The sequence below is a fragment of the Aequorivita aurantiaca genome, assembly GCF_030410135.1.
Taxonomy (GTDB): Bacteria; Bacteroidota; Bacteroidia; order Flavobacteriales; family Flavobacteriaceae; genus Aequorivita; species Aequorivita aurantiaca.
Genome location: NZ_JAUGQQ010000014.1, coordinates 1 through 42,951, shown reverse-complemented (window position 1 = coordinate 42,951; position 42,951 = coordinate 1). Strand labels below are relative to the sequence as shown.

At 39.9% G+C, this 42,951-nt stretch carries 36 protein-coding genes and 1 pseudogene; 9 read left to right on the top strand and 28 right to left on the bottom strand.

Annotation, left to right across the window (positions count from 1 at the left end):
* Nucleotides 1–279: 279 nt before the first annotated feature.
* Together QRD02_RS13425 and QRD02_RS13420 are read right to left on the bottom strand one after the other, a co-directional pair.
* Nucleotides 280–1,125, bottom strand: coding sequence for a hypothetical protein (locus QRD02_RS13425; protein ID WP_290255474.1), 846 nt, complete (start codon nucleotides 1,123–1,125; stop codon nucleotides 280–282).
* Between the two features lie 207 nt (nucleotides 1,126–1,332).
* A complete protein-coding gene (locus QRD02_RS13420; protein ID WP_290255473.1) occupies nucleotides 1,333–1,731 on the bottom strand; it encodes a GlcG/HbpS family heme-binding protein in 399 nt (132 codons plus the stop codon).
* Between the two features lie 236 nt (nucleotides 1,732–1,967).
* Between QRD02_RS13420 and QRD02_RS13415 the strand changes: the two genes are divergently transcribed.
* Nucleotides 1,968–4,130, top strand: a complete 2,163-nt coding sequence (locus QRD02_RS13415) for a tetratricopeptide repeat protein (protein WP_290255472.1) — start codon at nucleotides 1,968–1,970, stop codon at nucleotides 4,128–4,130.
* 38 nt (nucleotides 4,131–4,168) lie between these two features.
* Here QRD02_RS13415 and QRD02_RS13410 read toward each other — a convergent pair whose 3' ends face one another.
* From QRD02_RS13410 to rimO, 3 genes are all read right to left on the bottom strand, one after another.
* A complete protein-coding gene (locus QRD02_RS13410) occupies nucleotides 4,169–5,395 on the bottom strand; it encodes a glycosyltransferase (RefSeq protein ID WP_290255471.1) in 1,227 nt (408 codons plus the stop codon).
* A 1-nt stretch (nucleotide 5,396) separates the two neighbouring features.
* Nucleotides 5,397–5,714 (bottom strand): hypothetical protein, encoded by a 318-nt coding sequence (locus tag QRD02_RS13405; RefSeq protein ID WP_290255470.1) that lies wholly within the window; start codon nucleotides 5,712–5,714, stop codon nucleotides 5,397–5,399.
* Nucleotides 5,715–5,819: 105 nt separating this feature from the next.
* Nucleotides 5,820–7,121: a 30S ribosomal protein S12 methylthiotransferase RimO gene (gene rimO / locus QRD02_RS13400; RefSeq protein WP_290255469.1), complete on the bottom strand. Its 1,302-nt coding sequence runs from the start codon at nucleotides 7,119–7,121 to the stop codon at nucleotides 5,820–5,822.
* A gap of 213 nt (nucleotides 7,122–7,334) precedes the next feature.
* Between rimO and QRD02_RS13395 the strand changes: the two genes are divergently transcribed.
* A complete protein-coding gene (locus QRD02_RS13395; RefSeq protein ID WP_290255468.1) occupies nucleotides 7,335–9,233 on the top strand; it encodes a S9 family peptidase in 1,899 nt (632 codons plus the stop codon).
* Between the two features lie 110 nt (nucleotides 9,234–9,343).
* On the opposite strand, the gene ftsY is transcribed toward QRD02_RS13395, so the two are convergent.
* The 12 genes from ftsY to QRD02_RS13335 form a co-directional block, all read right to left on the bottom strand.
* Nucleotides 9,344–10,297, bottom strand: a complete 954-nt coding sequence (gene ftsY / locus QRD02_RS13390; protein WP_290255467.1) for a signal recognition particle-docking protein FtsY — start codon at nucleotides 10,295–10,297, stop codon at nucleotides 9,344–9,346.
* A gap of 130 nt (nucleotides 10,298–10,427) precedes the next feature.
* On the bottom strand, nucleotides 10,428–10,580 hold the full coding sequence (locus tag QRD02_RS13385) for a DUF4295 domain-containing protein (protein WP_290255466.1): 153 nt from the start codon (nucleotides 10,578–10,580) through the stop codon (nucleotides 10,428–10,430).
* An 8-nt stretch (nucleotides 10,581–10,588) separates the two neighbouring features.
* Nucleotides 10,589–10,771 carry a 50S ribosomal protein L33 gene (rpmG, locus tag QRD02_RS13380; protein WP_045081706.1) on the bottom strand — a complete coding sequence of 61 codons (183 nt, stop codon included), beginning with the start codon at nucleotides 10,769–10,771 and terminating at the stop codon, nucleotides 10,589–10,591.
* A 27-nt stretch (nucleotides 10,772–10,798) separates the two neighbouring features.
* Nucleotides 10,799–11,038, bottom strand: a complete 240-nt coding sequence (rpmB, locus tag QRD02_RS13375) for a 50S ribosomal protein L28 (protein ID WP_111845261.1) — start codon at nucleotides 11,036–11,038, stop codon at nucleotides 10,799–10,801.
* 75 nt (nucleotides 11,039–11,113) lie between these two features.
* Nucleotides 11,114–12,361: a competence/damage-inducible protein A gene (locus QRD02_RS13370; RefSeq protein ID WP_290255465.1), complete on the bottom strand. Its 1,248-nt coding sequence runs from the start codon at nucleotides 12,359–12,361 to the stop codon at nucleotides 11,114–11,116.
* A 1-nt stretch (nucleotide 12,362) separates the two neighbouring features.
* The gene (locus tag QRD02_RS13365) at nucleotides 12,363–12,704 is read right to left on the bottom strand and encodes an Hpt domain-containing protein (RefSeq protein ID WP_290255464.1); all 342 of its coding nucleotides are present in this window, start codon (nucleotides 12,702–12,704) and stop codon (nucleotides 12,363–12,365) included.
* 1 nt (nucleotide 12,705) lies between these two features.
* On the bottom strand, nucleotides 12,706–13,317 hold the full coding sequence (locus QRD02_RS13360; RefSeq protein WP_290255463.1) for a fumarylacetoacetate hydrolase family protein: 612 nt from the start codon (nucleotides 13,315–13,317) through the stop codon (nucleotides 12,706–12,708).
* Between the two features lie 8 nt (nucleotides 13,318–13,325).
* Nucleotides 13,326–14,099, bottom strand: a complete 774-nt coding sequence (locus QRD02_RS13355; protein ID WP_290255462.1) for a 3'-5' exonuclease — start codon at nucleotides 14,097–14,099, stop codon at nucleotides 13,326–13,328.
* A gap of 104 nt (nucleotides 14,100–14,203) precedes the next feature.
* On the bottom strand, nucleotides 14,204–15,535 hold the full coding sequence (locus QRD02_RS13350; RefSeq protein WP_290255461.1) for a dihydrolipoamide acetyltransferase family protein: 1,332 nt from the start codon (nucleotides 15,533–15,535) through the stop codon (nucleotides 14,204–14,206).
* Nucleotides 15,536–15,674: 139 nt separating this feature from the next.
* Nucleotides 15,675–16,796, bottom strand: coding sequence for a glycosyltransferase family 2 protein (locus QRD02_RS13345; protein WP_290255460.1), 1,122 nt, complete (start codon nucleotides 16,794–16,796; stop codon nucleotides 15,675–15,677).
* Between the two features lies 1 nt (nucleotide 16,797).
* Nucleotides 16,798–17,418 carry a recombination mediator RecR gene (gene recR, locus QRD02_RS13340; protein ID WP_290255459.1) on the bottom strand — a complete coding sequence of 207 codons (621 nt, stop codon included), beginning with the start codon at nucleotides 17,416–17,418 and terminating at the stop codon, nucleotides 16,798–16,800.
* 84 nt (nucleotides 17,419–17,502) lie between these two features.
* Complete coding sequence (locus QRD02_RS13335; protein WP_290255458.1) at nucleotides 17,503–19,995, bottom strand: T9SS type A sorting domain-containing protein; 2,493 nt, start codon at nucleotides 19,993–19,995, stop codon at nucleotides 17,503–17,505.
* A 134-nt stretch (nucleotides 19,996–20,129) separates the two neighbouring features.
* On the opposite strand from QRD02_RS13335, the gene QRD02_RS13330 reads away from it, so the two are divergent.
* Complete coding sequence (locus QRD02_RS13330) at nucleotides 20,130–21,575, top strand: sodium:solute symporter (RefSeq protein ID WP_290255457.1); 1,446 nt, start codon at nucleotides 20,130–20,132, stop codon at nucleotides 21,573–21,575.
* Here QRD02_RS13330 and QRD02_RS13325 read toward each other — a convergent pair.
* Both QRD02_RS13325 and QRD02_RS13320 read right to left on the bottom strand, forming a co-directional pair.
* Nucleotides 21,546–21,905, bottom strand: a complete 360-nt coding sequence (locus QRD02_RS13325) for a CoA-binding protein (RefSeq protein WP_290255456.1) — start codon at nucleotides 21,903–21,905, stop codon at nucleotides 21,546–21,548. The genes QRD02_RS13330 and QRD02_RS13325 overlap by 30 nt on opposite strands.
* 407 nt (nucleotides 21,906–22,312) lie before the next feature.
* On the bottom strand, nucleotides 22,313–23,320 hold the full coding sequence (locus QRD02_RS13320; RefSeq protein ID WP_290255455.1) for a 3-oxoacyl-ACP synthase III family protein: 1,008 nt from the start codon (nucleotides 23,318–23,320) through the stop codon (nucleotides 22,313–22,315).
* Between the two features lie 367 nt (nucleotides 23,321–23,687).
* On the opposite strand from QRD02_RS13320, the gene htpG reads away from it, so the two are divergent.
* From htpG to QRD02_RS13305, 3 genes are all read left to right on the top strand, one after another.
* Complete coding sequence (gene htpG / locus QRD02_RS13315; protein WP_290255454.1) at nucleotides 23,688–25,580, top strand: molecular chaperone HtpG; 1,893 nt, start codon at nucleotides 23,688–23,690, stop codon at nucleotides 25,578–25,580.
* A 181-nt stretch (nucleotides 25,581–25,761) separates the two neighbouring features.
* Nucleotides 25,762–29,973: an HYR domain-containing protein gene (locus tag QRD02_RS13310; RefSeq protein WP_290255453.1), complete on the top strand. Its 4,212-nt coding sequence runs from the start codon at nucleotides 25,762–25,764 to the stop codon at nucleotides 29,971–29,973.
* A 124-nt stretch (nucleotides 29,974–30,097) separates the two neighbouring features.
* Complete coding sequence (locus QRD02_RS13305) at nucleotides 30,098–30,448, top strand: DoxX family protein (RefSeq protein WP_290255452.1); 351 nt, start codon at nucleotides 30,098–30,100, stop codon at nucleotides 30,446–30,448.
* A gap of 49 nt (nucleotides 30,449–30,497) precedes the next feature.
* On the opposite strand, the gene QRD02_RS13300 is transcribed toward QRD02_RS13305, so the two are convergent.
* Nucleotides 30,498–31,274, bottom strand: coding sequence for a S1/P1 nuclease (locus QRD02_RS13300; RefSeq protein WP_290255451.1), 777 nt, complete (start codon nucleotides 31,272–31,274; stop codon nucleotides 30,498–30,500).
* 203 nt (nucleotides 31,275–31,477) lie between these two features.
* On the opposite strand from QRD02_RS13300, the gene QRD02_RS13295 reads away from it, so the two are divergent.
* The 3 genes from QRD02_RS13295 to QRD02_RS13285 all read left to right on the top strand — a co-directional run bounded on the left by QRD02_RS13295 (nucleotide 31,478) and on the right by QRD02_RS13285 (nucleotide 34,587).
* Nucleotides 31,478–32,407: an alpha/beta hydrolase gene (locus QRD02_RS13295; RefSeq protein ID WP_290255450.1), complete on the top strand. Its 930-nt coding sequence runs from the start codon at nucleotides 31,478–31,480 to the stop codon at nucleotides 32,405–32,407.
* 44 nt (nucleotides 32,408–32,451) lie between these two features.
* Nucleotides 32,452–33,789, top strand: a complete 1,338-nt coding sequence (locus QRD02_RS13290; protein ID WP_290255449.1) for a DUF819 family protein — start codon at nucleotides 32,452–32,454, stop codon at nucleotides 33,787–33,789.
* Between the two features lie 84 nt (nucleotides 33,790–33,873).
* Nucleotides 33,874–34,587, top strand: coding sequence for a DUF4369 domain-containing protein (locus QRD02_RS13285; protein WP_290255448.1), 714 nt, complete (start codon nucleotides 33,874–33,876; stop codon nucleotides 34,585–34,587).
* Here QRD02_RS13285 and QRD02_RS13280 read toward each other — a convergent pair.
* From QRD02_RS13280 to QRD02_RS14510, 8 genes and pseudogenes are all read right to left on the bottom strand, one after another.
* Entirely contained in the window at nucleotides 34,582–34,848 is a 267-nt protein-coding gene (locus QRD02_RS13280; protein WP_290255447.1) for a hypothetical protein, read from the bottom strand. The genes QRD02_RS13285 and QRD02_RS13280 overlap by 6 nt on opposite strands.
* 69 nt (nucleotides 34,849–34,917) lie before the next feature.
* Nucleotides 34,918–35,898: a type I phosphomannose isomerase catalytic subunit gene (locus QRD02_RS13275; RefSeq protein ID WP_353959588.1), complete on the bottom strand. Its 981-nt coding sequence runs from the start codon at nucleotides 35,896–35,898 to the stop codon at nucleotides 34,918–34,920.
* Nucleotides 35,895–36,305, bottom strand: a complete 411-nt coding sequence (locus QRD02_RS13270; RefSeq protein WP_290255446.1) for a 6-pyruvoyl trahydropterin synthase family protein — start codon at nucleotides 36,303–36,305, stop codon at nucleotides 35,895–35,897. Before QRD02_RS13270 ends, QRD02_RS13275 begins: the two co-directional genes overlap by 4 nt.
* Nucleotides 36,302–36,820, bottom strand: a complete 519-nt coding sequence (gene idi, locus QRD02_RS13265; protein ID WP_290255445.1) for an isopentenyl-diphosphate Delta-isomerase — start codon at nucleotides 36,818–36,820, stop codon at nucleotides 36,302–36,304. Before idi ends, QRD02_RS13270 begins: the two co-directional genes overlap by 4 nt.
* Nucleotides 36,821–36,927: 107 nt before the next feature.
* Nucleotides 36,928–38,868: an OmpA family protein gene (locus QRD02_RS13260; protein ID WP_290255444.1), complete on the bottom strand. Its 1,941-nt coding sequence runs from the start codon at nucleotides 38,866–38,868 to the stop codon at nucleotides 36,928–36,930.
* Between the two features lie 11 nt (nucleotides 38,869–38,879).
* The gene (locus QRD02_RS13255) at nucleotides 38,880–39,827 is read right to left on the bottom strand and encodes a PorP/SprF family type IX secretion system membrane protein (protein ID WP_290255443.1); all 948 of its coding nucleotides are present in this window, start codon (nucleotides 39,825–39,827) and stop codon (nucleotides 38,880–38,882) included.
* Between the two features lie 55 nt (nucleotides 39,828–39,882).
* The gene (locus QRD02_RS13250) at nucleotides 39,883–42,519 is read right to left on the bottom strand and encodes a DUF7507 domain-containing protein (RefSeq protein ID WP_290255442.1); all 2,637 of its coding nucleotides are present in this window, start codon (nucleotides 42,517–42,519) and stop codon (nucleotides 39,883–39,885) included.
* A gap of 60 nt (nucleotides 42,520–42,579) precedes the next feature.
* A pseudogene (locus QRD02_RS14510) lies at nucleotides 42,580–42,912 on the bottom strand (DUF7507 domain-containing protein); the annotation flags it as partial.
* Between the last annotated feature and the right edge of the window lie 39 nt (nucleotides 42,913–42,951).

Below are 42,951 nucleotides of genomic sequence, written 5' to 3'. Positions count from 1 at the left end.
CGCAAGAACCTGGTTCAGCAAATTTTGATTCGTGTTGCTCATAATGTAAAATTTAAGTGGTTTATAGTGTGACAATTATGGTGAAAATATAAACACCAGTCAACAGGAAAAACCCTGTTTTTTTTAGGGGGAAAACCCTGTTTTTTTTGGGGGGATTTCCCTTAAATGGTTTAGGAATATTCCTACCATAAAACAATTGCGAACAAAAAAAAGCCGCTACATAGCGGCTTTTCCTTGTGTTGAATAGTGGGTTGAAGGGGTGTGGCCCTGCTTCCTCTGTTAGTAATATGAAATGCTGTATGAATAGGTATCGCCCATATCGTCCTCATTCACCACGGTTGGGTATCCATCTGCATCATACGCATAGGTGTAGATTAATGAATCGCCCCCAGTTTCCTGGATGGAGGTAATATTGTTCTTGAAGTAAGGGAAACTGTACCCCTCAAACCCGCTAACATAAATACCATCAAAATCCTCAAAGAATTCAAGGAAGCGTTCAATATAAATGGAATCAAACTGGCCATAAAATGGGTTTGTTTTATCATCATAGGTTAAGGTGAAGGCCGTAAGCGGGTTGTCATCATTGTCAAAGGACGCTGCGGAAACCATATTGCCATTGGCATCATAACCAAAAAGGGTGTACTGGTAGCTTTCGGTATATTTAACAATTTGCCCCGCGGCGTTCAGCTCCATGTACACTTCAGAGTCCGGACCGCCGGCAAAATCACCAGTTGCGGTTACCGTGTTGCCGTTGTAGGTTATGGCCACAATATCAGGACCGTTGCCATAGCCAGACAAACGTCCATCGGCATTATAAGTAAACGTTACTACGGACGTAAATGGATTAGGGCCCGCTTCTTCAAAAACCACTCTTGTTAGTCTCTTTTCTGAATCATAACTAAAATCTGACGTATAGGAAAAATCAATACGGGTGCCGCTGTAGGTAGTCAATAGGTTATCGGCATTATAATAATAATCTGTTTTAGTGTTATCATCTATTTTTTCAGATTTCACCAATTTCCCCGAAGGTGTTTCCGGGTCCGGGTCTGAATCGTCATCTGAAGAACAGGATATAAGAAATGCGTTAAGCAGAATAATGGCAAAGATGAATTTTGTTTTTTTCATATTTTTTAAGTTTTCGTGATGCAATTTTTTTTGCGGGGTAAATGTAATACAATTAGAATACATTGATCCATAGTTACTTTCTATTTACTCTTGGCAATTTTTATGGCTATTAGGATTCCCGCTTCAAATTTTGTTTTGCTGAAGTAGCTTATTAACATCAAAAAAAAAACCTCCGTTTGGAGGTTTATTACTTTTTGGCATATTTGTTTATAGTGCTTCTGCCCCTGCGGTTGCCACGGTATGGTCATTATCCACGGTACTTCCGCTCACGCCCACTGCGCCAATGATATCGCCATTTTTATTCTTCAATAAAACCCCGCCGGGGAAGGAAATCAGCCCGCCGTTGGAATGTTCAATGCCGTACAGCGGTTCGCCGGGCTGTGATAGCTTGCCAATTTCGCCGGTGGGCATATCAAAAAATCTTGCGGTTTTGGCTTTTTTCAGGGCAATGTCCGCACTGCCCAGCCAAGCGCCGTCCATACGGGCAAAGGCCACTTGGTTTGCGCCGCTATCAACCACGCTAATGTTCATTTTGGTGTCTATGTCGGTTGCTTTCTTTTTTGCTGCGGCAATCACCTTTTCCGCTTGTTCCAATGTAATGTTCATATTGTTTATTTTTTATTGCTTAAAGCCTAAATATAGCCAGTAGATATTTAAAAGTCGTGAACATTGTGTTAAGCTTCCTTTTCTCTAAAGGGAACGCTATTGAAAATGAATTGAGTAGAAAAAATGCGCACATTCCAAAAAAATAGAAACCTGGCTTCTAGAATTATGGATGGTTATAAAATAGAATTGCAATTAAATTTTATCTTAGTTGCCTAATAGCGAACAGCTTTCTGTATATGCCCACCATCCTCAAACTCCTTTTTGTTTTTTTCCTATTCGCGGCGTGCAAAAACAATTCGGAAACGGATTCCTATTCCGCCATCACCAATTTTAAATCTGTTCATGAGGACGGCTATGTGGGCGATGCCCAATGTATGCAGTGCCATAAAACCGTGTATGATTCCTGGAAGGATTCCGACCATGACTTGGCCATGCAAATTGCCAACGACTCCACCGTGTTGGGAAATTTTAATGATGAAAGAATTGTTCTGGACGGCGTGTCCTATTTTTTTACGAAGAAGAACAACAAGTTCATTGCACATATAAAAGAAATAGATGGCTCCGAAAAGGAATATGTAATTGCTTACACCTTCGGGGTGTACCCCCTGCAGCAATATTTGGTAGATTTTGAAAACGGCCGAAAGCAGGTGCTGCGCGTAAGCTGGGATGTGGATGCAAAAAAATGGTATCACCAATATGAAGGGGGCAAAATGAATCCGCACGACTGGATGCACTGGACGGAGAGCTCCCAAAACTGGAACACCATGTGCGCGGAATGCCATTCTACCAATTTAAAGAAAAACTATTCCGCCGACACCGACTCCTTTACAACCACTTATGCCTCCATAAATGTTAGTTGCGAAAGTTGCCATGGCCCCGCAGAGAAACACGTGTTTTGGGCAAAAAACAGTGGGGACACTACCAACATTGCCCATACCTATATACTAAAAGGGAAAACACAACTGGAACAAATGACTATGTGCGCCCCCTGCCATTCCCGCCGCGCGAAACTAACCGAAAACCTGGTGCCCGGGGAGTATTTTGAAAATCAATACTATTTGCAAGTGCTGGACACTGCCAACTATCATGCAGATGGCCAGATTGACAATGAGGACTATGTGTATGGTTCCTTCCTGCAGAGCATGATGTACCATAACAATGTGAAATGCGCAGATTGCCATAACGTGCACAGCCTTAAACTGAAAAAAGAAGGCAACAATTTATGTTTGCAATGCCACGCGCCCACCTATAATGAGCCTTCACACCATTTTCACCCCATGAGCTCTGAAAGCGCCCAATGCGTGAATTGCCACATGACCGGCAAAAAATATATGGGCATCGATTTTAGAAGGGACCACAGTTTCCGTGTTCCCCGGCCGGACCAAAGTGTGGCATACGGCACGCCAAATGCCTGCACCCAGTGCCATACGGACCAAACCGATGCGTGGGCCGCCGCTATGGTCAAACAGTGGTATGGCGAAAATAGACGGGATCATTTTTCCGATGGCCTATTGCTGAGCACCAAACCTGGAATTACGGTTGCCGAAAGAAAAAAATTGGATGCTTTTATTACAAATATGAAATATCCCGCCATTGCTCGGGCCAGCGTTATCAACAACCTGAACATTACAAATGTGGAGCAGTTTGTGCCCATTATAAATTCACTGAAAGACGCGTCACCTTTGGTACGGTACAATGCATTAATGAAATTTAGGGATCTTAATTTAATGGATCGCATTTCAATTGCTGCCGAACATATTGCGGACACCTCCCGCCTGGTGCGTATAGGGAGCGCGGAAATTTTAAGCGGCGTGCCACGGGAACAGCTTCAAAATCTGGATCAAAATGCATTGTTAAAAGCCCAAAAGGAATTGGCAATCATGCTCCACACCAATGCAGATTTTGCTACGGGCAGATTGCGGCTCGGGGATCATTATCTTCAAAACAATGACATTCCAAATGCCATAAAGCAGTATCAAATGGCAATCAAAAAGGACAGTCTTTTGTTGCCCGTATATCCCAATCTCGCCACCGCCTATAGTATGACGGGCAATACCCAGGCGGCTTTGGAAACCTTGAATGTATTATTGAAAAAAAATCCAAATTACGGCAGGGCATATTACCTGCGTGGCCTACTCAATCTGGAAATGAAAAATAATGCACAAGGGGAAGCAGATTTAATAAAAGCGACCGCTCTCGACCATACAGATTCCCGCTCCCACTATAATCTGGCAACATATTATTACCAAAATAAAAATTGGACCAAAGCCGAAAAAGCCGTAAAGGCAGCCCTAAAAGTGGAACCCGAAAATGGAGATTTTCGATATTTGCTGGCACTCATCTACGAAGGTCAGGGAAAACGTGCGGAAAGTGCAGCTATATTACAGCAATTACAATAAGAACCTGCGGGTGCACAATATTTAACAAGGTCTCACCATCATTTTGACTTAGCGGAATTTTTCTCCTCAATCCATTTGCTTAAATATTTGGTGCTTTGAAGAGTATGGTGTTGTAGAATTTGTCCAAGAAAATTTTGCTGGCGATGTGTTTCAAGATTTTTTGATAGAGTGCAAATGAGTTTGGCAAATTCCAAAGAAAATAAATCCTTCCGAAACCGATTCTTGATAATTTCGAAACCATTGTGCTGCGCTTCCCGCCAAAACATTTCCTCGGAATATAATTCTATTGCGGCAGTTACGAACGCTTCCTTGCCAGAGGTTACCGCCCCACCAAATGGATGTGTGCCGCTCATTCCCTCCGCTCCCACATCAGTCGTTACCGAAGGAAGGCCAAAACGCATAGCGTCAAAAATCTTACCTTTCAAGCCAGCCCCAAAACGAAGGGGCGCCAATTGCACCCGATAAAAACTCATTACAGTTTCCACACTTTCGGCCCATCCCTGTATGATAAAACCTTCTTTAGTATTGTGTAGCTGTTGGATTTGTTGTTGGGCATAAGCGCCATAAACATGAAGTTCCGCTTCGGGGAATTTTTTCCTTATTTCGGGCCAAATTTCTTTTAGTTGAAATACCGAATCAACATTCGGAGCGTGCAGTAAATTTCCGATAGCGAGAAAATGATTTCTGCTTGAAAACGTTGGCACTTCTTCTGACATGGAATCTATTAAAAACGGTAAGTAGTAAAGTATTTCCGAGGGAATTTTAAAGGTAGTTTGAAGCAATTCCATTTCATATTCTGAAATAACGAGCGTCAAATCGCACCGCAAAATACTTGCGAGTTCACGTTTTGCCATTTCTGAAAATAGGTTTGCCGCGGAAATTGGCTTGCCATTTTTCACTGCTTCTTCCCTAGCCTTCCGCAGAAAATGTAAGTCTTCGGTATCCAAAATTTTCAGGGCATCCGGACAACTTCCAGAAACGCGCCATCCAAATTGTTCTTCCGTAACGTAGCGGTCAAAAACTACAATTTGGGGATGCAATTTTTCTATAAATTCATCAAAGGACACTTCATTCAATAGAATATTTTTTACAGCTATGTCCTGCGTTTCCAAATCGGCAGTTCTTTCAGTGATTGATGCCGTACTCGCAAAGGTGATTTGATATTTTTCCTCATGAAACAATCCAATCAACTGCATCATCCTACTCCCCGCAGCGGTGGTGCAAGGCTCGGGAAAGGTATGGCCGATGATTAATACTTTTTTCAAATTATTGTGTGACGTCAATTCCATAATAGCCACACATCAGCTCCAAAGTGAAGAAACTGGAAATAACCCCCATAACAATCATTGTGCTCACAAACAAGGTTGCCAGCACAACTATCTTCCGATGGGAGTGGTAGTTTATGTAGTTCAGGATCACTTGCACTATCAAAGCAATGGTTTGTGCTATCAACAAACGCTTTGCACAACCCACCGTTGGTTCATTATAGTAGAGAAAATAGGTGGCCAGCATTATAATAATGTATAGTGCCGTAATGCCGAACAGCACGGTTTTCGGGAAACGGAATCTCTGGGAATTATTCATGGAAAACGCTTTTTCTTCAAATATAAACAGAATCCCTAAACCGCTGTAGCGTTTAAAAAAGCAGTATTACCCCAATCACAAATTATTGTTTGTCAGTTTGTGGTTTTAAACAAGCTCAGCATACAGATCAAAATCTTCGGCAGCGGTAATTTTCACATTGCAAAACTCGCCGGTACGCAGGTAACCTTCCGCTGCATTTATCAGAACTTCATTGTCCACATCGGGACTGTCAAATTCAGTTCTTCCCACAAAATAGCCGCCTTCCTTTCGGTCAATCACCACTTTGAATTCTTTGCCAATTTTCTGTTGGTTAAGTTCCCAAGAAATTTGCGATTGTATTTCCATAATCTGGTTTGCACGGTCCATTTTCACGTCCTCCGGAACGTCATCCTCAAGATTGTATGCGTGGGTGTTTTCCTCATGGGAATAGGTAAAACAGCCTAACCGCTCAAAACGCATATCCTTCACCCATTGTTTTAAGGTTTGGAAATCGTCCTCGGTTTCGCCGGGATAGCCAACAATTAAAGTAGTTCTTATTGCCATTCCGGGAACGGCCGCACGAAATTCCTCTAACAATTTTGTTGTTTTCACTTTGGTAGTCCCACGACGCATCGACTTTAGGATTGGGTCCGAAATGTGTTGCAATGGAATATCGATATAATTGCAGATTTTCGGCTCGTTGCGCATTAGTTCCAAAACATCCATCGGGAACCCTGTGGGAAATGCATAATGCAATCTTATCCATTCTATTCCTTCTACCATTGCAAGCCTTTGGAGGAGCTCTGCTAAATTTCGTTTTTTATATAAATCCAGTCCGTAATAGGTTAAATCCTGCGCAATCAAAATAAGTTCCTTCACTCCTTTTGCGGCGAGCTTTTCGGCTTCTATTACCAAATCTTCCATCGGGGTGCTTCGGTGTTTTCCGCGCATAATAGGAATTGCGCAAAAAGAACATGGGCGATCGCAGCCTTCGGCTATTTTAAAATAAGCATAGTTTTTAGGGGTTGTGGTAATGCGTTCGCCTATCAACTCGTGTTTATAATCTGCGCCCAAGGCCTTTAACAACCCAGGAAGTTCAGTGGTACCGAAGTATTCATCCACATTTGGAATTTCCTTTTGAAGATCCGGTTTATAGCGCTCTGACAGGCAGCCGGTTACAAACACTTTATCCACAAGGCCCTCTTCCTTCTTTTGAACGAATTCAAGAATGGTGTTGATGCTTTCCTCCTTGGCATTGTTAATGAAACCGCAAGTGTTTATGACCACGATATTTCCTTCCTCTTCATGTACCACTTCCTTATTGCTGGCGCGCAACTGGCCCATCAGCACCTCACTGTCATATACATTTTTGGAGCAACCTAGGGTTACAACGTTTATCTTATTCTTCTTTAGGGTTTTGGTACGCATTTTTTTTATTTACGATTTACGGGTTTCGATTTCCGAATTCTTAATTTTAAAAAGTGCGCAAAGATACCACTAAAAAAAGGAAACAAATTACAAATGACAAAACCCAAAACGCAAATTCCCAAAAACCAAAATTAAACGATCGTCAGGCTGAGTCTATCGAAGACCCAACCAACTTTTTTATTTAACTTTACGCTTCTTTAAATAATTTCAACGATGAAAAAAATGACATTCCTGCTAGCCTTTCTATGCGCTAGCTTTTTGTTTGCACAAAAAACAATGACACCGGAGCTTTTATGGCAGGTGAAAAAAGTAAGTCCAATTGGTTTATCCGCTAATGGTCAACTGCTGTACTACAAAGTTTCCGCACCCAATATGGAAACAAATGGCTTTGACGCCAAATACTATTCAATGCCCGTGAACGGGGGCAACTTTACGGAAGTTTCAAAAGATGAAGCAAAGGTTACCGATAAAAATCTGTCGCCCAACGGACAATTTCTTTTGATGGACAAACCAGTTCAATTAAAAGATGTGACCGGAAAGGATATATATGACGATCTTCCAAAAAGTGATGCCTACGTATATACTTCATTGGATTATAGACATTGGGACAAGTGGAACGACGGCACGTACAACCATGTGTTTTATAAGGATGTGAATACCGGCGCGGAAACAGATATTATGCCCAAGCAGCCATATTACACTCCACAAGCGCCATTTGGCGGTGATGAGGATTATATTTGGGGACCCAATGGTGAAAATATTTATTACGTAAGCAAAAAATTGGCAGGAACAGAATATGCCGTCAGTACCAATACCGACATCTATAAATTTAATTTAGCCACAAAAAAAACAGAAAACATTACCGAAGAAAATAAGGGATATGACACACATCCGGCATTTTCAAATGATGGAGCATTGGCTTGGCTTCAAATGAAGACTGAAGGTTTTGAAGCAGATAAAAACGATATTATTGTTTTGAAAGATGGCGTGAAGCAAAATATAACTTCACAATGGGATGGAACGGTAAACAGCTTTATTTGGTCCTCTAACAACAAGGATTTATATTTTACCGCACCCATTGGGGGAACTACCCAAATTTTTAAAGTGGACCATCCGGGAAAAACCAGAAAAATGGCTGTGGTTGAGCAACTTTCCCAAGGCCAGTTTGATGTTACCGGCATTGTGGCGGAAAAGGACGGCAAACTCATTGTTACGCGGACTGATATGAACCATGCATCAGAAATTTTTTCTTTTGATTTGAAGAGCAAAACCTTTAACCAACTAACTCAAGTTAATACTGAGTTCTACGGCAAATTAGATTTGCCAACTGTTGAAAAAAGAATGGTCACAACTAAGGATGGCAAACAAATGTTGGTTTGGGTAATTCTGCCACCGAATTTCGACAAAAATAAGAAGTACCCCACTCTGCTATATGCACAGGGCGGCCCACAATCGGCACTATCGCAATTTTATTCTACCCGTTGGAACTTTCAGTTGATGGCATCACAAGGTTATATTGTGGTTGCGCCAAACAGGCGCGGCATGCCCGGCCATGGAGTGGAATGGAACCAAGCCATCAGTGGCGATTGGGGTGGCGGCGCAATGCAGGATTATTTGGATGCAATAGATGAAGTTGCCAAAGAATCCTATGTGGACAAGGATCGTTTGGGCGCTATTGGCGCAAGTTTTGGGGGATATTCTGTTTTTTGGCTTGCCGGCAATCACGATGGCCGTTTTAAAACTTTCATTGCCCACGACGGCGTTTTCGATACCCGGTCAATGTATGGAACGACTGAGGAATTATTCTTCGTGAATTATGACATGGGAGGGGCCTATTGGGAAAAAGACAATGTGAAGGCCCAAAAGGCATTCAATGAATTCAATCCTATAACTTATGTTGATAAATGGAATACGCCAATAATGATCGTGCAGGGTGGGAAGGATTACCGCGTTCCAATTGAACAGGGATTGCAAGCCTTTCAAGCCGCCCAATTAAAAGGAATAAAGAGTAAGCTTGTATACTTTCCGGAGGAAAATCACTGGGTGCTGCAACCGCAAAATGCACTTGTTTGGCAACGGGAATTCTTTAGCTGGCTTAAAGAAACTTTATAAAATAGAAACTGGATTATTGTTTAAAAATTAAAATAACAAAATTCTAAAAAAAATGCACGAGAGCACGAAAAAAAACTCATTCGTACTCTCGTGCATTTTACTTTTAAATCCTATTTAAAGAAGGAATCTACAAATTCAATTTTGTTGAAAACCTGCAGGTCTTCCATCCCCTCGCCCACTCCAATATATTTTACCGGTATCTGGAATTGGTCGCTAATGCCAATCACTACACCCCCCTTTGCCGTACCATCCAATTTAGTAACAGCCAGTGAAGTGACCTCGGTAGCCGCGGTAAATTGTTTAGCCTGCTCAAAAGCATTTTGGCCAGTGGAACCGTCCAAAACCAAAAGCACATCGTGTGGCGCATCCGGTATTACCTTTTGCATTACGCGTTTCACTTTGGTCAGCTCGTTCATCAAGTTAACCTTATTATGGAGGCGGCCTGCAGTATCAATAATAACTACATCCGCATTTTGGTTTACAGCACTTTGCAACGTGTCAAAAGCGACGCTTGCAGGATCGCTGCCCATATTTTGTTTTACGATTGTAACATCCGTTCGGTCTGCCCAAATTTGAAGTTGATCAATAGCAGCTGCACGAAAGGTATCGGCTGCACCCAAAACCACTTTCATTCCAGCTTTTTTGAATTGATATGCAAGTTTTCCGATGGTAGTGGTTTTGCCAACCCCGTTAACGCCAACTACCATAATAACATAAGGTTTTTTGTTTTGGGGAATTTCAAATTCTGTAGCATTTCCTGAATCTATTTCGCTTAAAAGTCCAGCGATTTCCTCACGAAGTATTTTGTTTAGCTCATCGGTTCCCAAATATTTATCGCGTGAAACACGCTCCTCAATTCTACCAATTATCTTTAGAGTTGTATTTACTCCCACGTCACTGGAAACAAGCACCTCCTCCAGATTGTCCAGAACATCATCATCAACCTTGCTTTTGCCGGCTACTGCTTTGCTTAATTTATCGAAAAAAGAAGTTTTTGATTTTTCAAGGCCTTTATCGAGCGTTTCCTTTTTTTCCTTTGAAAATATTTTTTTAAATAGACTCATTTTAAAACTTTCAGGTTTCAAGTTCCACGTCCAGGTTTAGGAATTTGGAAATTGTAGTTTGGAATTTTTCTTAAAAATACGAAAAGCCACCTTCGCAAAAAAGTGGCTTTTTCTAAATATTATAGGCTGGTTATTTTTTGTTCAACCAGTCACTTACCAATTCTGGAGCCATAATGGACTCGGTGAATGTATAGGCTCCTGTTTTAGGAGACTTAACCATTTTTATTGCTTTGGTTAAACGCTTTGAGCCTGTTTGTAACGATGCTACTGATTTCTTTGCCATGACTTATATTATTTAATCTCTTTATGAACGGTCATTTTTTTCAAGATTGGGTTGAATTTTTTCAACTCCATTCTATCGGGGGTGTTCTTTTTATTTTTGGTCGTGATGTATCGGGAAGTACCTGGTTTTCCTGACTCCTTGTGCTCCGTGCACTCCAAAATTACTTGTACTCTATTTCCTTTTTTAGCCATTGTAACAGACTTTATTGATTATTGCAGTTATTTTGTTAAAAAGCCTTTTTCGCGGGCCTCTTTCATAACCGCAGAAATACCTTTTTTATTGATGTTTTTTATCGCCGAAGCAGAAACACGAAGGGTAACCCACTTGTCTTCCTCAGGAATGTAAAAGCGCTTCTTAAGCAAATTTACATCAAACTTACGTTTGGTTTTGTTCATCGCGTGCGACACGTTGTTCCCAACCATCGCCTTCTTTCCGGTAAGTTCACAAACTCTTGACATTTCTTAACTTTATTAGTTATTTTAAAACAGGGTGCAAATTTAAGTAATAATATTTTGATGTACAACAAAAGGAAATTAGTTTTTTAAAATTTCTTTTAGGAGCATTTCAAAAGCCTTGTTTGCTGTCTTTTCAATAACACGATATCGATCTCTTCCAAAATTGAATTTTTCTGAAATAATTCCTTCCGGCGTAGCAACGGCAATACAGACAGTACCTACCTCCTCGTTCCCATCTCCCTTAGTTGGACCCGCGATGCCAGTGGTGGCAATTGAATATTCAGAATTAAACAGTAATCGGCACCTCTGGGCCATTTCTTCTGCCACAGGTATGCTAACCACATTATGGGCATCAATAGTTTCTTTTGAAACTCCTAAAATTTTTGTTTTCAATTTAGTGTCATAGGGCACTATACCACCCATAAAAGATGTGGATGCGCCCGGATATTGCGTTATTTCTGAAGCGATTCTACCGCCAGTACAGCTCTCGGCCACACTATAACTCTGTCCTTTTGCGAATAATATTTGACCTATTTTCTCCACTATAGTAGTTTCATCCTCAAAGCCGATGGCAATTTCCTTTAGCAATTGGTGCAAGTCTTCCATTTGTTGGTTCACTTCCTCTTGAAGCAGCTGCTCATCATTTCCAGTTGAAGAAAGCCTCAATCGCACCTTTCCCAGAGAGGGGAGATAGGCCAATTTTAAATGAGTTGGCAGCTTATCCTCCCAATCCGCAATTTTTTCCGCAATGACACTTTCTCCAAGTCCGTAAGTCAAAAGCGTTTTATGGTAAATAAAGGGTCGGCTAAATCTTTTAGTTATCCTCGGCAAAACCTCATCCTGTAACAAGTGCTTCATTTCGTAAGGAACGCCGGGCAGTGAAATAAACACGGTACTACCGATATCCATCCACAATCCGGGGGCCGTTCCGTGCATATTCATTAAAGCAATTGCCTTTGAAGGCACCATGGCTTGTTGATAATTCGCCGGAGATGGCTTGTTGAATTGGTAGTTCAGGAAAAGCTGATTTATATTTTCAAGAACATCTTTATTCTCAACCAAATGATCATTAAAAAAATCGCAAAGGGTTTGTTTGGTAATATCGTCTTTGGTAGGTCCTAATCCCCCTGTAATAATAACGAGATTTGAAATTTTTTTCGCCTCCTCCAAGGCTCGGAGAATATGGTTGCGATCATCCTGAATTGAAGTGATTTGGTAAACTTTCACCCCTATTCTATTAAGTTCTTTTGAGATGTAGGCAGAATTGGTATCAACAATTTGACCTATGAGAATCTCATCGCCTATGGTAATAATTTCTGCAAGCATGTTATAATTTGAAATCTTCCCTTAATTCAGTAAAAACATGGTTCAATGTTGTTAGTACGTTTTCAAGATGTGGAAGCACGGCAGCCTTATTTTTGGAAGTTTTGGACCATGCTTCAATACTCGTAATATCTTTAAGGGCATCAATGCCGAACATTTCAATATTGGGTTTCATTTTATGTGCAAATTGATATGCCAATTCTCGATTTTCGTTATCAATTGCTTCCTTCATTGAAAGTAAATCGGGCGGGATTTCCTCCAAAAATGTTTGGGCCAATATTTTAAGAAATTCTTGGTCACCATCGGCGATCTCGGCAAGATTTTCCTTTGCATAAGATTTTATCATTCTACTTTACTTTTATGGAAAACATTTCTGTTTCTCCAATGTAACCCGTCAAAACATCGTTAGGTTGAACACTACCAACGCCTGCGGGAGTACCCGTAAAGATAATGTCCCCGATTTTCAGTGTAAAATATTTTGAAATATATTCGATTAACGCATCAATTTTCCACATCATCAGCACAGAATTGCCTTTTTGAACCACTTTTCCGTTTCTTTTTAAGCTGAAATCGATATTATTAATGTCTGAAAATATTTCTTTTTTTAAGAAATTTCCCACGACCGCAGCGCCATCGAACGATTTTGCCTTTTCCCAAGGCAGCCCTTTTTGTTTCAATTCTGACTGTAAATCCCTGGCTGTGAAATCTATTCCCAAACCAATTTCATCATAATATTTATGTGCAAATTTTTGGTCAATATGTTTCCCGATTTTATTGATGCGCACCAAAAGTTCTACTTCGTGTTGCACGTCATTCGAAAATTCGGGAATGAAAAACGGCTGTTTTTTCAGAAGTATTGCCGTGTCGGGCTTTAAGAAAATAATGGGTTCGGAAGGTCTCGCGTTGTCCAGTTCCTTTATATGGTCAGCGTAATTGCGGCCAATGCAGATTATCTTCATCTTTCCGATTAAAATTTTGTATTCAATTTTTGAAGACGAATGCGGGTCAAAACTTTTTTGGTGTACAACGGAAAATCGGCATTCAGCAACCAACCGAAATAGCCGGAATCCTTCTCCATAATTTCTGTAACAAGACTGCCTTTGTATTTTCCAAATGAAAATACCTCAATTCTTTCTTCATTATAACTTATAAAACCTGCAAAATCGGCATGGTCCCGATGCGAGCTGAAATCGGCCAAATAATTTATATCGTTTTCCAACTCGGGATATTTATCCAGCTGTGCTTTTAACACTTCGTAGGTTGCGTTGGTATCCGCGGCGGCACTGTGCGCATCCTTTAAATCCTTATTGCAATAAAATTTATAAGCAGCTTCCAACGTGCGCTTTTCCATTTTGTGAAAAATAGTTTGCACATCGACCGACAGTGCCTTTTTCATATCAAAATCTACTTCGGCACGAAGCAATTCTTCTGCCAAAAGCGGAATATCGAAACGATTGGAATTAAATCCACCCAAATCACTGTCCTTTATTAAATTGTAAACTTTGGGTGCGAGTTCTTTAAATGTTGGTTCATTTGCAACCATTTCATCCATTATTCCATGAATTGCAGAAGATTCTGCGGGAATGGGCATTTCAGGGTTTACGCGCCACGTATGACTTTCTTTATTTCCGTTTGGGAAAATTTTCAATATTGCAATTTCAACAATCCGGTCCGTAGCCACATTGGTTCCCGTGGTTTCAAGGTCAAAGAAACAGATTGGTTTTTTCAGGTTAAGTTCCATTATTTTGTTTTGTTGGGCAAAGATACCTTTTATTGAAGTTTTATAAATAAGAAAAGGGGATTTTGAGTTCAAAATCCCCTTTAAAAATTCAATTATTTCTGAAATTAAATTTCCCTGTTAACGTCCCAAGCTTCCAAATAATCGGCAACCCGTTTCACGAATTGTCCACCCAATGCCCCATTCACAACCCGGTGGTCATAACTGTGGGAAAGGAACATTTTGTGACGGATACCAATAAAATCGCCTTCAGGAGTTTCAATAACCGCAGGCACTTTACGAATGGCGCCCAGGGCCAAAATACCCACTTGCGGCTGATTGATAATGGGGGTTCCCATAATGCTTCCGAACGTTCCCACATTGGTAACCGTGTAAGTTCCGCCTTGAATTTCGTCTGGCTTCAATTTATTTTCTCTGGCGCGACTAGCAAGATCGTTCACAGCTTTGCTCATTCCAACGAGATTCAATCGATCCGCGTTTTTGATTACCGGAACAATTAAATTTCCATCGGGAAGTGCGGCTGCCATTCCTAAGTTTATGTTTTTTCTCTTAATGATATTATTTCCATCTACGGCAATATTCATCATTGGGAAATCTTTCAGCGCTTTCGCCACGGCTTCCATAAATATTGGCGTGAATGTGAGATTTTCGTTTTCGCGTTTTGCAAAAGCGTTTTTTACTTTATTTCTCCAGTTCCAGACGTTGGTAACATCACATTCCACAAATGACTGCACGTGTGCGGAAGTTTGTGTGCTTTCAACCATATGGTGGGCAATGAGTTTGCCCATACGCGTCATTTCAATAATTTCATCTTCCCCGCTTACTGCAATCGATGCCTTTGGTTTCGCAGTTTCAGCAGTTTGCGCTTTCGCTGTATCTTTATTTTTCGCGGCAACGGCTGTTTGTGACTCAGTCTGTTGTGGCTGTGCTTTTGCGGAAGAACGATTTTCAACATACGCCAAAATATCGTTTTTGGTTACGCGACCATCCTTTCCGGTTCCGGAAATTTTATCCAATTCTTCTTGCGAAATACCTTCTTGGGAAGCAATATTCTTAACCAAAGGCGAATAGAAACGCCCTTCGGTATTCTCAATTGGTTGCGTTATCTCGGTGGCGGATTGTATCTGTTTTTCAACTTGCGGAACACTTTCGGGAACTGATAATTCCTTGGCAGTTTCGGATTGGGCATTCTCCTTTCCTTCGGTTTCTATAATGGCAATCGTTTGACCTACTTGCACAACATCGTCAACATTAAAAAGTTTTTCGACCAAAACCCCATCAACCTCGCTTGGCACTTCGCTATCCACTTTATCGGTGGCAATTTCCAGTACCGCCTCATCGGCATCAATGGTGTCGCCCACTTCCTTTAGCCAGTTGGTTAGTGTTGCCTCTGCAACGCTTTCGCCCATTTTGGGTAGTTTCAATTCAAATCTTGCCATAACTTTTTGATGTACGATTGACGAATGTCGATTTACGATTTAAAATATTTCCTTTTTTTTTCTATAGCTTCCATAAAAGAAGCCGATTTTAAACCCTGCAAAATTAGTTAAAATTTGTTCGTTTCGGGTTTCATATTTCTTAAAAAACAACCACCCCGCCCTTTTCGTCACTCTGGTCGCTACCCACAATGAAATTGCAGCCGACCGGCCGAATGCGAAAAAAATTGCCTTTGCCCTTCAATTGTTTCATAAGTTTGAAAATTTCTTTATAGGAAATATATTCCGCGTCAAAGACCAGCAGACTGTTTTCCAGCAAAACTTGGGGATGCATGTTTTTTGAAACCATTTGGAAAACTGTCGCTGTAGTTTCTGACAGTGTTTCGAGCAGCTCGATGTTTTCGGTGAAAAAGTAATTTCGGTGTAGCTTCAAATCGGCTTTTGGTTTTTTTTCGGAAGCAATCTTTTTTGCCTTTTTCGCCAGGGCCACTCCTGCCGAAACAGAACTTTCCAATAGGAGATTTTTATTGAAATGCTTTCCGTAGAAAATTTGCATTGCGCCGTAAAAACGCTCAAAATATGCTTCGTCTTTTACAGTACTTTCACCTTTATAATGAAGCACTGTTGTTTCGCCGTAATAATGGTTTTCATAGCCTGCCTGCGAAATTTTATACGACAGATCGATGTCTTCGCCATACATAAAATAATCCTCATCAAAACCACCGACTTCATTGTAAATACTCCTTTTTAAAAGCATAAAGGCGCCCACCAAAACCTCCACCTTCCCATTCAAATTTTCCGGAAGATGGGTGGCATAATATTTCTGTGTAAACCCCGTAAGCTTCAAAAATGAAACTTTTGGGGTGGGTAAATTGCGCTTACTTTCAGGAAGAAATTTTCCTGTTCCATCCATCAAATAAACACCCAAGGCCCCAATATTTTCTACACTTTCGTAATATTCAAATGCTTTAGAAAATACATCTTCGGGAACGGCGGTGTCCGGATTTAGAATACAGACATATTCCCCTTTTGCCACTGCCACAGCTTGATTATTAGCCTTGCTGAAACCTACGTTTGCGCGGTTTTCAATCAACACCACATTTGGGAAAAACTCTTTCACCATTGCACAACTATCATCCTTTGAATCGTTGTCAATCACAATAATTTCAGCATCAAAATTTGCAACAGCTTTTTCTACGGAAAGAAGACACTGTTCCAAAAAATAGCGCACATTATAATTAAGAATAATTACGGAAAGCTTCAAATTACAGACTTTTTAGGGATGATTCAAAAGGAATTCTGTGAAGGATGCTTCTGCCCAAGGTTACCTCATCGGCATATTCCAATTCGTCACCCACAGAAATTCCACGGGCAATAGTGGTGGTGGTTATGTTATAAGGTTCAATCTGTTTATAGATATAGAAATTGGTTGTATCACCTTCCATTGTTGAGCTGAGCGCAAAAATAAGTTCAGAGATATTTCCAATTTTTATTTTTTCGACTAAAGAAACGATAGTCAAATCTCCCGGCCCCACACCGTCCATTGGAGAAATTTTCCCTCCCAAAACGTGGTAATGGCCACGGTATTGGCTAGTATTTTCAATGGCCATTACATCGCGAATATCTTCCACCACGCAAACCAATTTTTCATCGCGGCGGGGATTGGCGCATATTTTGCACAATTGGGTATCACTAATGTTATGGCAATTTGAACAAAAATTTATGCTCTCGCGCATTTGCAATAAAGCGGAAGCCAATTTTTGTGATTGTTGCTCGGGTTGTTTTAATAAATGAAGCACCAAACGAAGGGCGGTCCGCTTTCCTATTCCGGGAAGTTGGGACATTTCGTTTACTGCGTTTTCAAGTAGTTTTGAAGAAAATTCCATATTGATATTGAAGGGCAAAGGTAAAAAAAAATGCCTCAGAAAAACGGTGGTTTTCCCGAAGCATTCTTAATTGATAAAACTGTTTTAGTTTATAAGCAACTTTTTGGTTGCCGTACCCTCCTCAGTATTCAAACGAACAAAATAGGTGCCCGAAGAAAGGAAGGAAACGTCAACAGAGTGTTTATTCGCTATTGTGGCGTTTGCTTCATAAATAAGCAATTTCCCCGTAATGTCGAAAACACGAACTTCTGCCTTCATTGATTTTGGCAGTGCAATCGTAAATTCTGAAGTTGCTGGATTAGGGTATATGCTTATGCTATTTTCGGAAATTACTTCCTCAATGCCCACGGTACTATCCACTAACGGAGATATCCACAGACCTCTTCCGTACGTACCGGCATAAAGTGTATTGTTTGCATTGTTGATGTCCAATTCATTTATAATAACGTTTGGCAAGAGGTTACTGTAAGGTTGCCAATCCGTGAAGGTATCATCAATATAATATATGCCATAATCCATTCCTAAATAAAGACCGTTCTTGCCATTGTCATCCCAAATAACCGCCAAAGCACTAAAATTAGGCAGATTCAGTTTATAATCAGTCCACACTGCACCGCCGTCATTGGAAACAAATACACGATTACCGCTAGTTGTTGCCACGGCAATTTTATCGGGATTTGTTGGATGGATGGCTATTGAATTAACTACGCCTCCAGGTGTTGTGACTTGAACCCAATTGGTAGCGCCGGCATCGGTAGTTTTATGAATTACAGGGCCTCTTGAGGCATACATGATTTGATTATTGGAAGGTGAAATTTTTAAATTATCCAAATTTCCACCAAAATTCTGTGATATTGCAGACCAAGATGCCCCGGAATTGCTTGATTTATAAATAATATTATAGCCCACATAAATAGTATTTGGAAGAACGGGGTCTTGCTCAAATGGTGTTACCCAATTGCCAGAGCCGCTACCTGGCTCATTAAGCCCAGTATAGGTTGAGCCTCCATTGTTAGTGCGGTAAAGTTGGCCAAACTGACTTGTTCCATAGAAAATATTGCTATTTGTTTTATCTATAAATGATTCCATTCCGTCCGCTCCCAACCAATCTTTCCATTCCGTGGCCGCTGAGTAAAAAGATGTACCATTATCTTGGGATCCTCCTGAAACTTTGAAATCATTCTCTTGGGAAACTCCAATTTTATAAAATTGACGAATGCCTAAACCATCGGTAAGATCTTCATAATAATTTGCAGTAACGGTACCAGTGTTTGAGGCTCTGAAAATACCTCCATCAGTTATAGCGTAAAGGGTGTTTCCGTAGAACATTAAATCATCAACATCCGCATGGCAATATCCAATATTCGCAGCGGCAGCATTTCCGGGTATCCAATCTGAAGTACAACTAAATGTGGTTCCACCATTCATGGAGCGCCAAGTTAAAATTCCAGCTATGTGCACTTCATTTACATTAGATGGGTTCACGGCAATTCCCATATCCCGTGGTGCTTGACCGCTGTTGTCGTTTCCACTTGTGCTGTACCCGAAAAAGTTCAGGCCTCCATGGTTAAGTTTTGTAAAACTGTTACCAGTGTTATTTGAAGTATAAAATGCGCCAAAAATACCATTGGCAGCTTCCAAAACATATACAACATTAGCATTATCTGCTGAAACGCCAATCATTTTTGGTCCATTTGAAAATCCACTAATGGTGGTAAAAGTTGCACCTCCATCAACAGATTTGTGAAAACCACTACCTGAGGCATAAACTACCGATAGATCGCCCGGTTGGAACTCTACGTCATATCCTCTATTATCTCCTGCAATAACTTTCACCCAAGTGGCGCCACCATCCATTGATCTGTAAATACCAACATTCTCTGCTGTTGCAAATATCATATTTGGGTTGGATGGATTTATAAGAATTTTATTCACATTGCTACTTCCTATTTGTCCGTGAAGATTCCATGTGGCACCCGCATCAGTGGATTTAAATATTCTTCCGCCCGTCGAGCCGAAAAAATAAGTATCGGCATTTGAGGGATGAATGGTTACCGAATAAACCGAGAGGTTCGAAAAATAATCGTTGAGAGGTGTCCAAGTTTGTGCGCCGTCAATAGTTCTCCACACGCCGCCGGTATTGGCTCCAACAATCATATGGTTGCTATTCCCTTCATCAATGGACAGACCTGTAATTCTTCCCACACCCGGATTCCAACCAGATGTTGCGCTCCAAGCCTTGGGACCAAATTCCACCCAATTATCAGATAGAACAGCACGGTTTTGTGCGGTACTGTTTAAATATGCGTTCCATCGCTGAAGCTCATTCAGGCGCTCTTCAGTGGTGGGAAGATATCCATTTTCCTTTACCATTCTCAAAGCGTTATATTCCCAGCGTTTAAACTGCTTGTAACCCGATCCGCGGCCCTTATCCCGATTGGCAAAATATGCTTCGGCGTTGTTTATAATTTCCTGCACTTTATAAGTACCGGCATCAATCATCTGAAGATATTCTTGTGCCTGGCTGGCCAAAGAACCAAAAAATAACGCAATAAGTAGTAGTAGTTTGAAACGCATCTTTTTAATTTTTAAGTATTTATATAATTAATTTTTCAAGGAAACCAAAAGTATTAAAAATAAAAATGGTGGAGAAACCAAACTTTGTATTTTTACCAAAAAAGAATCCATAAACCCCTGTAGTCAATAATCTTATGCAACCCTTACACATTCTGCTTTTAATAGTTGGTTATTTTTTGGTCCTGATTTTTGTGTCATTTTTAACCAATAGGGAAGGTAGCAATGCTGATTTCTTTAAGGCAGGAAAACAGTCACCCTGGTATTTGGTTGCCTTTGGAATGATTGGGGCCTCTTTGAGCGGCGTTACCTTTATTTCGGTCCCGGGATGGGTGGAGGCTTCGAAATTCAGTTATTTTCAGGTAGTTTTGGGCTATATCGTGGGCTATGCCGTTATTGGAACGGTACTTCTGCCACTGTATTATCGGTTGAATTTAACTTCTATTTACAGCTATTTGGAGGGTAGATTCGGTACGGCATCCTATAAAACGGGAGCTTCGTTTTTTTTGCTGTCACGGGTTGTAGGCGCCAGTTTCAGGCTTTATTTGGTTGCAGTGGTTTTGCAAACCATTATTTTTGATCAAATGGAAATCCCTTTTTGGGTTACGGTTACCATCACTATTTTGCTGATATGGCTATATACTTTCAAAAGCGGAATAAAAACGATTGTTTGGACAGATACACTACAGACCTTATTTATGCTTTTGGCTGTTGGAGTGTCAGTGTATTATGTTTCAACTGATTTGGGATTATCTGGCAGTAATCTTTTCACCTTTATTGCTGAAAGCGATATGAGCCAGATTTTCTTTTTTGATAATTGGAAGTCGAGCGATTATTTTTTTAAGCAATTCATCAGTGGTGCTTTCATAGCAATTGTAATGACGGGGCTGGACCAAGACATGATGCAGAAAAACCTGACTTGCAGAAACCTGAAGGATGCTCAAAAAAATATGTTTTGGTTCACCATTGTTCTCACTATTGTAAATTTCGTGTTTTTAATTTTGGGATTACTGCTGACCGTGTATGCACAGCAAAACGGAATAGATGCTCATAAGGACCAATTATACCCCACGCTAGCCATGCAGAACGAATTTGGAATTGGGGTGGCAGTTCTCTTTATCATAGGATTGATTGCCGCGGCCTACAGCAGTGCCGACAGTGCCTTAACCGCATTAACCACTTCCTTTAGCATTGATATTTTAGGAATAGAGAAGAAATACAATGATGCAAAGCAAATTCGCGTTCGTAAGCTAATTCACATTTTGGTTTCGCTCGTTTTGATTGGGGTAATCATTATATTTAAATATGTTATTGCCGATGATTCCGTAATAGCAAAACTTTTTGTTTTTGCCGGATATACCTACGGGCCACTATTGGGAATGTATGCCTATGGCCTATTCACTCATTGGAAGGTTAGGGATCGTTTGGTTCCCGTGATTGCCATTGCTACACCATTTCTTGGATACGCCATCAGCGTGATGAGCGCAACCTATTTAAATTTTGATTTTGGGTTTTTTATCCTCATTTTAAACGGGGCGCTAACATTTTTCGGATTAATATTGATTCGTACCCAAAAGTATTAAGGTACACGCAACCTCAGCCTCAATATTGTTTTCATTAAGAATTTGATACAATGCGGGATTTTCCGTTCCGGGATTGAAGATTACCCGTTTTGGTTTTAGAGATACGATATAATCGTAATATTCAACCTGACGTTGCGGGTTTAAATAGAGGGTAATCGTATCAATATTTTCAAAAGCTTTTTTTTCCGTATAAATTTCCACTCCGGCCACAGTTGCCTTTTTTAAACCTACTGCTTCAACAGGATGTCCATATCGCACCAGCCGATTTATGGCGAGGTTGGAATACCGACTGGGATTTTGGCTCGCGCCCAATACTAATGTCTTTTTCATTTCCTTCTTTTTTATGAAAATACAATTCTCATTTCCAACAATTCACAAATGTTCGTTAAAATGAAAGCCCTCATGAAACATTCCAATCATTTGAGCGTCTATATATTTGGTTAGAGTTTAATCTTTACTGCTACTTTTTTTACGTTGATGGTTAGTGTTAATAATTGCAGTAAAGAGCCAAACCCGAGGCAATTGCCTCGGGTTTGTTTTTTTAATTTGACACGTCTGGTTGTGTTAAAAAATGACATTATTGCAACGGACAACCTGTTTTCCTCGTCTCTAATTATAAATGCCTAAAATTTCATTTTATAATTTATTTGAATTAGCCCAATATGGATTATATCCTTTTTAGGATTTGTGGAAAGAGGTTGTCTTAAAAATAACCTCTTTATTTTTTTGTCTGAAAATTACCATCGTATTATGGCGCTTCCCCAAGTAAAACCACTTCCGAAAGCTGCCAAAACCACCAAATCGCCTTCTTTAATTTTACCCGCTTCCCAGGCCTCAGTCAGCGCAATCGGAATGGATGCTGCGGTGGTATTTCCGTATTTTTGAATATTGTTGAATACTTGGTCATCCGTTAATCTCAGCTTTTGCTGAATAAACTGAGCAATACGTAGGTTTGCCTGATGCGGAATCAACAAATCAATATCTTCTAAGCCCAAATTATTGGCTTGCAAACCCTCTTGGATAACTTCAGTAAATCGAACAACTGCGTGCTTAAAAACAAACTGCCCATTCATTACCGGATAATAGGGAATATTTTCCTGAGGATTTTCCGCTATAATTTCGGGCACCCAATGCCTAGTGCTTGGGCCCTGGAGCGCTAGTTCATTTTTATGTTTGCCTTCACTGTGAAGATGGGTTGATAAAATTCCTCCGGCTCCGGTTTCATTTCTTGAAACCACGGCGGCTCCAGCTCCGTCTCCAAAAATGACGGAAACACTTCTTCCTCTATCGGAAAAATCCAATCCTCCACTGTGGTTTTCACTTCCTATTACCAATATATTTTTATACATACCAGTCTTTATAAATTGGTCCGCTACGGATAGTGCATAAATAAAGCCACTGCATTGGTTGCGTACATCAAGGGCGGGAATAGTACGCATTCCCATCATTTCCTGGACTTCCACTCCACCCCCCGGAAAATACATATCCGGACTTAGCGTAGCAAAAACAATCATATCTATGGAATCGGGTTCAAGATTGGAACGCTCCAATGCAATTTTTGATGCCTTCACTGCCATAACCGATGTAGAATTGCCATCACCTTTTTTAATATGTCGGCGTTCCTGAATGCCAGTGCGTTCTTGAATCCAAGCATCGCTGGTATCCATTAATTTCGCCAAATCATCATTGGTTACTACATTTTCGGGCACATAATATCCTAAACCAGTAATTTTCGAAGTATACATATTTATTGAACATTTAAACAGATGGGAAAGATAAGTATATAGCTCTTGGCAATGAAATGAATTTGGATTTTATATAATATGCACGCATAACAGATTGTGACTTCTGTATAAACAAAGAAGGGCACAATAATGTGCCCTTCTTAAACAACCTAACCAATTAAATAATGGAATATTTACTTTTTCATAGCAATTCAATATTCAATTATCTAATCGTAAATATACCAATCTTTGTTCACGTTAATTGTTAAAGCATTAAACAAAGTTTTGTTAAAGTTTTTTGGTGACAAGGTGGCAGAAAATCATGCTCTGGTATTTTATTTGACTAATCAAATGCATAATCAGTAAATAAGCATTAAATTTTAAACTTATGAACAAAGGAACTATCAATGTATCAGTGGATAATATCTTCCCGCTGATAAAAAAGTTTTTATACAGCGATCATGAAATTTTTCTTCGCGAGTTAATTTCCAATGCTACGGATGCCACTCTTAAAATGAAACATTTAACCAATATTGGGGAGGCTGATGGAGTAGCGTATGGTAATCCAATCATTGAAGTTAAACTGGACAAAAAGAAGAAACAACTTCGTATTATTGACCAAGGAATTGGGATGACAAAGGATGAAGTAGAAAAGTACATCAATGAAATTGCTTTCTCCGGTGCGGAGGAATTCATAGAAAAATATAAGGACAAAAATGGAAAGGACGCCGGAATTATTGGACATTTCGGACTTGGTTTTTATTCAGCTTTTATGGTTGCCGAAAAGGTAGAAATTATTACCAAAAGTTTTAAAGACCAACCAGCGGTACATTGGATTTGCGATGGTTCGCCAGAGTTTACCATTGAAGAAACTGATAAAAAGGAAAGGGGTACCGAAATAATCCTTCACATTGCAGAGGACTCTACCGAATTTTTGGAAGAAAACCGCATCCGCGAATTGTTGGTGAAGTATAACAAATTCATGCCCATCCCAATCAAGTTCGGCACTCGCACCGAAAAGCTTCCCAAACCCGAAGGTGCAAAAGAAGATGACAAAGCCCCAACTGAAGAGGTGGACAATATTATCAACAATCCCACCCCGGCTTGGACAAAACAACCCACGGAACTTGAAGATAAAGATTATAAATCTTTTTATAGAGAACTGTATCCAATGCAATTTGAGGAACCGCTGTTCCACATACATTTGAATGTAGATTATCCTTTCAACCTTACTGGAATTCTTTACTTTCCAAAGATGACCAATGATATGAGCATCCAAAAGGATAAAATCCAGCTATATCAAAATCAAGTTTTTGTTACGGATAATGTGGAGGGAATTGTTCCTGAGTTTTTGACAATGCTTCGCGGTGTTATTGACAGTCCGGATATTCCATTGAATGTATCGCGAAGTTATCTTCAGGCTGACGGCGCAGTAAAAAAGATTTCCAGTTACATTACCCGTAAAGTTGCAGATAAACTCAAAGGCCTTTTCAACAATGACCGGGAAGGTTTTGAAAAAAAATGGAACGACATTAAAATCGTGATCGAATATGGAATGCTTACCGAAGATAAATTCTTCGAAAAGGCAAAGGATTTTGCTCTTTTTCCTACCGTCGGAAACACCTATTTTACCTTCTCAGAATTAAAGGAAAAGATAAAAGATGTTCAAACGGACAAAGATGGAAATCTTGTTATTTTGTACGCTTCCAACAAAGAGGAACAGCACAGTTATATTGAAGCGGCCAAGGAAAAAGGCTATGAAATTTTGCTATTGGATTCGCCGATTGTTACCCACTTGCTCCAAAAAATTGAAGGCAGCGAAGAGAAAATTTCATTCGTCCGTGTGGATAGTGATCACATTGAAAGTCTTATCAAAAAAGATGAAACGCAAATCTCAAAACTCACAGATGATGAAAAAGAAAGTCTGAAAACATTTTTGGATGGAGTTATTCCAAAAGAAAAATTTAGCGTACAGTTAGAAGCCTTGGACAGCAGCGCAAACCCGTTCATCATTACTGAACCAGAATTCATGCGCAGAATGAAAGATATGCAAAAAACCGGCGGTGGGGGAATGTTCGGAATGGGCGGTTTTCCCGAAATGTATAATTTAATAATAAATACTAATCATGAATTGGTCGTTGAAATATTAAATACCAAAACAGAAAAAAAGAAAGAACGTTTAGTAAGCCAAGCTCTAGATTTGGCAAAATTGAGCAAAAATCTCTTAAAAGGGGAAGACCTCACCGCGTTTATAAAACGCAGTTATGAAATGATTAAATAAACTTCCACGGCGATTTTTTCAAAAGCCATTCCAAAATTGGAATGGCTTTTTTTTAGGTAATAAACTATTTTTCATAAATTTAAATGAGATGCTCATTATTTTAACATAGTTTTTTAGAATATGGGTATTCATGTGAAAGTTTTAACATATATTTATTGTTCTAACTTTAAATATATTGATTATGAAAAAAATTACGCACTGCATAACATTTTTGTTGTGCTTAGTTCTCACCATTGGAGCCTTCGGACAAGCATCTGAATCCATTAATGGTACGGTAACTACCACTCAACCCTTTCTAAATTTCGGTCGGGCAGTTCCAAACACGGGTACTTATTATACCCCAACTGCGCTCGCACCTGGTTTAATTTATGACAATGGACCAATTATTAATGTTCCACCGGACAGAAGTAGGTTGCAAAATACAACCTTGGGCATGAACATCTTAGGTTTTGGCGCGCAAACCACTGCCAACAATAGAATGGCCGATGATGTTACCCTAACCGATGATTATAACATTACTGAGTTTCGCTTTTATACCTATCAAACAGGATCGACAACAACATCTACCATTACTGGAATAACCCTCCGAATTTGGGATGGAATTCCCGGTGTGGTGGGAAGTAATATTATTTGGGGCGATGCCACAACGAATGTTCTTGCATCAACAACATGGAGCAACGTTTATAGAGATTCTGAAACCACAGTTGCCACTAATAGACCAATTATGGAAGTTACTGTTGCACCTGTCGGACTCACATTAAATGCAGGCACCTACTGGCTGGATTGGAATTATAGCGGAACCTTAGGCTCCGGACCTTGGGCACCTCCAATTGCTATTCTAGGACAAGCAAATACTGGAAACGCGCTTCAATCATTGGCAGGAGGACCATATAATCCTGCTCTAGACACTACCCCTGGAACAAATGAACCCCAAGGTCTGCCATTCCAAGTATATGGAGAATCATTAGGCGGAGGTCCGGTAGCAGAATGCGATGGCGGAGTTCCACGGCTTATTCCAGCTTCAGGAAGCGGAAGTGCAGTCTGTGATTTCCCCACACTAGCACCCGCAACAGTTTCCTCAACCGGAATAGTGGGATCTGGCGCTGGGGAGTATGAATTGGAGTCTATTGAAATTGAACTTACCCATTCCTGGGCGAATGATCTGGATATTTTTCTCGTATCTCCAGGTGGTGCCGTTACCGTTGAACTCTCAACAGATAATGGCGGAAACACAGGTCTAGATTCTCCCGCTACTTTAGTTTTTACCGATAGCTCCGTAAACGCCATTACTGGCTGGACTGGCGGTGTGCCCGCAGCCAACTATCTTGCAGAAGGAGGCAATTTAAATTCCTTGTTGGCAGGATTGTCAATCAATGGCGATTGGACGTTACGAATCTGTGATGATGCTGCAGGCGATAGCGGAACCTTATTTAGCTATTGTATTAATTTTATTGAGAATTCTATTGTTGTAGGCAACCCACCCACAATTGTCTGTCCTGCTGATATTGTTATAAACAATACTGCTGGTACTTGTGGAGCCGTAGCAAACTTTGCCGGAGTTGCCTTTGATGATGAGGACGGTAACATCTCCTCTTCTATCATCGCCACTCCCGCTAGCGGAAGTACATTTCCAGTAGGCGATACTACAGTGGAACTTTCCGTGACCGACAGCGATGGCAATACATCTACATGTGAATTTAATGTAACTGTATTGGACAACGAAGCTCCAATAGCTGTTTGTCAAGATATAACAGTTGATCTCGATCCAGCAACGGGCAGTGTAAACATTTCGGGAGCGGATATTGACAACGGCTCAACAGATAACTGTGGAATCGCGAGCATGACCTTGGATGTTTCTACGTTCGATTGTTCGATGACGGGTGCAAATACGGTAACCCTCACAGTTACCGATAACGCTGGGAACACTGCAACCTGTACCGCTACGGTAACTGTCCAAGACGTTACCGCACCAGAAATTGTCTGTATAGGTGGCGTAGGAACCTTCACCGAAACGGAAGATTTTGAAGGAGCCTCTGTTCCTGCTGGCTGGTCCACAAATATAGTATTGGGTTCTGCAGACTGGACATTCGGCTCGGGCGATATGCCAACGGGTGGTGATTTCCCAACAAATGCGGCCATTTTTGATGACGATGCAATAGGCTCTGAGGATAATATTGCTGAATTGTTGTCTCCAGTTTATGATCTAACCGGAGCCACATCCGCCGAGATGTCCTTTGATTATGCCCTGCAAGATTTTGTTGGTCTGGGCTTATTGCGAGGTGAAGTTTGGGACGGTAGTGCTTGGCAACAAATATTCCTAGCTGACAACGCCGATGTAAATCCCACCAATACAGGTGCCATAGACGTATTGGCTTATGCAAACGCTAACTTCCAAGTAAAATTTACTTGGGATGATGAAACTGGTTGGAACTGGGGTGCTGGTGTTGACAATTTCTTGTTGACCTATGAGGCCGGTTCCGGTGGTGGTCTTGACGTTTACCTTGATGCAAATGGAATGGCCAGTGTAGATCCTAATGATCTATTGATTAATGTGAATGAAGCATGTGGTTACACAGTAACTGCTGGTGGTGCAGGAGGAGGTACAGTGGGTTCTTTGGCAACCTTGTTTGCCTCTGGAAATAATGGTTCGCCGGGAGGAGCAGTGTATTTTGATGTCACTGTAGGTCCAAACGATTTGGAGGTTGCTGAAATCGATATAAATACAGCAGATCCGGGAAGTTTCACTTTAGATGTTTATACTTTGGTAGGAACTTATGTGGGCAATGAGTCCAATCCTGGCGCATGGACTTTAGCAACTTCGGGAACTGGAACCGGCGCGGGAATTGATATGCCTTCAAACGCAGTGCTGGCCGCTCCAATAACTTTAACGGCAAATACCACTTATGGTATGGCCTTAGTATTAGATAGCGGTCATTCACATTATTATACAAATGGCGATGGAACCAACCAAAACTATTCGAATGCTGATATGGCTATGGCTTTGGGTGCTGCATCCAACACTCCATTTACTACTCCTATTTTCGCACCTAGAATATTTAACGGTGTAATCCATTATACTACAGGCGGTGGTAGCGGTGGATTAGACTTCACTTGTGCAGACCTTGGTGAAAATATCGTGGAAGTTACTGTTACCGATGATAGTGGTAATGTTTCTACCTGTTTCGCTACCGTAAATGTCATAGATAATATTGCACCAATCTTAGTTTGTCAGGATACCACAATTGAATTGGGTCCAGACGGTAGCGCAACGGTCGACCCTATGGCGTTATTGGCCAGTATGCCTACAACTTATGAGGTAATGGTAATTGGCAGCGATAATTCCTCCGGAACTGAAGGATTGACGGACTTCACAGTGAACGTTACAGAAGCCGCAGCTATCACTTTTGACTGGGATTATACTTCTAACGATTCCCCTGGTTTTGATAGCTTCGGATATTTATTAAATGGAACTTACACTCAGTTGACAGATCCAGCCTTAGGCAATCAATCCGGAAGTGCGGCTGTAGCCGTTTCCCCAGGTGATGTCTTCGGATTCCGTTCACAGACTGACGACAATAGTTTCGGAAACAATGAAACTGTAATAAGCAACTTTATGCCTGGATTTGAGGGTCAATTTGATCCTGCCAACTGGAATCTTACCTTGTCAAATTCTGATGGTACTGCATTCTTCACGGAAATTCCTGGAGGCCCATTGTCATTTGACGCTTGTGGAATTACAGTATTGGCCGTTGATGTTACTACTGTTAGTTGTGCTGATATAGGAGCACCAATAACTGTAACTGTTTTTGCAAGCGACGCCAGTGGAAACATTGCTTCTTGTACATCAATAATTACAGTAGTAGATCTATTAGGACCAGAACTTACTTGCCCTGCGGACCAAACTGTTGATCCCGGAGCTGGCAACCTGTTCTATATCTTGCCTGATTATTTCGCCACCGGCGAGGCAATTGCGGATGACAACTGTACCGATCCCGTGACTATTACTACCCAGGATCCTGCTCCCGGCACTCCGCTGTCTGATGGCACTTACACCATTTCATTTTCGGCCACTGACGAGTATGGCAACACTTCAACTTGTGATTTCGAGCTTATCGTAGAAACCACCATCGGCGTGGCCGAGAATTCATTGGACAAAGGCTTGGCTTTATACCCCAACCCAGCGGACAACATGGTGAACCTTGTGAACAAGACCAACATTTCACTAGAGAAAATGATGATCTATGATATAAACGGTAAATTAGTGAGCCAAACGGACCTTCGTTCGATGCAGGGCGAAAAGGCTGTTGATGTCTCAACACTTGCTTCCGGTGTTTATATGGTGCAGATTATTAGTGACTCCGCTAATACTGTGAAGCGTTTGATTAAAGAGTAATTTTTTCATATATATTGTAATTTAAAGAAGGCCTTCCTGCTAAATACAGGAAGGCTTTCACTTTTTATAAATTTGTCTTTAGAAAACTTCCAAAAAGATTACTTTTAAAAACAAAACTACCGATATGTTACCTTGGCATCAATACTTGATGGGAGTGCTCCTCATTCTTGCGGGAATGAACCATTTCCGAAAACCAAAACTTTATGAGCGCATAATGCCCGTTTACATTCCATCACCCAAGGCAATGGTTATGTTAAGTGGTATTGCCGAAATGATTTTAGGTTTTATGCTAATGAATAAAAACACCCAAAGTGAAGCTGCCTGGGGAATTATTATTATGCTACTACTTTTTTTACCGGTCCATATTTATATGTTACAGCATAAGGAAGCCGCATTAAAACTACCTAAATGGATCCTTATTATTCGTCTACCGTTACAATTTGTTTTGATGTATTGGGCGTTTCTTTATACATAAAGAATTTAAGCCAAGTTGTACCACTGATTAAAGTGAAAGATTTTGCTTCCTAACTAAATATTTCATTAAGGATTTTTGCCAGTCTTATGCCGCCTTTTTGTAACTGAAAACGAAGCGTATCCATGTATTTATACATATACTTGTAGCTTAGCTTTTGGCCAATTTCCGTATTGGCATATATATTTTCACATAGCTCGCGACTCTCGTACATCCAATCCACCACGGTTCCTTTTTCTATTGCTTCAACTTGTTCTTTTGAAAGCACAGTTGCGTTTAAGGCTACTTCGGAATAGGACATATCATAAAAATCCAACATTTTGGAATCCCAAACGGTATGTAAATTTGTGCCGTCATTAAACCAACGCACTTGAAAATCATTGCCGCCTTTATCTTCTTCCAAACCTATATGCAAAGGTTGATGCAGATCGCCTAAAAAATGGATGAGCATTTTTAAATAAAATACCCTTTCTTCCTTTGAACTGCTAGTATTTTCCAGAATCGCAATACATTTATCTATACCCTTTATTATATCGCCTTCTTCACTTTTAGGATGGGTTTCATATTTTTCCCCAAAAGGAAAATTCACGTAGTGCCACGGACCGAAAGCATCAAATTGCCGATCACTTTTAATGTCATCGGCATAATTTGAGACAAACGCGAGCGAATGGCCGTCCAAAAGGTTTCTAATTTCTTTCTTCGCCTTTTTGCTTAAATAGTGTCCGGCAATTTCACCCACTACCCTATGACCCGTTTTGCCCCAATCTTCTGCGGCGGCAATTGCTGTTGAAAATAGGGCAACCAATAACGCTACGGTAAACTTTTTCATTCTAATAAAATTTAGTTATTGAAAACTTTTCTTCCTAAAAGACAAAGATAGGTTTCGTATTGTCATAACGAAACCAATATAATCCAATATTTAAGAAATTGAATCTCTGCTAGTATAGTATCATCAAAAATATTTAATGGGAAATAATATTAATTGGCTTTCTTTGTTAAACATGAACTGTTTGCGCAGCTTAAAAAATATACATGAAAAATTACATCCCAATCTTTTTACTCTGTTTCGGAATAATGGCTTCCGCACAGACAAAAAAATATAATTCTGAAGATTTAAGCATAACTCCCCTAATTGACGGTACGCTACTTTTACCAGAAACCAAAACAGCAACGCCTCTGGCAATAATTATTGGCGATAGCGGGCCTACGGACCGAAATGGAAATCAGCAAATGATTGTGAACAATTGTTTGAGGTTTCTTGCCGAAGGACTCTATTCAAAAAACATCGGGAGTTTCCGCTATGACAAAAGAATTGTAAAACAAATGAAGCAACGAAGCTTAAATGAAGAAAATATTCATTTCAGCGATTTTATCGAAGATGCCGTCGCAATTTTGGAATATTTCAAAAAAGACTCCCGATTTTCAAAAATTCATATTATTGGCCATAGCCAAGGTTCTTTGGTAGGAATGGTCGCAGCGCAAAACGGAGCAGATGGATTTATTTCTATTGCCGGAGCCGGACAGGAAATTGATGATGTTATTGTTGACCAACTTTCCGAACAGGCCCCCGGTTTAGTGGATAATGCCCGCACTTCCTTTGATGATCTTCGCGCTAACGGAGTGGCGTATAATTATAGTCCGGGTTTGGCATCCATTTTTAGAAAACAAATTCAACCCTTTATTTACACTTGGATGCAGTTTGACCCTCAAGAAGAAATCGTAAAACTGAAAATTCCGGTGTTGATAATTAATGGTGATAAGGATACCCAAATACAGGTTTCCGAAGCTGAAAAACTAAAAAATGCGAAACCGGACGCCGAGTATAAAATCATTCATAAAATGAACCATATCTTCAAAGAAATTGAAGGCAACGATTTGGAAAACAGCAAATCCTATAATATTTACAATCTTCCCGTAATGCCTGAATTGATTAATACAGTGGGTGATTTCATCAATAGATAATCCAAATTAAAAAATAATTGTATTTTGCGCCAAAACACTAAAAGATGCAAGAAACAACTACCGCAATAATTCAGGATACAACTCCCCTCTTTACCAACGATACCATTGTTTTTGGAATTTTAATGTTAGCGTTGGGCTTCATATTTTATACTTCTGCTCGAACTGAAGGTTTTTGGAAGAAATTTTACGGAGTTGTGCCCGCATTGTTCATGGCATATTTCCTGCCAGCATTGCTCACCACTTCGGGAGTTGTTTCACCCGAATGGACCTCCGTTTCCGAAACTGGGGAAGTTGTGGCGGGAAGCACCGGCTTATATTATATGTCCAGCCGTTATTTGTTGCCGGCCGCTTTGGTATTGATGACGCTGAGCATTGATCTAAAAGGTGTTTTTAACTTAGGTCCCAAGGCATTGATAATGTTTTTGGCAGGAACTGCTGGAATTATAATTGGGGGACCTTTGGCTGTTTTGATTGTGGGCACCATTCACCCAGAGGCAGTGGGTGGCGAAGGCGCCGATGCCGTTTGGCGTGGACTCTCCACTTTAGCAGGAAGTTGGATTGGCGGTGGCGCCAACCAAACTGCAATGTTGGAAATATATGGCTATAATCCTCGACTTTATGGAGGGATGGTTTTTGTGGATATTGTAGTAGCCAATATTTGGATGGCTATAATTTTATTCGGAATTGGGAAATCGGCCAAAATTGATAAATGGCTGAAGGCTGACACTTCAGCAATTGAAAGTTTGAAACAAAAAGTTTCCGATTATTCGAGAAAAGTAGACAGAAACCCAACATTGACAGATTTGATGATTCTTGCCGCTATTGCTTTCGGCACGGTTAGTTTTGCACATTTCGGAGCTGATATTTTAAGTGCTTATTTCACTTCACTAGTAAACGGTATTCCAAAAGGAATTGTTAGAAATATATTTACATTCCTTGATTCCAGTTTCTTTTGGATGATATCCATAACCACTCTTATTGGAGTACTGCTATCCTTTACCAAAGCTAAACAATATGAGGGTGCTGGAGCAAGCAAATTTGGGAGTGTTTTCATTTATATTTTGGTGGCAACTATTGGAATGAAAATGGACCTTACTCTAATTTTCAATAATTTATGGCTAATAGTTATTGGTTTGGTTTGGATGGCGGTACACGCCGGCCTAATGATTGCAGTAGCGAAAATGATTCGGGCGCCTTACTTTTTCTTAGCAGTGGGAAGTCAGGCAAACGTTGGTGGAGCGGCATCTGCCCCCATTGTGGCTTCTGCTTTTCACCCTTCGCTGGCAACGGTTGGGGTACTTTTGGCTGTTTTCGGTTATGCCATTGGAACCATAGGGGCCATTATTTGTACAGTAATGATGCAATTGGCTTCGGCAGTATAATTTTTCGAAAATTTATTTACATCTTTGCAAATTGTTAAAGGGAACTCTGGATTCACAGAGTCTTCAATATATAATACATTCAAAATGCGCTATTTTTTATCAATTGCAGTTGTAATGCTAAGCTTATGGAGCTGTGCTACGGATACAGAAATAATGAATCTTACCGGCACTGTAAAAGGACTAAAAAAAGGAACACTTCTCTTGCAAAAAATTGAGGATACCCTTTTGGTAACCGTAGATTCAATGACCGTTGATGGAAATGCAAATTTTTCTTTTTCCCAAAAAATTGAAAGTCCGGAAATTTACTACCTCTATGTTCGTTTGAAGGACGGTACTTTGAGGGATGATCGCATTCCATTTTTTGCTGAAAACGGAGAAATAAATATTAATACTAATTTGAAAAATTTCGGGAGCGCAGCCGTGGTTACGGGTTCTAAAAATGATAAATCATTGAAGGAGTATTTGAAGCTTAAAGACAGATATGTAATAAAAAACTTGGGGCTTATTGAGGATAGATTAAAGCTCGGAAATAATATTGCCGATTCTTCCCTATTGAAAATTGAGCAGCGGCAACGGGCCTTGCTTTCAAACAAATATTTGGCAACCATAAATTTTGCCATGAACCACAAGGATCAGGAGGTGGCACCGTATTTAATGTTGAGTGAGGTTTATGATTCCAATATTAAATATTTGGATACGGTGTATAAAGCTTTGACTCCAAAAATAAAAGACTCCAAATACGGGAAGGAATTGGAGTCTTTTATAAAAGATCGTAAAAAAACAGATTCTATTTTATAGGGAATTAATTTTATCAATTAGATTCCTGCCGCGTTCTTCAAGCTCCATATTTACAGCTTTGAAATGCTTCTTTTTATTTTCAACATCTTTCTGGTTCACTTTTGTAATCAATTCATCAAAAGTTGTAATCGCCTCCTCGATAATTGCTTCCGCTTTTTTATTGTCTTTATCTGCATTGGTCAATTCCCAGATATAAACTGCTTCAATAATATCGCCCAAAACATAGTTGATATCCTTTTTTAAATTTCTAACGTTTGCCATTCTTATTTTTTAAATAATTAATTGTTTTCTTTTATAATGATTTATAAAATCGGCCAAAGGTACAAACATTTACGGAATGTACACTTCCAAAAAGCTGGCGGAGTTCGTAATAAATTTTATTTCAGACAATTGAGCCGGAACTAAAATGGTTTCCCCTTTATTTATTCTTTCCGAATAATTTTCAGTTTCAATCATAGCGGCTCCCGCTATGCACATGTAGACCGTAAAGGAAGGTATTTGTTCCAAATTCCGCACATGGTTTTTTGATAGGTTAAGTTTATTTACACTAAAAAATTCGGTTTTTCCAATGAATGCTGGGTTATCATTGCTATCCTCATAATGAATTCGCGCGTTGGAAGGACCAAAATTTAAAGCTTCCAAAGCAAGATCAGTATGTAAGGATCTTAATTGACCATTTGTGTCTAATCTTTGCCAATCATAAATTCTATAAGTAATGTCCGAGGTTTGCTGAATTTCCGCAAGCAGAACACCGGCGCCAATGGCGTGAACCGTTCCAGGTTTTAAAATAAACGCATCACCCTTTTTAACCTCTTCAGATTTCAGAAAGTCCGTGATCCTGTTTTCGGACAGTGCGTCCAAATAGATTTGCTTGGTCATTTTTTGATTAAAACCCAATATAAGTCGCCCATTTTCTTCTACTTCAAGAATGTACCACATTTCTGTTTTACCGAAGGAATTATGTCTTTTTTTTGCCAATAAATCATCGGGATGAACTTGGACGGAAAGATCTTCATGGGCATCAATAAATTTGAAAAGCAATGGAAATTTGTTTCCGAAATTTTTAAAAGTTTTCTCGCCTACCAATTTTTCATTATAATTTTCTAAAAGCCAATTGATAGTTTTACCCTTAAGTGGACCGTTGGCAACTATGGAAACATTTTCATCAACTCCCGAAAGTTCCCAACTTTCGCCAATGTTTTCCTCTGAGTTTTTGTTGAAGTGAACTTTTAACTTTTTGCCTCCCCAAACTTTTTGTTTTAAAATGGGTTCAAACTTTAGCGGATATAAAGGGGAATCTTTAATCATCATTGGCCGCTATACACAACAAAATTGCGGGGGGTTTCATAAAGTTTTATGGAAATATCGAATTGAGAATCGATTCGTAACCGTATTTTGTTCCAAATAACGATTGCAATATTTTCGACTGTCGGGTTGAGGTTTTCAAATTCGGGAACTTCAATATTTAAATTTTTATGGTCGAAGGCAGTTTCAACTTCCTCTTCAATTATTCGATTTAAAATTTTTAAATCCATCAAAAACCCAGTTGCGGGATCTATCTTGCCGGTTATGCCAACTTCCAATTCATAATTATGACCGTGATAATTGGGATTGCTGCATTTGCCAAACACCTCAAAATTTTTGGCGTCATTCCACTCCTTTCTAAAAAGCCTGTGCGCGGCATTAAAGTGGGCTTTTCTGTATACGGTTAAGCTCATACCAGTAAGTGTTGGTAAAATTTATCAAATATTATTTTGAACCAAGCAGTGTAAATTTCGGGATTAATTTGAATGTCTTTCTTTACTTCCTCAATCCCCATCCATTTCCAGTTTGCTACTTCGTCTTTATTAATATTGGGCTCTCCTTCAAAATTTCCCACCAAAATATGGTCAAGTTCATGTTCTGTGAGGCCATTATCAAAAGGCGCCTTATAAATAAATGTGGTGGTTTCTTTAATATCGGTAACAAATCCCATTTCTTCCCAAAGCCTTCTTTTTCCGGCCTCTATAGAAGTTTCGCCATCGCGTTGGTGACTGCAACAAGTGTTTGTCCAAAGTCCCGGAGAATGATATTTGTGCAGTGCCCGTTGTTGAAGCATGAGCTCGTTTTTATCATTAAAAACAAAAATCGAAAAGGCTCTGTGGAGCACTCCTTTTTCGTGGGCTTCCTGTTTTGGCATTAGCCCTAATGGCTCGTCCTTTTCATTTACGAGAATAACTTTTTCTTCTATCATTTCTTAAATTGCCTTTGGCCAAAAGTACAAAAAGGGAAGATGTTTTAAAAGCAAAAAGCGCTCAATAGCAAGTATTGAGCACTTTTTCATAATTAAACTTGGTTAATTTAATCTTTAATAATAAACATCGATCGTCTATTAAGTTGATGTTCTTCTGCTGTACACGGCACTCCGTTTGTACATTGGTTTACGAGTTGTGATTCGCCATATCCACGAGCGGTTAGCCTGCTAGCATCAATACCTTTTCCAACAAGCCATTTAAGTGTGGATTGTGCTCGTCTTTCCGATAGAGCCTTGTTGTAACTGTCATTGCCTCGAGAATCTGTATGGGATTCAATGTGAATTACCAATTCTTTATACTCTCGCATTGCGGCAAGGATTTTCGCCAGTTCAATTTCAGCGTCAGGACGAATGTTTGATTTATCAAAATCAAAATAGATTGGTTGCAGGTTCAGTTTGCATCCCAAATCATTCGGCGGACATGGTCCGATGCGTTTCAGAGGAAGTGGAACATCAATAACTCCTGAAAGCAGCGGGGTTTGTATCATTTTTTCATAAGGATTGTAACCTTCTTTAATCCCTCTCACCGTGTATTGTGTATCACAATCCCCAACGAAACTGTAGGTTCCATCATTTTGCGCAGTAGTCTGGCTCACCAATTGGTTATTTTCATCCAGTAAGGAAACGGTTGCTCCTGGCAAAGGATCATTTGTTTCCTCATCGAAAACTCTTCCTTTAATTGTTATGGAACAGATTTCCTTTACTAAGTAGATATCGTCATCAACACTGCCTCTATCCCCTCCTCTATTTGATGAAAGATAGCCAATACGATCATTTTCATTTATAATGAAACCGAAATCGTCCTTGGCACTGTTTGTTGGAGCACCCAAATTTGTGATAGAGCCGGGGTTACCTTCCTTATCAAGAGGAGTTACGAAAATATCATATCCGCCTAAGCCTGAGCGACCGTCACTGGAAAAATAAAGGTTATTATTTTCGCTAATAAAAGGAAAGGATTCCCGTGCCACAGTGTTTATGCTAGGTCCCAAATTTACTGGCGCACTATAATTATTATTTCCAAGGATTTCAACATACCATAGATCGGACATACCGATAGTACCAGGCATATCGGAAGAAAAATACAATCGTTTTTCATCGGGACTGAGAGCAGGATGGGCAATGGAGAATTCCTTATCATTAAAGGGAAGTTCCACAATGTTGGACCAATTTTGATCTCCAGTTTTGGTTGCCTTATAAAGGGTTAATCGTAAAGTTTTATACTTTTTTGATTTGTCAAGACCTTTTTTACCATCTAAATATGTATTTCTTGTGAAATAAACCGTATTGCCATCTTTGGAAAAAGTAGCTGTCGATTCGTTATATTCAGTATTTATATCCCCGCCAATTCTCATTGGATTGCTGAGTTCTCCGTTTGCAGCTCTCTCCGCTATAAATAGGTCCAAATAGGGTTCTTGAGTCCATTCATTAATCTTTGTACCCGTTGAATTTCCAGCCGAGGCGTATACTAATTTATTATTTCCGTAAAACGTTGGACCGAAATCAGAAGTGGAGGAATTTATGCTCACCTTATCTATTACAAAATCCCTGGTTTTAAAAACAGTACTCTTTAAATAATCAGAGTCATCATCGTAAGATATGATTACCAACCCTGTTCCGCCATTTGCCACAAAGTTCTTCAAAAGTGCGTCAGATTCTTCGAATTTGCCCAAACTTTTTAATGATTGTGCAGCTCGATAATAGTATTCCGGCTCCATTTGATCGGGAAATTGTTTTACTAGTTTATCATACCAAACGCCTGCATTGGTATAGTCGCCATTAAAGTAATAGGTATCTCCTAATTTTTTGAAAATTTCGGCTGATTCATAACCATCGGCTACTACCTTTAAATAGATTTCTCGAGCATCTATATAGGCATATTTATCAAACTCTTTGTTTGCTTTTTTAATATCCTTCTGCTGAGAAAAGGTACTGCCTGCAGTAAAAACCACTAAGGCGAATAGTAATATGTTGCGTACTATTGTATTCATAGTTTTGATTTTTAGAAGAATCTCGGGGTTAGCACTCGTTCCGGTCTATTAAATAATTCAAAGCGAAGCATAATTTCATAGGAGCCATCACTGTAAGCTTCAATATCAGTTGTTTGATAATCATAAGCGAAACCAATAAATATTTGATCAGTTGCTTGAAACCCAACCAGACCGCTCATAGCGGCGCTCCATCTGTATGCAGCTCCCAGGGTTAATTTATCGTAAAGTAGGAAATTTGCCGAAACGTCAGCCTGCAACGGAGAACCGCTCACCATTTTGAACATAGTAGCAGGTTTAAATTTCAAATTATCGCTAAGATCAAATACATAACCCGCAATTAAGAAATAGTGCATACGCTCAGCAGCTGTTGTTTCTACAGAAGTGTCCACTATACTGCTTTCATCAAAATGTTTTGTAGTTAGGAAGTTTGGTACTGAAAGTCCTGCATAAAATTTCTCTGTGTTGTAGTAAATACCTGCGCCTATCTGTGGCTGAAGCTTATTATCAATATTGTTTTCATCAAAATAAGGATCGCTATAAAGATCGCGCGGGAGATTAAGTTTGGAAAAGTCCAAGTCTAAAATGTCTAGACCTGCCTTGAGCCCGAAAGATAGTTTTCCCGTTTCCGAGGTATTAATACTATAGGAATAATCAATATTAAAGTTGGTTTCCACTGAAGGTCCAATTCTGTCGCTGACAATTGAAAGACCAAGGCCCATATTGTCCGCTACTGGGGAATTGACAGTGAATGTTCCCGTATTGGGAGCACCATCTCCAAAATTTACCCATTGGGTTCTGTACAGCAAACCAAAACTTAAGGCTTCACGATTTCCTGCATATGCCGGATTAACCACCTGCGTATTGTACATATACTGTGTGTACTGTGGATCCTGCTGCGCTTTACTTGAAAACGTGCCAAGTAAAATCAAAATTAGTAGTGTTAGATAACTGTGTTTCATAGTTATGTATTTTAATCCTGGGAGGGAATTTCCTCCCAGGAATTTTTTTGATTTTCTATCTGTTAATATATAAATATCCGTTATAGCTGTCCTTACCAGGGTTTTCACCTTGGAATGTTAGAATGTAGAAATAGGTTCCGGTTGGTAACTCTTCGTTTTTATCTACGGTTACTCTTCCATCTGAAACGCCTTTGAATGTATTTATGCTGTCGTCATCACCTTGACCGTAACCATCCGTTTCGTATACAAGAATACCCCATCGGTTAAAGATTTTCACATTGTTGTTTGGATAGTTGTGAATACCTTTTATCCAGAAGAAATCATTCATATTATCTCCATTTGGAGTTATACCGTTATAAATTTCAAAGGTAGCGCCCAATACTTCTGGCAGTACAATTACGGTAGGATCATCTGGTTCACCGTCACCATTGTTGTCAGTGTTGGTTGGATCTGTTGGATCATCAGAATCATCTGTTACAACTGTGCCGTCCTCATCTTCAGCGGTAACGGTGGCTTGGTTTACCACTTCACCATTGTCAATATCTTGTTGGGTTATAACATAGGTTGCAGTAAAGGTTGTACTGTCAGTTTCTCCTGGCTCCAATTGTGCTATTGGACCTCCTGTAATTTCAATACCTGGCAAAGGATCCGCAATCATTATATTGTAAAGCGTAACATTTCCTGTATTTGTTACTGCAAAATTATAGGATATTGTTTCGCCTACATCTGTTGAACCGTTACCATCCTCGTCATTAAATTCACCCGTTTTCTCAAGAGAGATTGAAGGATTGTTTTCACACAGATCAGTAATAGTCGGATCATTTTCAAGATAACTGTTATCGTCAGAAAGGTCTGAAATTAGTTCGCCATTTGGTTTAGTACCTTCAACAGTAGCTTGATTAATAATGAAACCATTATCTACATCAGACTGTGTGATTGTATATACCGCAGAGAACGTTGTGATATCTTCTTCACCAGAAACTAAATTGATAGGGCCTCCAATTACAGTAACCAATGGATCCGTCACTGACACATTTGTCAACGCCACATTTCCTGTGTTTTTAACTCTAAAGCTATATACAATTGTTTCTCCAAGATCGGCACAACCATTACCATTTTCATCACTCGGCACCCCTACTTTTATTAATGCTATAGCAGGGTTTTGGCAAAGCTCAGTTATTGTTGGATCATCTTCCAATTCACTGTTGTCGTCGGAAAGATCGCTTACTGTGTTACCAGATGGATCGGTACCGGTCACGGTAGCCTGATTCTCAACAAATCCAGCATCGATATCCGCTTGCGTAATTGTATAGGATGCAGTAAAGGTTGTTCCATCCGACGTTCCAGGTGCCATTGTTATTGGCCCTCCATTTACAGTTACCAAAGGATCTGTAATTGCCACATCGGAAAGTGTAACATTCCCAAGATTCAGTACAGTGAAGGTATAGGTGATAGTTTCATCAACATCAGCACAACCATTACCGTTAGTATCCTCAACTATACCAGTTTTAATAAGTGCAATTGCAGGATTTTGACATAAATCTATTATCGTTGGATCATTCTCTAACACACTGCTTTCATCGGAAAGATCACTTACTATGGTCGAATCCGGGGCAGTAGCTTCTGCAGTTGCCTGGTTTATCACTTCACCTGCATCTATATCACTTTGTGTTATAGCATAGTCTCCGGTGTAAGTCCAAGTTTCAGTTACATCTAGTTGTCCATCAGAATTCGTATCACCAGTTGGTCCCGCAATGGTTGCGATTAATGGATCTGTTACCATTACATTGTTTAAACTAACGTTACCTTCATTCGTAACAGTGAATGTATAGGAAATAGTTTCCTCAACATCTGAACATCCATTTTGATTCTCATCATTGAAAGTCCCTGATTTTACAATCGCGATAACTGGATTCTGACACAGCTCGATTACTGTAGGGTCATTTTCAAGTACGCTACTTTCATCAGAAAGATCTGTAACTATTGTGGCATCTGGCGCAGTACCTGTGGCAGTTGCTTGGTTAATTACTTCTCCCGCATCTATATCATTTTGAGAAATTGCATAAGTACCTGTATAAATCCAAGTTTCGGTAACATCAAGCTCACCATCGCCATCTGTATCACCAGTTGGTCCAGTTATGGTAGCAATTAAAGGATCTGTCACAGATACGTTGCCAAGGCTAACGTTACCCTCGTTTGTTACTGTAAATGTATAGCTTATGGTTTCATCAATGTTTGAACAACCATTTTGATCTTCATCGTTGAATATTCCAGTTTTTACTATTGCAATGGCTGGTTCTTGACAAAGCTCAATAATTGTTGGATCATTTTCTAGAACGCTACTTTCATCCGAAAGATCAGTAACCAATTCGTCCATTGGAGAAAGTGCTTTTACGGAGGCTTGATTTATCACTTCACCTGCATCAATATCCTCTTGGGTAATATTATATATTCCAGTAAAGGTCCAAGTTTCAGTTACATCTAACTCTCCATCAGCATCAGTATCTCCGGTAGGACCGGTAATGATTGCAATCATCGGATCGTTTACTTCAACAAATCTTAAACTTACATTACCCTCATTGGTTATGGTAAATGTATATGTGATTGTTTCATCAACATCTGAACAATTGTTCTGGTTTTCATCATTGAAAATACCTGTTTTTACAATGGCTATTGCTGGATTTTGACACAACTCAATTATAGTTGGATCATTTTCTAGAACACTGCTTTCATCAGAAAGATCAGTTACTATTGTCGCATCTGGTGCTGTACCTTCTGCAGTAGCTTGATTCTTCACTGATCCTAAATCTATATCATCTTGATTAATGATATATGTTCCCGTGTAAATCCACGTTTCAGTAACATCCAGCTGACCATCGTTATCAGTATCGCCAATGGGCCCCGTTATAGTAGCAATCAACGGATCGCTTACATTCACGTTACTTAAGCTTACGTTTCCTTCGTTTGTTACTGTAAAGGTATAAGTGATTGTCTCATCAACATCTGAACAATTGTTCTGGTTTTCGTCATTGAAAATACCGGTCTTAACGATGGCGATGGCTGGTTCCTGGCAAAGCTCGATCACCGTCTGGTCATCGTTGCCGATCTCAGTACCCGATAGGTC

What these genes read in the sequence shown, in the direction of transcription:
- QRD02_RS13415 (WP_290255472.1), top strand. Translation starts at nt 1,968, where the DNA reads ATGCCCACCATCCTCAAACTCCTTTTTGTTTTTTTCCTATTCGCGGCG.
- QRD02_RS13385 (WP_290255466.1), bottom strand. Translation starts at nt 10,580, where the DNA reads ATGGCAAAGAAATCAGTAGCATCGTTACAAACAGGCTCAAAGCGTTTA.
- rpmG (WP_045081706.1), bottom strand. Translation starts at nt 10,771, where the DNA reads ATGGCTAAAAAAGGAAATAGAGTACAAGTAATTTTGGAGTGCACGGAG.
- QRD02_RS13330 (WP_290255457.1), top strand. Translation starts at nt 20,130, where the DNA reads ATGCAACCCTTACACATTCTGCTTTTAATAGTTGGTTATTTTTTGGTC.
- QRD02_RS13425 (WP_290255474.1), bottom strand. Translation starts at nt 1,125, where the DNA reads ATGAAAAAAACAAAATTCATCTTTGCCATTATTCTGCTTAACGCATTT.
- QRD02_RS13355 (WP_290255462.1), bottom strand. Translation starts at nt 14,099, where the DNA reads ATGGAACTTAACCTGAAAAAACCAATCTGTTTCTTTGACCTTGAAACC.
- QRD02_RS13395 (WP_290255468.1), top strand. Translation starts at nt 7,335, where the DNA reads ATGAAAAAAATGACATTCCTGCTAGCCTTTCTATGCGCTAGCTTTTTG.
- QRD02_RS13300 (WP_290255451.1), bottom strand. Translation starts at nt 31,274, where the DNA reads ATGAAAAAGTTTACCGTAGCGTTATTGGTTGCCCTATTTTCAACAGCA.
- QRD02_RS13290 (WP_290255449.1), top strand. Translation starts at nt 32,452, where the DNA reads ATGCAAGAAACAACTACCGCAATAATTCAGGATACAACTCCCCTCTTT.
- QRD02_RS13255 (WP_290255443.1), bottom strand. Translation starts at nt 39,827, where the DNA reads ATGAAACACAGTTATCTAACACTACTAATTTTGATTTTACTTGGCACG.
- QRD02_RS13405 (WP_290255470.1), bottom strand. Translation starts at nt 5,714, where the DNA reads ATGAATAATTCCCAGAGATTCCGTTTCCCGAAAACCGTGCTGTTCGGC.
- QRD02_RS13280 (WP_290255447.1), bottom strand. Translation starts at nt 34,848, where the DNA reads ATGGCAAACGTTAGAAATTTAAAAAAGGATATCAACTATGTTTTGGGC.
- QRD02_RS13420 (WP_290255473.1), bottom strand. Translation starts at nt 1,731, where the DNA reads ATGAACATTACATTGGAACAAGCGGAAAAGGTGATTGCCGCAGCAAAA.
- QRD02_RS13350 (WP_290255461.1), bottom strand. Translation starts at nt 15,535, where the DNA reads ATGGCAAGATTTGAATTGAAACTACCCAAAATGGGCGAAAGCGTTGCA.
- QRD02_RS13285 (WP_290255448.1), top strand. Translation starts at nt 33,874, where the DNA reads ATGCGCTATTTTTTATCAATTGCAGTTGTAATGCTAAGCTTATGGAGC.
- QRD02_RS13365 (WP_290255464.1), bottom strand. Translation starts at nt 12,704, where the DNA reads ATGATAAAATCTTATGCAAAGGAAAATCTTGCCGAGATCGCCGATGGT.
- QRD02_RS13360 (WP_290255463.1), bottom strand. Translation starts at nt 13,317, where the DNA reads ATGAAGATAATCTGCATTGGCCGCAATTACGCTGACCATATAAAGGAA.
- QRD02_RS13305 (WP_290255452.1), top strand. Translation starts at nt 30,098, where the DNA reads ATGTTACCTTGGCATCAATACTTGATGGGAGTGCTCCTCATTCTTGCG.
- rpmB (WP_111845261.1), bottom strand. Translation starts at nt 11,038, where the DNA reads ATGTCAAGAGTTTGTGAACTTACCGGAAAGAAGGCGATGGTTGGGAAC.
- recR (WP_290255459.1), bottom strand. Translation starts at nt 17,418, where the DNA reads ATGGAATTTTCTTCAAAACTACTTGAAAACGCAGTAAACGAAATGTCC.
- QRD02_RS13260 (WP_290255444.1), bottom strand. Translation starts at nt 38,868, where the DNA reads ATGAATACAATAGTACGCAACATATTACTATTCGCCTTAGTGGTTTTT.
- idi (WP_290255445.1), bottom strand. Translation starts at nt 36,820, where the DNA reads ATGATAGAAGAAAAAGTTATTCTCGTAAATGAAAAGGACGAGCCATTA.
- QRD02_RS13320 (WP_290255455.1), bottom strand. Translation starts at nt 23,320, where the DNA reads ATGTATACTTCGAAAATTACTGGTTTAGGATATTATGTGCCCGAAAAT.
- QRD02_RS13335 (WP_290255458.1), bottom strand. Translation starts at nt 19,995, where the DNA reads ATGCGTTTCAAACTACTACTACTTATTGCGTTATTTTTTGGTTCTTTG.
- QRD02_RS13370 (WP_290255465.1), bottom strand. Translation starts at nt 12,361, where the DNA reads ATGCTTGCAGAAATTATTACCATAGGCGATGAGATTCTCATAGGTCAA.
- QRD02_RS13325 (WP_290255456.1), bottom strand. Translation starts at nt 21,905, where the DNA reads ATGAAAAAGACATTAGTATTGGGCGCGAGCCAAAATCCCAGTCGGTAT.
- rimO (WP_290255469.1), bottom strand. Translation starts at nt 7,121, where the DNA reads ATGCGTACCAAAACCCTAAAGAAGAATAAGATAAACGTTGTAACCCTA.
- QRD02_RS13295 (WP_290255450.1), top strand. Translation starts at nt 31,478, where the DNA reads ATGAAAAATTACATCCCAATCTTTTTACTCTGTTTCGGAATAATGGCT.
- QRD02_RS13270 (WP_290255446.1), bottom strand. Translation starts at nt 36,305, where the DNA reads ATGAGCTTAACCGTATACAGAAAAGCCCACTTTAATGCCGCGCACAGG.
- QRD02_RS13310 (WP_290255453.1), top strand. Translation starts at nt 25,762, where the DNA reads ATGAAAAAAATTACGCACTGCATAACATTTTTGTTGTGCTTAGTTCTC.
- QRD02_RS13275 (WP_353959588.1), bottom strand. Translation starts at nt 35,898, where the DNA reads ATGATGATTAAAGATTCCCCTTTATATCCGCTAAAGTTTGAACCCATT.
- ftsY (WP_290255467.1), bottom strand. Translation starts at nt 10,297, where the DNA reads ATGAGTCTATTTAAAAAAATATTTTCAAAGGAAAAAAAGGAAACGCTC.
- htpG (WP_290255454.1), top strand. Translation starts at nt 23,688, where the DNA reads ATGAACAAAGGAACTATCAATGTATCAGTGGATAATATCTTCCCGCTG.